Here is a 56,907-nt window from a genome sequence, read left to right on the forward strand (position 1 = left end):
AAACGTGTATTTGATCGGCAGGTCGTCAGGCTTTTCACCCATGCAAATCGCTGCCGGGTGATCAACATCGGGAAAAAGATAAAGCCCACCGAAATGTGCCGTCCAGAAATTTCGCTGCTCAAAATCCGTATGGCGCAGGCGCACCGGGTTGCGGGTGACGTCGCCGGTTTCCCTGGCCGTTTCGATCATCTTGGCGATCAGCACATCGTCGAACCAGGCGTCCTCTTCGGTTTTGAACCGTTCGACCATGCCCGCCAGTTGCTGCGCCTTGCGCAGGGTGCCGCCTGTGGTGTCGGCCTCGATCTCGATCTTGCGCAGGTTCAACAGGTCGCGCGGTGTGGTGAGTTTGAAGACTGAGTTCACCAACTCTCCGGCCACCGCATCAGTGGCGGTCAGGGCGAACAGCTGCGCCTCGTTCATCTCGATGAATTCCCGCAGGATATCGCGCGAGGTCGAGAATTTGACGTTCAACAGAGGCGCGCGTTTCTGCTCGGTTGTCAGCAGGATGAACTGCCGGTTGACCCCGTTGGGGTTTAGGTAGAGCTCATCCCCTAGCTCAATCCCCACCTCCGGCGAATAGCCCGAGATATCCACATGGAAATCCGTCAGCGCCGTGGTCTTGCCCGCCAGATGCTGCAACGCGCGATTATACCGCTCGACCAGAGCCGGGCTGGAGATGTGGACGAGATTGCCGAACATCAGGCCTTTTTCAATGAGGCGGATCATCTGCCTACCCCGTTTCTCAGAAAGACCGGTGTTTTTCGCCCTTCAATTTCACCCACAAGCTCGGGTTCTAACCATAGCAATTTTTGTCTCGCGTTTCTATCCGGCAAGCGATCCAAAACCAATTCGGTTGCGATCAACTCGTATGCTTTGTTAGCCCACCGTGTCGCACTCAGGTTCCAGTCCAACCAGTCTTTCAGTAGCTGGTTTTTTTCCTCTTTAGTCCTAAGGGATGCGCCGGCTCGGTTTAGACGCCCACTAAACATTACTTCTTCGCCAAATGGATACCATGAGTTCCCATCTTTGTTGTGCAAGTATAGCTTGCAGTTCGCTCGATCTGAAACGTGACCGATGTTCTTTTTGGCGGCCTTGAAGGAATAGTGATTGGTAGCTTCGTGCCTTATGGCGCGGGCAATTTCGTATCCACGAAGTTCTTCAAGTATTGAAAACGCATCGAAGGATTCCTTGGCGAGACGAATAACGTTATCGTCTTTTGTACCGCGGGAATTGGATATCTCGGAGATGCTTTCAAAAAACTCAAAGAGTTTTGCAGACCAGTATCTTAGCAAAACCATGATTTGAATTGAAATCGCCGAGTCCACGATTTCGTCCCCCGTCATCTTGTGAGTGGAAAACAAGTACAGCTTGCTAATCGTATTAGACTCAGAAGCGGCGTAGCTTGCCAACGCAAGAAGGGCTTTCTCGTCAAGTGAAAGCGATTTCAGGTCGTCCCAATAGATTGGGATTTCGACTATTTTCTCAATTGCTTTCATAAATGAATTCTACCCCTTCCCCTCCAGATACCGTCGCTTGGCCTCTTCCATCCGGCCCATCTCGCGGACGGCGTTCTCGATGGCGACCTCGTCGCTCTTGTCGGCATAGCGGAACTCGCTGTCGGCATAGCGGTTGATCTCCTGGATCACCATCTCGACTGTAATCGGCTGGCGCAGGTCCTCGATCATCGCCTTCTTGGTGTCGTAGTCGCGGAATAGGAACAGGTCCGGGTTCTCCATCCATTCGTCGGGCAGTTCGAAATCCATCGCGCGGACTTTGACCGCGTCGGTGATGTTCTTGATCGCGCGGCCGGTGAACCGCTCATCCGCCTGTTGAATCGCCTTGAGGTAGGTGCCCAGCTTGGCGATGGTGTCCATCTGGCCGATATCGCCGGAAACCCGGTCATAGACCTGCAACAGCGCGTCCTCATGCGGGCGGGAGTGGCTTTCGAAACTGGCGGCGACAGCCTTTTTGATTTCCTGCGCGGCATAGGCCTCGTGCTCACCCAGCGGGATGTCATGGTTGCGGCCCATCAGCAGGTGTAGGATGTCGATGTAATCCTCGCGCGTCTGTGGCCCGTCTACCAGAAACCGCGCACCCGCCCGTTGACGCAGGGCGTCGTCCACATTCTCGGGGTAGTTCGAGAACATGCCAAAGGTGCAGTTGCCGCGCACAACGGTATTGGCGCCCGCAAAACTCTCCATCAGCACAGCGGTGATTTCCAACTGCCCGGCCGAGGACTGCCGGTCGCCGCGTTTGCCCGCAAGCTGGTCGATATCGTCGATGGTGCCGAAGCCGATGACCGAGGGGTCGATGATCGTGTTGATGAAGGCCTTGGCGTTCTGGCCGGACTTGCCCTGATAGCTGTCGATATTGTCGGTGCTCAGGTTCTGATAGCGGAACGGGTAGCCCGCGTTCTGGCAGTAGTCGTTGATCAGCCCGGCCATCATCTGGATCAAAGTGGTCTTGCCGGTGCCCGGTTTGCCGTCGCCCATGAAGGTGAAAATGAACCCGCCCAGTTCCGCGAACGGGTTCAGGCGGCGGTCGAAGTCGTAGGCCATCACCATCTTGGCCAGTTTCATGGCCTGATATTTGGCGATATGGTTGCCGACCACCTCATTCGGTTTCTTGAACGTCATGGTGAGCGTGGTGGATTTGGCTTTTGAGGCCGGCTCAAACCCCCGGATGGTCAGGTCATCCGCCTCGATATGCCAGGCAGCATTCTGGAACGGGGCCAGATGGCCTGCGGACCCTGCACGCAGGGCGGCCTTTTCCATCAGTTGTTCGGCATAAGCGCTGGTAGCCGCGATCAGATGGGCGTCGTCGGGGGCGTGTTTGGCCAGCACCTGATCCAGCTCCCACAGCGCGCCATGCAGGGCAAGCTGGCCATTGTCGGTCAGAACCTCTTCGATCTCACCGAGATCAACGGTGGTTTCGCCCAGATGCGAAGACATCAGATAGGCCAGCGCGTTGCCGAACGTATGGAGCGTGATCAAAGCCTCGGCGGTCAGCAATTCCGAGAATTCAGTCTTGCGCGCGGCAGGTAGATCCCCGGCCAAATTGGCACGTTTCAGATCGGCCAACGGCGTCTGCTCCGTATAGGCCTCGGCCACGGCCAGAGCGATGGCAATCGCGCGCCGGATGGCCTGCTGCGCAGTCGCCTGCGGGGGTGAGACCAGCGTATCGCCATCATCCGACGCCTCGATTCGTTCAACCAGATGCACCCCATCCTCGCGCACCGTGCGCCGTGTCACCAAACCCGGTGTCGTCGACCGAAACCGCCGCCCCGTCGACACACCCGGAGACCGTTCGACGGCGGCCTCAACGGGTTTGGCAATCCGCGGTGCATGCTCGAACCCGTTCAACAGGGCGGTCGCTGCGGGATAATGCTTGCGAATGTCGTCTTCGCGCAATTCCATCTGATCTGACGTCAAACTCATCTCAATAACCGCCCTTGCTTCATCTTTTCAAAAATTCTCCCGTCGGAGGCGAAAAATTCAATATCTCAGCACCTGCCCGGTCTTGCTGACGACGAACTTGCGCACATCGGCAAAGCCTGGCGGGTTGCGCTCGGCCAGCACCTGAAACGGCCGCTGGGGCAGGATGATCGACCGCTGGGTGCGCGTAGCCCCAGTCTCGGCCCCCTGCCCGCCGAACGGGTCCAGTGCAAAGACCTCGCGTTCGACGGTAGAAAACCAACCGGCGCGTTCTTCGATCACCTCTTCGCTTTCCAGTTCCTCGGTGGTCCAGGCCAGCGCCCAATCCTGACCTTCGGGCGCCTGTGCGTCCTCCAACACCTGCCGCAGGGGGCCGGATTGCTCGGTATAGGCCGAGGAATACATCGGGCCCACATGGATGCGGCGCATGCGTTTGGGGTGCAGGTCGTCGAAATCCTGATCGAACCCCTTGGCGATCGTCACCAGTTTCAGCCCGCCCAAGCTTTGCGCCATCAGATGCGCCTGTACCTCGGGCCAGCGGCGTTGATCCTTGGGCAGGGCAGTTTTGCCGCTGTCCTCCAACTGCATCAGATAGATGACGGGCAGGTTGATCTGGCTGTCATAGACCGCCCAGTGGATCAGGAACTTGCGCCGCTCGCCCTCATTCCCGATCCAGTGGCATTCGGGATCGTTGCGGGCCCAGAACAGCTGACCTTTCAACAATTCCTCGTAATAGAGCCTTTGGGACAGCGCGAATTGCAGCTTGGTGGGAATCTCCCGGTCGCCAATAATTGTCCGCACCATGTCGGTTTTCAGATCCTCTTCCGAGGGCATGTTCGCCAGATGCACCTGCGCCTGCTGCGCGTCATTGGCCATGGTCAACAACTCGGCCGCCACCGGAAACCCGCTGTCGCGCTTGTCCATGGCGAGGCTGCCAAAGAACCGCCCCGTATCGCGCCCCACCAGCAGGTATTTCATGCTGAGCGCACGGAAGGTGTAGAGCAACCCCGAGAGGTAGCGCGACACGATCTGCACCTCTTGTTTGCTGATCGCCCCCTCGGCCTCCATCGTCGCCGCCACGCGCAGAAGGTGGACGGTGATGACCTCAAATTTGCGGAAATAGCGGCGTGAGGCGAAGGTGTCGGTCAGGCCGACATGGTCTAGGGTGGGGTCGTTCATAAACGGTTCCCAAATCTGTCGAAAAGCCAAGGTCGATGTTTCTTTTCGATTTTGAGCATTTCTTCTTTGAGTATCTTCAACGAATACAAAAGACAGTAAAAGCTACCGAGCACGACAGACAAACCCACCATCTGAAACAATAGATCGTGCGCGCTTAAAATCCTTCTGGTTGCTACGAATACGATTAGCATCGCCCCAACAATACACCCGTACATCGCTAGCATTTTGAGGAGCAGAATAAGTACGTCTTTTATCACGTTGGACCCGCTGGCCTGTTCACCCACGATATAAATTCTTGTCATGCTTCTCGACAATCGAGGCAAACCGGCGGGCAAAGCGCTCATCCGCCTTGGCCTTTTTCTCCAGCACGTCGCGGGCAAAGACCATGTGGTCCTCGTGCGCCTCGAGCATGTCGGCCATTTTCTGGTTGGTCGCGGTGCCGATGGCGGCCATTGCCGTCTGAGCCTCCTGGTCGGTCTGCACGCCGATCTCGTTGATGCGGTGGGCCACGTCCTGCTGCTGCGCAGTTTTCAGCGATTTGGTCAGGGCGTCATACAGCACCACGCGCTGTTGCGTGTCTGTTTGCAGCTTGTTGATCAGCACCATCTGCGTCGCCGCCTGGTTTTGCAGTGAATCGACCCAGGTTTTGCCCTTTTCGATGTAACGCTCCAGCGTTTGGGATTTGGCCAACTTGACCTGTTCTTCCTGAACCTTGGCGTTGTATTGTTTGTTCAACTCGGCCAGTTCGGTTTCCAGCTGGGTGCGCGCGGCGGCGTCCTGTTCGACGCTGATCTTGTTTTCCAGCGTGATGATCGTCGGATCCATACCCTGAATCTCGGCGCGCAGCGCCTCGAGTTCCGCCACGGTCGCCTCGCGGTCGTCCAGCGTGACGGTCAGGTTGTCCTCAACCTTGACGCGCTGTTCCTCCAGCACGGACAGTTGCCCTTGCAGCAGTTTGACGATCACGTCGGATTTGGCGATCAGGTCTTGCAGCTTGTCGTCGATATTGGCGGTGCGCATCCGCTCCTGCCGCATCGACTCGGATTTACCTTTCGAGAAGATGCCGACAAACGACTCCCACCCGGTTTTCGAGCGCATCTCGTCAAAATCCTTGGAAAACGCGCTGGTGACGTCGTCCAGCCCCATGATCAGTTCGGCGATATTGGCGTTCATCACCTCGGTATGGGCGTGCACATCCTCGAGCGTGGCGTTTTCGATGTCGATATCGGCCTCGGCAGTGCCGATCTTGGCGCGGGCCGCTTCAATGCGCGAGGTCAGCCCTTCGATCTGAGACTGGCTTTCGCGCACTTTGGCTTGAGTCTCTTCTATCAACGCTTCGAATTGCTGGTTCGACATCGCTTCTATCCCTTTTTTCTTCTATTACCCAATAAGATAGGGAATGTTACACTGATTTACATCCCCTGGGTCTCAAAATTCACCCAGACTTTGGCAAACTCCTTGGCAAAAAGAAAGGCGAGACCGGCCAATGAAACGCGCAGATTTCGGGTGACTCGATTAAATTAACTTGTTAAGTATTTTTTTGATCAAATCTGGATTGATTCCACATCCAGAGTGGCCATAGACAATTGAGACATCACCTGATTGGGTGCGCGCAACCCAATTCACGCCGGAGGCTTATCATGCTGGACGCAACGACCGATCTGAAGTCAATCCTGAAGAACCCCGAATTGCTTGTAACCAAAGCCTATATCGGCGGTCACTGGGTAGACGGTGACAATGGCACGTTCAAAGTCACCAACCCCGCTCGGGGCGATGTGGTCGCCGAGGTGGCAGACGTCAGCCGCGCTCAGGTCGCCGGAGCAATCGCACAGGCCGAAGCCGCGCAGAAAGAATGGGCCAAGCTGACCGGCAAGGAACGTGCAGCCATCCTGCGGCGCTGGTTCGATCTGATGATGGAAAACGCCGAGGATCTGGGCAAGATCCTGACCGCTGAACAGGGCAAACCCCTGGCCGAAGCCATCGGTGAGATCGGCTATGGCGCGTCTTTCATCGAGTTCTTCGGTGAAGAGGCCAAACGCGTCTATGGCGAGACCATTCCCGGCCATCAGCGCGACAAGCGGATCATGGTGATGAAGCAGCCGATCGGCGTTGCGGCCTCGATCACGCCCTGGAACTTCCCCAACGCGATGATCACCCGCAAGGCAGGCCCGGCTTTGGCCGCTGGCTGCGCCTTTGTGGCGCGCCCGGCCACCGAAACGCCCCTGTCGGCGCTGGTACTGGCGCTGCTGGCGGAACAGGCCGGCGTACCTGCGGGCGTGTTCAACGTGGTGCCCTCGTCACAAGCCAGCGAGATCGGCAAGGAGTTCTGTGAAAACCCCGGTGTGCGCAAGCTGACCTTTACCGGATCGACCGAAGTGGGCCGCATCCTGCTGCGCCAGGCAGCCGATCAGGTCATGAAATGTTCGATGGAGCTGGGCGGCAACGCACCGTTCATCGTGTTCGACGACGCCGATCTGGATGCCGCCGTCGAAGGCGCGATGCTGTGCAAGTTCCGCAACAATGGCCAGACCTGTGTCTGCGCGAACCGTATCTATGTGCAGGCCGGCGTCTATGACGCATTCGCGGCCAAACTGAAAACGGCAGTAGAGGCACTCAAGATCGGCGACGGCTTGACCGAAGGCACCACCACCGGCCCGCTGATCAACGCCGACGCGGTCGCCAAGGTCGAGGAACATATCAAGGACGTGACCGACAAGGGCGGCGAGGTTCTGACTGGTGGTCTGCCTCATGATCTGGGCGGCACGTTCTTCCAGCCAACCATCGTGACCGGCGTGACGCAGGACATGCTGGTGGCGCAGGACGAAACCTTTGGCCCGCTGGCCCCGCTGTTCAAGTTCGAAGACGAAGACGACGTGATCGCCATGGCCAATGATACGATTTTTGGTCTGGCCTCGTATTTCTATGCCAAGGACCTGAGCCGCGTCTACAAGGTGGCCGAGGCGCTGGAATACGGCATCGTCGGCGTGAACACCGGCATCATCTCGACCGAGCTGGGCCCGTTCGGCGGCGTCAAGCAATCCGGTCTGGGCCGCGAAGGCAGCCATCACGGCATGGAAGACTATCTGGAAATGAAATACGTCTGCATGTCGGTCTGATCCAACAACGGTCTCTGTCCCATTGCGGCGGGCAGAGACCTCGCATCAGGAAACGCAATCGCGTCGTTGTACAAACAAATGTATAGCGGCGGCCCAATCGACGGTGACACGGCTAGTCTGCGGATTTGTCGCGGATTTGTTCAATTGCACGGGTCGCGAACTTTCCCTGTAACGAACCGTCCACCATGGCTTCCAGCGCGGGCAATGCAGACGACGCCGCGCCACCTATTTTCCCCAATGCAATTGCTGCCTCTTTCCGGACAAACACCGACGGGCTTTCAAGAAGCGCGATCAATTCCGGCACCGCTGGCTGTGCATCTGGACCAAACAGGGCCAGTGATTGGGCTGCCGCCCTCTGATCTTTTGCATCCCCCCGTGACAGATCTGCCCTCAGACTTGCTATGGTTTTTTCCGGAGGCAGCGCCGCCAGACGAAGCCCATCGTTCAGCCGGGCGTTCAGATGCTGGTTTTCTCCGACCCAGCGGATGATGAAAAAGTAATTCTGAACAGCGTCCTGTATGACACCGGCATGCTTGCCCTTTTGCCATCGGTCGATGATGGCCCTGCCCGCACGTCGATCTCCATTCAGGGCCAGAACCGAGGCTGCAAATGGCATCAGTTCAGTTGCCTGCGGATTTCTGTTCAACTCTTTCTCGATCACATCTGCCGCACCCGTCAGGTCATTCAATGCGTAAAGAGCCGCCGCTTCAAACAGCGCGTAGTGGCTGGGATAATTGGGATCCAGCCGGGTCGCGGCCTGTACAAAGGCCAATCCTTCCTCGGGCTCACCGGCTGCAATCAGCGCCCATCCCATCGTCAGATGCGCCTCGGGGTCGCTGGGTTGCAGCGCGATGGCTTTCGCTGCTTCTCGTCTGGCTTCTTCCGTCCCCCGACCTACCCGTAGGTTACTGTCCCAATCCGGAAGGTTGAGACTGACAATAGCCCGGATAACGTGCGCCAGGGCGGTGTCCTGCTCCATCACATCCCGGTAATATCTGTAAAACAGGCCGATATGCATTTGCGCGCCTGACTCTGCAAACCCATTCCAATGATGAAAGATGTGCGGTCGCAAATGCGCCAGGGCAAGCGTCGCCCAGGCACGCCCATAATCCGGGTCCAATTCCACGGCCTTTTCAAAATGGGGAATTGCCGCAAGGTTGTCCTGTTCGTTGAACTGCGAATACAACTCCCACCCGCGCTGGAAGGCCTCGCGTGCTGCAATGGTCTGGGTTTCCACGCTTTCGATGGCTTGCCGGCTTTGAGGGTCGAGCGGAAGATCCAGCTCCTGAGCAATTGCGAGAACAATGGTTTTCTGCACTTCAAAGATGTCATCAATCGCGCCATCAAACCTGTCCGCCCAGATCAATCGCCCGTTCAATGTGTCGGTCAGGCGAATGTTGATCCGGAAATCTTCATCCGCACGTCGCACGCTGCCGTCAACGACGTAGCGAACCCCAAGTTCTTCGGCGAAACGAGCGATATCTATGTTCCTGTCGCGGTATGCGAAGGATGAATTGCCGGCGATGACGAACAATCCGGATATTCGGGACAGGTCCGTGATCAAATCCTCAGAGATACCGTTGATCAGCATTTCCTTGGATGCGTCATCGGTGTAATTCGCAATCGGCAACACTGCGATGGAAGGTAGATCCGGCAAAGGGTAAACCATCTGCGCCTCTGAGGCGCGCAATTGGCCAGTCTTCCACGGTTTCGTCAGAAAAAGCCCAACAGCCGCCAACATCACGAGCAGAGCCGCCAGCGGCAGCCAGCGGGATTTCCTCAGTGTGCGGCTTTTTCGCGGTGAAGGCAAAATTTCCGCTTCTACGCGAAAGGCCTGAACTGGGTCTGCGATGTTCTTGACGTTCTGTGGCCCGATCGGGGCAAAACCATAGGGCACTTTGTTGCGCGCATAATCGACGATGGATTGTGAAACAATGATACCACCGGGATCTGCCAGTGCCTCGAGCCGCGCGGCAACGTTCACCCCGTCGCCAAGGATGTCATCCCCGTTCGAAACCACATCGCCGACATTCAGGCCGATCCGAAACGTGATGACGCTATCTTGATCGGTACCCGCGTTTCTCTTTGCAAGGTCGGCCTGAATTTCCACGGCAGCGTGAACCGCATCGACGGCGCTGCGAAATTCGATCACAAAGCTGTCTCCCGCAGTGTTCGCGATGCGCCCTGAATGCCGGGCGATCGCCGGCTCTATGACTTCGCTGCGGATCAGGCGAAGCCTTGCGATGGTACCTTCTTCGTCCAGACCAACCAATCTTGAGTAGCCGGCGATGTCGGCTGCCAGGATAGCTGCTAGTCGACGTTTTGGTCGGCTTTCCATAATACCGAAGACTATCAGGCGGATAATTTGCTGGGAACCAGTTTTCGCACACGCCCAAAACACAACGCCCCGCGTCTGGAGGAACGCGGGGCGTGTGTTGCGGCAGTCCGGGAGGAGTGAACTGCCGCGGGATATTCAGAAGCCTCAGTTCACGGCTTTGGCGTCCACCACATCCTTCTCGATGGCTTTGGCCGAGGTGATCTCGATCCGGCGCGGTTTCAGGGCCTCTGGAACCTCGCGCTTCAGTTCGATGTTCAGCATGCCGTTTTCATGGCTCGCACCGGTGACGCGGACATGATCCGCCAGGGCAAACCGACGCTCGAACGCGCGGGTGGCGATGCCACGGTGCAAATAGGTGCGCTCTTTGTCTTCGGCGGCTTTTTTACCTGCCACGACAAGTGAATTTTCTTTCACTTCCACGGTCAGGTCGTTTTCCGAAAAACCGGCAACGGCCACCGAAATCCGGTAGGTGTCGACATCGGTTTTTTCGATGTTGTAGGGTGGATAGCTGGGCTGAGCCCCATCGTTGGTCAGAACGCGATCCATCATGTCGGCGATCTGGTCAAAGCCAATGGTGGCGCGGTGCAGCGGTGCAAAATCAAACGTACGCATGTGTCATATCCTCATTCTTGAGCGATTTGCAATAAGTGCCCTCCGACTGGACGGGCGATTTCAGGTACCGGACCCCGTTGTGGCGGTCCGATACACATCACATGGGTAGCGATTTCGCCGAGTTCAACCCCCGCCAGAACTGATGAATTTCGCACCAGATCCTGACTTACCGGACCCGACCTGCAATCGGCGGATCGACGCCTTGGGCTGGGGTGCATCGCGCCGCATGATGGCCTTTAGCTCGGCGACGATCCCGTCAAGCTCCATGCCAAACCCCACCTTTCTGCGGCCGTTCGTGCCTACCGCCGATACCACAGACAGGATCTGCCAGCGCGCACCGTTTTTCGCCAGAATTGCAGACCCGGAAGACCCGAAAGTAATGTCGCAATCAAAGGTGATCAGACCCTGCCTGCGGTCGATGATACGGCACGACCGTTCTCGGGTGATCGCCTCGGACCGTCCGCGCCCATACGAGGCAATGCTGATCTCGTTGCCCGGAACACGGCCGCTGTGCAGCGCAAAAGGGTCGGCGACCGAATACGGGATAGGCTCGTTCAGCCGCATCAGGGCCACGTCCAACTGGACACCTTCGTGCGACAGCGGGTTCTGCGCCCCATAGCTGGGATGAAGGGCGATTTGCGTGACCTGACGCTCGGCCAAAGCGTTGCCGTTGCTAAGGCCTGCACGAAACGTGATGTCTTCGGGCACATAAGTCTTCCCGGTACGACGATCCACCGCACAATGGGCTGCGGTCAGCACCATGTCCTGCGCGATCAACGTGCCGGTGCAATACGAGGCATCGCGGACATCCAGCCGACCGATAGCCTCCCAACCATAAAGGTCATCCCGGTCGGTCAGCTTGCGCTTGTTGGATTGTGCTTGCGGCGCTGTTGCCAAGACGCTCAGGCCCAATAACAAGCTCCAGAAGACTCTCATCATGGTCGAATGAACCTTGCGCCTATGTTCTTGTTCGTTCCCGATCCGGACGAGGAAAGCCCAAATCCCCGCCCTGCAGAAAGTTCGTCACGCAGCAATTGCAGCGAATGCTCAACCGCGGTTCCAATTGCAACACTCTGGCCGTCCATACTGGCCTTGGCCGCAACCACCGATACGATCTGAGGGCGCGCGCCCGTGAAAGAAAAAACGGGTGCCCCCGAAGACCCGAAATCAACGTCGCAGGACATGACCATAACCCCGGCCTGCCGGTTCATGACCGAGCAGACCTGTTGCAGCGACGGAGCTTCTGACCGGTCATGCGCATAAGACACAACGCCCACTTCAGCGCCACGTTTGGGCTGATCGCCCGACTCAAATGGAATGACGGCGGTATTACGGATCGGCTGCCACAGCTCGATCAAAGCCACGTCCGCGCTTACCCGGTCGGCCGTAGAATCGACGCCATATTGGTAGTCCGGATGGATCACAGCCTGGCGCGCGGTCCGATAGGCCAACGCACGTCCCAAACGCCACCCGGCCAGAAACTCGATATCCTCGGGGTTGATCCGTTGTCCTGATCTTTTGTCGAACAGGCAATGCGCCGCTGTCAGTACAAGCGTCGGCGACACCAGCGTTCCGGTGCAAAACCCTGCGCCGGCGATATCCAACCGCCCGACAGCCATCCACTCGCGCCCGGAATCAGACGTATCCAGGCTTTCCAGCCTAGTGTCCTGCGCCGTGGCCGCCAATGGCAAGACACAGAGCACGATCGCCTTGATCCAGTTACGCACGAGGTTCTCCGAGACTCACTTCGAAGCTTTTGTCCTACGTGCCGCGTTGGGCGAAAATAGGGCGATCATGCACCAAAAGTATTTCCCTGGGAAATGATGCGCGCTGGCATCAGCATGATTCACCGCAAGACGGGAACCGGGTTCCCTGTTCCCTGCAAGGCCGGTGGCTTTGGTCCGCCGGTCGCCCAGTCCAGCAACTCTACCGTGTGAACGATCGGCAGTTGCGTACCAGAACCGATCTGCATCATGCACCCGATATTGCCGGCAGCAATGATATCAGGCTTTTTCGCCTCAAGAGTTCTAACTTTTCGCTGTTTCAACTGGCCTGATATGTCCGGCTGCATCAGGTTGTACGTTCCCGCGCTGCCGCAGCACAAATGACTGTCGGCGGGTTCGACGACCTTGAAACCCGCGTGTTTAAGCAAGTCTTTGGGATAGGATTTGATCTTCTGCCCATGCTGCAATGAACAGGCCGCATGATAGGCGACGGTCAGGTTTTGGTTTTCCCCCGCCGGCAGGTCCAGCTGAATCAGAAGTTCACTGACATCCATGGCGATTGCAGACACACGCGCCGCATCTTCGGCTAGCGGGTTATTGCTAAACATGTGTCCATAATCTTTCACGGTGGTGCCACAGCCGGAGGTATTGATGACTATGGCGTCCAACCCATCACCGTCCATTTCCCGTTTCCAGGCTCTGATATTGGCTTTTGCCGCCATATGACTGTCTTGCACCTTGCCCATGTGATGGGTCAAAGCTCCGCAACACCCGGCACCTTCGGCGATCACGACCTCGCACCCCAATCGAGTCAGCAGGCGGATCGTGGCGTCATTGATATCGGTGTTCAGCGCCCTTTGCGCGCAGCCCGTCATAAGCGCCACCCGCATTTTTCGTTCGCCGCCGGGCGCAAAACTCTGCGGATCATCGTTGCGGCTGACAGGCGGGATATGCTTGGGCGCCATCTCCAACATCGCGCGCAGCCGGGCATCAGGCATCAGGAACCGGAAAGGACGGCCCAGCCTGGCCCCGATCAGGGCCCAACGGAACCGCATCGGATAAGGCAGGATCTGTGCCAGAACCCAGCGCAACGCACGATCCGTCAGCGGGCGCTTGTAGTTGGCCTCGATATATTCGCGCGCGTGATCGACCAGATGCATATAATGCACACCTGACGGGCAGGTGGTCATGCAGGCCAGACAGGACAGGCAGCGGTCGATGTGCTTGACCGTCTTTTCGTCGGGCACACGCTCGTTTTCCAGCATGTCCTTGATCAGGTAGATGCGCCCACGCGGACTGTCGAGCTCGTCTCCCAGCACCTGATATGTCGGACACGTGGCCGTGCAAAATCCGCAATGGACGCAGTTTCGCAGAATCTCGTTCGAGCGCTGGATTGCCGGGTCTTGCAATTGCTCATCCGTGAATGTTGTCTGCATCGCCCTATCCCATCAGCCCCGGGTTGAACAAACCCCGAGGATCAAATCTCGCACGCAAGCCCTTTGTCAGAGCCGATATTGATGTGGGTTCCGGATGAAATCGCCCCAGTTTTCTGATCGTTTCGTGGTCGGATCGTACCAAAGTGGCATGACCCGAAAACGCACCAAGCCGGCCACGCACATCCGTGCCAGCCGGGACCCGCAGCCAGACAAGACCACCGCCCCAATCAAACAGCGTTTGATCCGCTTCGGCGCGCGCCGAAATCTCCGCCGCGTCACCCGGTTTTACCGAAAGCCGCCAGACGTCCCCGTCCGTGCCCTGAAATGGGTGAACGTCGCGGATCCCGGTCCAAAGCGCTGTGGCGTCTCCCTCGTCTGTCACCTCACCAAAATCTGCCAGTAAGGCGGTCAACCGACCGATCCTGTACGTCACCGACTCTGCAAATCCCTCAACCCTAAGCAGGGCATTTCCACCCGCCGGGTCATAGGCGGCACCAGTCACTTCAAAGGGTGATTTCAACGCAGCGGAAAGAATTTTCACCGCGCTGCCGGCATCCCGAACGGCGACGGACAAAGTCGCCACTCTTTCCGGCTTGGGCAGCACCTTCAACGACACTTCGGTCAGAATTCCCAGTGTTCCCCAAGACCCACCCATCAATTTAACGAGATCATAACCGGTGACGTTTTTCATAACTCGCCCACCATTCTTGACCACCTGCCCGCGCCCGTCGACGAAACGCACACCCAGCAGGAAATCACGGCAGGCGCCGACCTGAATCCGCCGCGGGCCCGAGATATTGGCCGCGACGACACCGCCGATCGTTGGTTCACCTTGAGTATCAAGCAAACTGCGGTGATCCATCGGCTCAAACGCCAGTTGCTGACCTTCCGCTTCCAGCACGGCCTGGATCTCTGCCAATGGTGTCCCGGCCTTGGCCACAAGAGTAAGTGCTCCGGGTTCGTAAAGCGAAATGCCACGCAGAGCCCCGGTTTCGATATTCGCGTCGGGACCGGTGACCGCGCGCGTTCCGCCACCGACGATGCGAACAGGGTCTTTCAATCCGGTCACCATGTCGGCCAGTTCAGATTCTGATTCAGGTTTCATGGCAAAATCCGTTATTAGAGCCTGTTATCCGGCAGCAATCTGCGCGTGGCGGCGGGTTTCCGAAACGTTCAGTGGAAACACCTTGGCAGGGTTCAGCAGCCATTTGGGGTCAAAAACGTCCTTGACCGCCATCTGCGCTTCAAGATCGGCAGGCGCATATTGATGCGACATGAGATCCCTCTTCTCGATGCCAACGCCGTGCTCACCGGTCAGACAACCGCCTTCGTCCACGCATAGTTTCAGAATTTCGGCCCCGAATGCCTCGCATTTTTCCAGATCACCCGGTTTGTTGGCATCGAAAAGGATCAACGGATGCATGTTCCCATCCCCTGCGTGAAAAACGTTCCCGACAGGCAGACCGAATTCTTCACTCAACTCGCCGATACGGCGCAGCACCGTCGGCAGGGCCGACACCGGGATCGTACCGTCAAGGCACATGTAGTCGTTCAACTGCCCCATGGCGCCGAATGCGGATTTCCGACCAAGCCAGATTTTTGCGCTTTCTTCGGCTGACTGGCTTTCTCGCAACTCGACCGGGTTGTGGCGCTTGGCGATCTCGATGATTTTCGACAGTTGATGGGCGATTTCGGCTTCCGACCCTTCCACTTCGACAATCAACAGCGCATGGCAATCGGGGTATCCGGCGTGTGCAAAGTTTTCGCAGGCTTTTATGCACAGCGTGTCCATGAACTCGATCGCGACCGGCAGAATGCCCGATTTGATAATGTCAGAAACACACTGACCCGCGACTTCGTTGTCGTCGAACCCCATCAGAACCGGCCGCGCGCCTTCGGGTTTGCGCAGAATGCGCAGTGTTGCTTCGGTCACCACGCCCAACTGACCTTCCGAGCCGCAAATGACGCCCAAAAGGTCCAGACCGGGCGCATCCAGATGCGCGCCGCCGATCTCGACGACACTGCCATCCATCATCACCATGGTCACGCCCATAAGGTTGTTCGTTGTCACGCCATATTTCAGGCAATGCGCGCCACCTGAATTCATCGCGATATTGCCGGCAATGGCGCATGCCAGTTGCGAGGAAGGATCAGGCGCATAAAAGAAATCCTCCTCCTCGACCGCGCCGGTGACGCTCAGATTGGTGCGGCCCGTCTGCACCCTGATGAAACGATTGTCATAGTCAACCTCCAGCACCTCATTCATCCGCGCGACGCCCAGAATGACGCAATCAGCCGTTGGCAATGCCCCACCGGCCAGCGACGTACCCGCACCGCGCGGCACGACCGGCACGCCCTCTTCATGGCAAATGCGCAAAACGTCCGAGACTTCCTGCGTGCTCGACGGCAACACGGCCAGCATCGGAGGGCACTTGTAGGCCGTCAGGGCATCGCACTCATAGGCTCGGGTTTCAGCCGGATCATGGATAATTGCCGTATCTGGCAGAACCCGCGACAGCCGCGAAACGATCGCGCTTTTCCGGTTCAGTACGTCCGGGCTTGGCTTTGGCATTTCCATGGCATCCCTCCCTTTGGTAAAATAATATTACCAATTTACCACTCTGGCAAGTTCCGATGTCCGGTCGTACTGTCGCGCCATGACCTGGATCGAACGTGCCGCCCTATTTTCCCCTCTGGATTATGCTGCCATTGCAATATTGCTGGGTGCGTGGCTGTGGATCGGATGGAAGATCGAACACCCGTCACCACAGAAGCCGTCCGTCGCCCTTGTGATGGATGGCTACCGCCGCGACTGGATGCACGAGATGGTGACGCGCCAGCCACGGATGTTCGATGCGCAGGTCGTGGCTGCCATGCGGCAAGGCAGCACCTTTTTCGCCTCAACCACGATGATTGCCATCGGGGGCGGTCTGGCCCTGTTGGGCAATACCGAGCGATTGGCCGGGGTGGCGACGGATCTTGCCATCGGCAGTGCACCGGCGATGGTCTGGGAAATCAAGATACTTGTGGTTGTCCTGCTGCTGGCCAATGCTTTTCTGAAATACGTCTGGGCCCATCGTCTTTTTGGGTATTGCGCCGTTTTGATGGCCTCGGTCCCCAACGATCCTGAGGACCCAAACGCCTATCCTAGGGCCGGTCAGGCGGCCGAGATCTGCGTGACCGCCGCCCGAAGCTTCAACCGCGGTCTTCGCGCCACCTATTTCGCCCTTGCTTCGCTGGCGTGGTTTCTTGGACCGATGGCATTGGTGTTGGGCACGATGATCACATTCGGTGTCCTGTATCGCCGCGAGTTTGCATCGCATTCCCGCGCGATCCTCATGGCCCAAACGTCGAACACAGAGACGTGATCCCCAAGCGCGGCATTAAACCCTAGGTTCGAACCATGCGATATGTGATTCTCAGCGCCCTTCTGGCTGTACCTGCCCTTGCCGACCCGCCGACAATCGAACAGGTCCGCGCCAGTGCCACCGGTGACACATGGCGGTTCGACGTGACGATCCGGCATCCCGATACAGGCTGGGATCATTACGCCGACGGCTGGCGCGTTCTGGACATGGACGGGAATGAACTGGGACTGCGGGTGCTGCACCACCCGCATGAGACAGAACAACCTTTTACCCGCTCGCTTGGCGGCGTGGTGATTCCGGAAAACGTTTCACAGGTGCAGATTCAGGCCCGGTGCAATGTGGATGGCTGGAACGAAGACACGACGTTGGTCGAACTGAACTGACCTTCAGAAAATCCCCATGGCCAGGCCCGCACCCAACGCGGCGCCGATCTCGCGACACCGATCCAGCTGATCTTCCGGAATGGTTTTTCGGGCCAGAATGGCCTCGGGCGTTTGCGCGTGCGTGCAGACAATCAGCGGCGACTGGACCTCTTTCAACCGCCATCCAGTGGCGATCCGTGCGATCTGGCAGGCTGCATTCTCTCCGTCCGACCCGGCGCAAATCATCTGCGCATATGGGCGACCTTCGATCTGTCCCAGAACCGGGTAATAACAGCGGTCGAAGAATTCCTTCATCAAGCCCGAGATCGCCGCCAGATTCTCTGGCGCGCAGAAGATGTAGCCGTCGGCGGCCAGCACATCCTCCGGCCCCGCCTGATCCGCAGGCACAAGCTCAACCTCGGTCTCAGCCCGCGCCGATTCAGCCGCCGCTTCGGCCATCTGCCGGGCACCGCCTGTGCGCGAATGGTAAACGATCAGAAGCTGCGCCATGTCAGACCCGGTGATAGGGGCCACCTGACAGAATGGTCGCGGCCCGATACAGTTGCTCGGCCAGCATCACACGGACCAGCATATGAGGCCAGACCATCGACCCGAACGAGATGGAAAAGTCGGCTTCGGCCCGCAAAGCAGGGTCTATTCCGTCGGCCCCGCCGATGACCAGCGCCAGATCCTGCCGCCCCGCATCGCGCCAACTACCCAGTTTCCTGGCAAAATCGGGCGAGGACATCACGCGCCCGCGTTCGTCCAGCGTACAGATCACCGCGCCCTTGGGCAGCGCCTTGCGCAGCAACGCGGCTTCGGCCCCCATGCCTGCGTTTTTCTTGTCCTCGACCTCGATCACCCGCGCGGGACCAAGGCCCAGGCCACGGCCGGTCCGGTCAAAGCGGGTCAGGTAATCATCAAGCAGGGACTTCTCCGGTCCGGCGCGCAATCGCCCGACCGCAACTATGCTGATACGCATATCTCTCTCGCCTCCGGCCCCTCAATACGGGCCGGGATGGCGCCTCAATTCGCCGAGGCGCTGCCGCCCTGGGGCAGCCACATCTTTTCCAGCTGGTAGAATTCGCGCACTTCGGGGCGGAAGATATGGACGATCACGTCGCCCGTATCGATCAGCACCCAATCGCCGGCATCCTTGCCTTCGACCTTCGAGGTGAAACCGAATTCCTGCTTGATGCGATCCGTCAGCTTTTCCGCCATGGCCGAGACCTGACGGGTCGACCGACCCGAAGCAATGACCATGTGATCCGCGACAGACGACTTGCCTTGCAGGTTGATCTGCACGACGTCTTCGGCCTTGTCATCGGAAAGTGAGGAAAGGATACGCTCAAGCAGCTTGTCGCTGATTGACTGAGAGTGGGCCATTACACGGGACCCGTCTTCGGCAGGCAAACCCGCCTGTGTATGTAGTGACAGGACATAGTCCTCCTTTGCTGCGCGCCGTGAAACCCCGGCGCCGGGGTACTAATAAGGTAACAAGGGGAATGCAACATTTCAATGAAAGCGCGTCCGGCCCCGCGCAGGGTTGATCACTCTTCTGCGATTTGTTGCATGTTTGCGTTTTCCGACAAAAGCCGAACCTCGCGCTGCGGGAAGGGAATCGAGATGCCTTCATCCTGAAACGCATCCCACAGCGCAAGATAGACATTGCCCCTGATATTGGTCAGCCCTTTGGTCGGATCGCTGATCCAGAACCGCAGAACGTAATCCACGCTGCTGTCGCCAAAACCGGTGATATGGCAAACCGGTTCATGTTTTCCGCCACTCAATACGCGGGTCACTGCCTTTACAGCCCGGATCGCCGTTGCCCGCACTTTGTGGGGGTCATCCTCATAGCTGGTGCCGAAATCCAGATCCAACCGCACGAATTTGTCGGAATGCGACCAGTTCACCACCTGGTTGGTAATCAGGTCCTCGTTCGGGATCAGGTATTCCCGCCCGTCCCGCGTGACAACCGAGACATAGCGTGCGCCCAGCGCATTGATCCAACCGAACGTATCGCCCAGCGAGATCACATCGCCTGGCTTGATCGACCGATCCATCAGGATAATGATCCCCGATATGAGGTTCGACACCACTTTTTGCAGGCCGAACCCGATGCCCACGCCGATCGCGCCCGACAACAGCGCAATGCCGGTCAGATCGAAGCCCAGCGTGCGGATCGCAGCCAGAAAGACCGCGCCATACAGCAGCACCTGAATTCCCTTGGCCAACAACACCTGCATGGACGGGGTGATGTCGTCATTGCTCTGCAATCCACGCTCGGCCGCGCGGGTGCCGATGCGGGCCAACGTCAACAGGACCCCTATCAGCAGGATGGCCTTGAGAATGCCCAGCAAGGAAATATGCAGGTCACCGACGGAAATCGCGACCCCATCGAGGAATTCGGCCACGTCATCCGTCAGATTCAACGCAACCAGCGTTGCATAGACCCACATTGCCCACTTGAATATCCGTCGCAGCGTCCGGTTGCGGACAAGCCTCGCCACCAGTGCAATCGCCAGCCACGCAGTTGCCAGAGTTGCAATGATCCCAATGAGATAACTGCGCGACGGCCAGGTGACATGCTGCATTACCAGGTACAAGAGCCAGGACAGCAGCACGAAATAGACCAGTGTCAGCCGCTGCATCAGCTGTACCATGGTGCGAAGCCGCCATTTCGGCCATCCGGTGCGTGCGCGCGTCCAAGCATCCCATCGCGGCTGTGTCAGAACTTTCAGAAGGAAAGCCAGCGCCCAAAGGAAAAGGATGATGACCAACTGATACTGCCGCCAGCCCGGCGTAACCACCAACTCGACCAGTTCTTGAAGCTCGGAAGAGAACCCCGCGACCATGTTGTTGTAAAGGTCTGTCAGCGAGCTGGGGATCAGGTCTTGGTTCATACGCGCCTCCTGCTCGACAGCTTGGACAGCAATGCTGGGCGATGCAAGCCTGACACCGGTTTTGAACCTTGATTGCAGCAAAGGCGCGGTATATCTGAACCGCATGAGACTCAATGTGGCCCAAGAACAGAATCTGGAAGACCGCGCGCGTCTGCGCGAACGGTTCTTTGGGGCTGCCCGCACGGTCCTGGCGCGCCTACCCGTCGCCTGAGCCAACTCGCCAGCTATTTCTCATTACATACGGGAGAGGACACATGTCCCCCAAAACACTCTATGACAAGATCTGGGATGCCCATGTCGCGCACGAAGCCGATGATGGCACCTGCCTGCTGTATATCGACCGCCATCTGGTCCACGAGGTCACCAGCCCGCAGGCGTTCGAAGGCCTGCGCATGGCAGGCCGCAAAGTGCGCGCCCCAGAAAAAACCATTGCCGTGCCGGACCACAACGTTCCGACCACACCGGATCGGGTGAACGGTATTGAAAACCCGGAATCGCGCATTCAGGTCGAAGCGCTGGACAAAAACGCCCGGGATTTCGGCATTCACTACTACCCGGTGAATGACGTCCGTCAGGGCATCGTGCACATCGTCGGCCCCGAACAAGGCTGGACCCTGCCGGGCATGACCGTCGTCTGCGGCGACAGCCATACCGCCACGCATGGCGCATTCGGCGCATTGGCCCACGGCATCGGCACGTCCGAGGTCGAACACGTTCTGGCCACGCAGACCCTGATCCAGAAGAAATCCAAGAACATGAAGGTGGAAATCACCGGTAAATTGCAGCCGGGCGTGACCGCCAAGGATATCACCCTGGCCGTGATCGGCGAAACCGGCACCGCCGGCGGCACCGGCTATGTCATCGAGTATTGCGGTGAAGCCATCCGCAACCTGTCGATGGAAGGCCGCATGACCGTCTGCAACATGGCCATCGAAGGCGGCGCACGCGCAGGGCTGATTGCACCGGATGAGACCACGTTCGAATATGTCAAAGGCCGTCCGCATGCGCCGAAAGGTGCGCAGTGGGAAGCCGCGATGAATTGGTGGAAAACACTCTACACCGACGAAGGCGCGCATTTCGACAAGGTTGTCACGATTCGTGGCGAAGACATCGCGCCTGTCGTCACCTGGGGCACTAGCCCCGAGGATGTTCTGCCGATCACTGCAACCGTGCCGCACCCCGAGGATTTCGAAGGCGGCAAGGTCGAGGCGGCCCGCCGGTCAATCGAGTATATGGGTCTGAAAGCCGGTCAGAAGCTGAGCGATGTCGAGATTGACACCGTCTTTATCGGGTCCTGCACCAACGGACGTATTGAAGACCTGCGTGCCGCGGCCGAAATCCTGAAAGGCAAGAAGATCAAGGACGGGATGCGCGCCATGGTCGTGCCTGGTTCGGGGCTGGTCCGCGCCCAGGCCGAAGAAGAAGGCCTGGCCGACATCTTCAAAGAGGCCGGGTTCGAATGGCGTCTGGCAGGCTGTTCGATGTGCCTGGCGATGAACCCCGACCAGTTGCAACCGGGCGAACGCTGTGCCGCCACCTCGAACCGCAACTTCGAAGGCCGTCAGGGCCGGGGCGGGCGCACACATCTGCTGAGCCCGGCAATGGCTGCCGCAGCGGCAATCACGGGACGGCTGACAGACGTCCGTGAATTGATGTAAGGTGCCCTCATATCTAGATATTTGAGGGATTGAACAAATGAGTGACTGGGTCAAATGGCTCCTGCTGGGGCTTCTATCAATTGCGTTCGGCGTCTTTGCGCTGGGCAATGCGATTGCGGCTTCGCTTGCCGTAACGGTCGTAACCGGTGCGCTGCTGCTGATTGCAGGCGCGATGCAAGTGGTCGGCGGTTTCACCGTCGAAGGCACAGGCAACAAGATTCTGTCACTTATCATGGGTGCGGTCATGCTGTTCCTGGGCTGGTCCTTTCTGGATCATCCGCTTCAGGGAACACTGACGCTGGCGACCGTGATGCTGATCCTGTTCATGGCAGGTGGCATCGCGCGGGTCATTCTGTCGTTCCAGATGAAAGGAACACAGTTTTTCTGGCCCACGATGATCTCGGGCATCTTGTCTATCATCCTCGCAGGTATCATCTGGTCTTATGCAAGCAGCGAACCCGCAGCTTTGCTGAGCCTTCTGGGTATCCTGCTGGGCATCGAGATGCTGTTCAACGGGTTCGGATTGGTGTTCATGGCGTTCTTCGTCAAGAACGCACCCAAGGACGAAACAACAGAAGCGAAAGAAGCTTAATCGCGGGATACGGGCGCGGCCCTCTCCTGCAGGAGTGCAGACATGGAAAAGTTTGAAAAAGTCCACGGGGTGGCCGCCCCGATGCCACTGATCAATATCGACACCGATATGATCATTCCCAAAGTGCATCTGAAAACCATCAAACGGTCCGGCCTTGGCGTCGTGCTGTTTGATGAAATGCGCTATCATGATGACGGGCAGGAGAACGAAGAGTTCGTCCTGAACAAACCCGCCTATCGCGAGGCCGAAATTCTGGTCGCCGGCGACAATTTCGGCTGCGGCTCGTCGCGCGAACACGCACCCTGGGCGATCAAGGATTTCGGCATCAAGGTCGTGATCTCGACCAGCTTTGCCGACATCTTTTTCAACAACTGCTTCAAGAACGGCATCCTGCCGATCGTGGTCGAAGAAGAACACCACGCGATCCTGATGGAAGACGCACATAAGGGTGAGAATGCCCGCATGACCGTGCACCTGGAAGATCAGCAGATCACCACTTCGGATGGGGTCGTGATCGAATTCGACATCGATCCGCACCGCAAGCACTGTCTGCTGAACGGTCTGGACGATATCGGTCTGACCATGGAGAAAGACCACCACATCGACAAATTCGAGGATCACGCAAGTCAGGCCCGCCCCTGGGTGTAAGGCCCGAGCCGATTCTTTGGATACTCAACCTAACGGGGTCGCCAAGGCGGCCCCGTTCTCATTCTTGGGGTTGAATTTACCAGAACCACAACATCTTGGTCTCACATTGAGATACACGTCGGATTTGCGTCGAAAATGATGCAATCCCGCACCAGTTGCGCCATCATTTTGCCCGAAATCACGTGTTTTCTGCACCCTGTCTTGAGCGAAATGCCGCTTATCGTCCATGTTGGCGCTAAAGAGGCATCCGTCAAAAACTCGAGACGATGGGCACAAGTTGGAATGTAAGTCGGCGAAGATCGACTTATCCGGTTTGAAAAAGGGTTCGGATAGTGATTGCGCGCACAACAGGGGCGGCGATACGCGGAATACTTGTGGCACTGATGGTGCTGACACCCGCGTTGTACCTGCCTGTATCATCGACGAACGGGACCGAGATTCTGGTCTTCCTCGCGATTCTCGCGTTCATCCTGACATTCGCCGAGTACAATTCTGCCTTTCCCAGCTTTATTGAATTTCGCGATGCGCCGCCGGTGAACCGTCTGCGGTTTGTCGGGCTGATGTCGATGGTCACCTTTCTGACCCTGGTTTGCAAAAACGCCTATGGGCCGACTGAGCTGACCGCGTTCGCCTACACCGCGGGTCTGGCCGTCGCGAATGTCGCGGACTTTCCCTATTCCCCGGTTCGGTTGATCGTGCTGATGCTGCCCTTGGATGCGGGCCAGCCGTTGATCGAATTGGTTCGGATCGCAGCCAGTGTGGCCTACGTGGCCGCCTTGGTCACCGTCGCCAGCTTTGCCTATGCGGTCAAAGTGCGTGGCTGGCCCACGGGCAATGGCGCCTTCAACGTGTGGACCAATCTACCGTTGTTTGATCCCACCAAGGGCGGCGATGTCGTTACCCGTCTGCAACGCGATGGTCGCCTGAATATCTGCATTGGCGTTCTGCTTCCCTTCCTCATTCCGGCTGTCATCAAGCTCATGAGCAGCGTCGTCGCCCCGATCTCGCTGAGCAATCCGCAAACGTTGATCTGGACCATGTGCGCCTGGGCCTTCCTGCCCGCCAGCATGATCATGCGCGGCATGGCGACGCTTCGCATCGCGGGTCTGATCGTGGAAAAGCGCCGTGCCTATTCGACAAGCGAGACAACGCAAGCCGCATGATCCGTGCCCTTGTTCTGCTGCTGCTGCCTTTATCGGTGCAGGCAGAGGTTTATCGCATCTCCACCTACAACACTGAACTCAGCAGAAACGGCCCCGGCCTGCTGCTGCGCGACATCCAGCGGGATGATGCGCAGGTTGAAGCCGTTGTCGAGGTCATTGCCGCTGCGCGACCTGATGTCATTGCCCTGCAAGGCATCGACTGGGATCTCGAAGGCGCAGCCCTGAGCGCCCTGTCCGAGAAACTGCGCAATGCGGGCCTGGATTTCCCCTATCACTTCTCCGCCCAACCAAATGCTGGGCTGGAAACGCCGCTGGATCTGGACGGTGATGGCAAAACGCAAGGCCCCGGAGACGCGCAGGGCTGGGGGAAGTTCACCGGCCACGGAGGGGTGGCGGTGTTGTCCCGTTTCGAAATCATGACCGATGACGTTCAGGATTACACCGATCTGCGGTGGAAAGATCTGCCTGGGGCTGCTTTGCCACGCAGTGATGGGCTTCCCTTCCCGTCTGAAGCTGCGCACGACATTCAGCGCCTGTCCTCGACCGTGCATTGGGTGCTTCCGATCGAAACCCCGCAGGGGCGATTCAGCCTGATGACCTTTCACGCTGCCCCACCGGTTTTTGACGGACCCGAGGATCGCAACGGTCTGCGCAACGGGGATGAGATTCGCCTGTGGTCGGTTTTGTTGAATGGCGGTCTGGGGCCAGTTCCTCAAAGCCCCTTCGTGATGGCTGCGGACGCCAATCTCGACCCGACCCGCGGAGAAGGCCGCAAACAGGCCATTCGCGCGCTTTTGACCGATCCCAAGGTGCAGGACCCGATGCCAATGGACCCATCGGGGTCATCAGCAACGGTCGAATGGAAAGCCACCGGGGAAATGCGCGTTGACTACGTGTTGCCGTCCAGTGATCTGCAAATCTTGGAAACCGGCATTGTCTGGCCCGTGGAAGGTGACATGCTGTACGACAGTGCCCGACGTGCCAGCAGGCATCGACTGGTCTGGGTTGACATAATCCTACCCTAGAACCTCGCCCCCGTTCCCGGTTGTTGGCGATGAAGCGGCACGTTGGGGCGAAATGGCGGAGCGCAAGGCATCCTCCAGCTTCGTTTCAGAAAACGAGGCCAGCAATTCTTTCACATAGCCGCCATCCAATTGATGCGGCACGTGCCAGAGGTACCGCATCTCGATCAAATGAGGGGCCATGCGCCAGAAGGGACGGGCCAATTGCAGAGGCCACCATTTCATGCGCCGCACTGCAACCGGCCGGCCGGTGACTTGCGAAAGCGATTGAGCAATCTGCGTCCCGGTCAAAGTGTACCCTTCAAATGGAACATCGCAGAAACGGGGAAGGTCTTGCCGCATCTCAGCCAGCGCGACGGCGGCGCGGGCCAGATCAGGCAGAAAGGCCCAAGCGTGCGGCGCGTGCGGATCACCGGGGTAAACGAACTGACCGCGCGAAAGACGCTTGATCATGACCTGATCGAACCAGTTTCCGGATGCATTGGTGTCGATGAAATCCCCGGCGCGCAAAAGGATGGTGCGCACGGTTGACACGCGATAGGCCTCTTCCATCTCGATCCGAACCCGGCCCAAAGGGTTGGTGGCCCGATGCGGCGTCCCGCCCGACCATGGACCCGGCGTATTCCCACCAAATACGTAGACATTGCCCGGCAAGATCACGGTCGCCCCCGTATCTGAGGCCGCATCTATCACTCGTTTGGTCAGTACCGGCACATCGCGCGCCCAATCGGGATAGGGCGGGTTCCATCCGTTCACGATGACGTTCACGCCGCGCGCCGCCTGTGACAGCGAATCAGACCTGCGGTCAAATTCTGTCACGTCCCAGCCCGCGCGCCTGAACGCCAGGGCTGCGTTGCGTCCAAAACGACCTGTTGCGCCCAGTACCAGTGCAGATTGTGCCATGTTTACCTCCTGACTGAGATCAATCTAGCCATTCACTTCGCGCAAGTAATTGCCGCAATTTGCAGAACGTGTATTCATTTCTGAATGGACAAAGCTCTGACACATGCAGATTGGTCTCTGATCCAATGCTTTCTGGCCGTGGCCGAGACGGGATCGCTGTCCGCCGCCGCACGACATCTCTATCGTAGTCAGCCCACTTTGGGGCGACAGGTCCAAAACCTCGAGGATGAGCTGGGTGTCTCTCTTTTCGATCGCCACGCGCGTGGTCTGAAGCTCAGCGAAGCGGGTTCACAGCTTTTGCCGATGGCCCAGCAGATGCACAGCGCCATGACCGCGTTCAGTCTTGCTGCCGCGGGGCAATCGCAACAGCTTGAAGGTTCGGTGCGCATCACAGCATCCGTCTTTGCCTCGCATCACCTGCTGCCACCGATACTGGCGTCCATCCGCAAGCAGGAGCCCACTATCCAGCTTGAACTGGTAGCCACTGACACCACCGAGAATCTGCTCTATCGAGAGGCGGATATCGCCGTGCGGATGTATCGCCCAGCGCAGGTGGATCTCATTTCGCGCTATCTCGGGGATGTGCCGCTGTGTTTTTGTGCGGCAAAGTCCTATCTGGACCGGAAGGGGCGCCCCAACACACCCGAAGAACTGTTTACGCATGATCTGGTGGGGTTTGACGCGAACCAGGAGATCATCAAAGCCATGCGTGAAAAGGGGTGGCCAGCCAGCCGCGACAGTTTTGCCACCCGCTGTGACCTGCAAAGCGCCTATTGGGAACTGATCCGGGCAGGCTGTGGCATAGGCTTCAGCCAGGTACAGGTTGCCCAAGCCGACCCCGACGTGGAAATCCTGCCGCTGGATGTAGACATCCCGATTCTACCCGTGTGGCTGGCCGCACCTCAGGCCATGCGCCAGACCCCGCGCATCCGCAGAGTCTGGGATTTGTTGGCAGAAGGGCTCAAAGCCGCTCTTTGAGGGTCAAAGCGGACCGGTATAAGTTCCACGCGCGGGATAGTTGTTGCCCAATGTGAATTTCAAACCACCCGCAATATCCGACATGGACGGGCGACCGAAAGGCGTGGTCTGTTGCCATGCATAGTACAGCGTGCGGTCGGGTGCGATGTAGAAGTGCCCCGGCTCTGCGAACAGGTCCGGTTCGGCGCTGCCTTCGCGCTTGGTCGAGATGTTAAGGCCCCAATCATCCCGCGCGGCGGACAGGGGAAGGCTGTGACCCACACGCAGGCGCGACGCTCCGGCTTTTTCGGCGGTTTCCGCCGCGCGCTCGGCTGTATCGGTGGTGATCATGATGACCTCGACGCCCAGCGCCGCAAAATCATCCAGCGCCGCTTCGACCTCGGCCATCTGCTTGATGCAGATCGGGCAATGCAGCCCGCGATATTGAATCACCAGCGTCCCGTTTTCGCCCTTGTCCGCGTCCAGATCGAAGCTGCCATGGGCAACAGTTTCGATTTTCAGCGCAGGAACCGGATTTCCAGGTGTCAGCATGTGTTTTCCTCGTGTTTTGACGGGTTCGTCTCATTGACCCGATGCAACGCAGACGCTAGGCCCTGTGCAACAAAACGCAAGGAGACCCTTCATGTCCAACCCTTCGCTCCTTATCCTGCCCGGAGACGGAATTGGCCCGGAAGTCATGGCCGAAGTGCGCAGAATCATCGATTGGTTCGGCGCCAATCGCGGTCTTCAATTTGACGTGAGCGAGGATCTGGTCGGCGGTGCCGCCTATGACGCCCACGGCAAGCCTTTGTCCGATGAGACGATGGCCAAGGCGCAAGAGGTCGACGCGGTTCTGCTGGGCGCTGTCGGTGGTCCGAAATACGACGATCTGGATTTCAGCCTCAAGCCCGAGCGCGGCCTGCTGCGCCTGCGCAAGGAAATGGACCTGTATTCGAACCTGCGCCCGGCCCAGTGCTTTGACGCGCTGGCTGACTTCTCGTCGCTGAAGAAAGACATCGTTGCCGGTCTGGATATCATGATCGTGCGCGAACTGACCTCGGGCGTCTACTTCGGTGAACCGCGCGGCATCTTCGAGGAAGGCAATGAACGCGTCGGCATCAACACCCAGCGTTACACCGAATCCGAGATTGAACGCGCCGCACGCTCGGCCTTTGAACTGGCGATGCGCCGGAACAAAAAGCTGTGCTCGATGGAAAAAGCCAACGTGATGGAATCGGGTATCCTGTGGCGCGAAGTGGTCAACCGTGTTGCCGCTGACTACCCCGAAGTTGAGCTGAGCCATATGTATGCCGACAACGGTGCCATGCAGCTGGTGCGCGCGCCGAAACAGTTCGACGTGATCCTGACCGACAACCTGTTCGGTGACATCCTGTCCGACTGCGCCGCGATGCTGACCGGGTCTCTGGGTATGCTGCCGTCGGCGTCGCTGGGCGCGCCGATGGCCAATGGGCGCCCCAAGGCGATGTACGAGCCCGTACACGGATCCGCCCCCGATATCGCGGGTCAGGGCAAAGCCAACCCGATCGCCTGCATTCTCAGCTTTGCGATGGCTCTGCGCTACAGCTTTGATCAGGGCGAGGAAGCGGATCGGCTGGAAGCTGCGATCGAGAAGGTTCTGGCCGACGGCGTTCGCACCGGCGACCTGCTTGCGGATGAGGGCGTTCAGCCCGTCTCGACCAGCGAAATGGGCGACGCGATCCTATCTGCATTGGACGCAAGCGTCTGAGTAACGAAAGTAAGAAAAAACAAAAGGCGGTGCACCGGGCACCGCCTTTTTTTGTTTTGGCGTTTCGAGATTGCTTTAGTTGCCGCCGAAAATGTTCTTCAGCAGATTGTTGATGTCATTGGCAAAACCTCCGCGCTTTCGGCGGGGCTGCGGCTGGGCAACCTGAACCGGTGGTTCCGGCGCCATCATCGGCAAGGGCGTGGGTGTCATCCCCTCGGTCACGCGCAGCATGGTTTCTTTCCAGATCTCGGCCGGCAAGCCACCACCGGTCACGCCGGACAAGGGCGTGTTGTCATCATACCCCATCCAGACCCCGGTCACATAATCCGCCGTGAACCCGATGAACCACGCGTCGCGCGCGGCCTGGGTCGTTCCGGTCTTGCCGGCCACCTGCCAGCCGGGCAATTTGGCCCGCCCGCCGGTTCCTTCAGAGACCACGCGCTCCATCATCCAGGTCAGCTGTTTGGCGGCCTTTTCATTGATCACCCTCTCGCCAATACCGGTCGTCGTGACCATGACGGGTGTTTCGTCGCCCAGCAGCTTCAGTTCGGTCAGCCCATAAGGTTCAACCTGTGACCCACCATTCAGGATGCCTGCATAAGCCCCGGTCATCTCGATCAACGTGCTTTCAGATGCACCAAGCGCCAGCGCAGGCCCCTGTGCCAGGTCGCTGGCAATCCCAAAGCCGCTGGCGACCGTCCGAACATTGTCCAGGCCGGAAATCTCGGCCACTTTCACCGCCGGTATGTTAAGCGAGTTTTTCAGCGCATCCGCCAAAGTCACCCGCCCATAATACTTGTTGGTGTAGTTCTTGGGGCACCACTGGCCTGACCCCGGAATATCGACGCAATAGGGTTCATCCATCACCGTATCCAGCGGCGAATATCCAAGTTCCAGCGCGGTGGCGTAAACGAATGGCTTGAACGATGACCCTGTCTGTCGCAACGCCTGCGTCGCCCGGTTGAACGCGCCAGACACGCGTGTCTTGCGCCCACCAACCATCGCACGCACCGCACCGTCGGCCGACATCACCACAATGGCCGCCTGCGCCTTTGATCCTTCGCGCACTTTTTCCTGAAAGATGAACTTCAGCGCCTCTTCCGCAGAGGTCTGAATGCGCTGATCCAAGGTTGTCCGGATCACCACATCTTCGGTCGTGTTGCGGGTAAAGAACTCGGGCCCGCTGGCCATGACCCAATCTGCAAAATATCCCCCGGCCCGCGCAGCCGCCGCCTCGGACAGTTGGGCCGGGCGCGCCCGCGCTTCGCTGGCCTGCGCGGCGGTCAGATAGCCCTGATCCTCCATCAGACCGATTACAAGGCGGGCCCGGTCCTGCGACCGTTGCAGATTGTTCGTCGGCGCATAGCGTGTGGGCGCAACCAACAGCCCGGCCAACATCGCTGCCTCGGCCGGCGAGACTTCGGCGGCGGACTTGCCAAAGTACCGCTGGCTCGCGGCCTCGAACCCGCGCGCGCCTGCACCAAGGAAAGCCCGGTTCAGGTAGATCGTCAGAACCTCATCCTTGGAGTATTTCACCTCCATCGCCATTGCATAAATGGCCTCTTTGGCCTTGCGCCACAGCGATCCCTGACGGCAATCGGCTTCATAGGCGGCCTCTGATTCCCATTCTGTCGGATCATAAGGCACGCCCAGACACAGCAATTTGGCCGTTTGCTGCGTTATGGTTGACCCGCCATGCCCGGACAACGGGCCGCGCCCTTCGCTCAGGTTGATACGCACGGCGCTTGCCACACCGCGCGGGCTGACCCCGAAATGGCGATAGAACCGTTTGTCCTCGGTCGCGATGACGGCGTTTTTCAGATGCGGCGACACCGTATCAGCAGTGATCACCCCGCCAAACTGGTCGCCCCGCCAGGCAAACACTTTGCCGTCGCGGTCCAGCAGCGTGACAGACCCGCGCGCACGGCCGTCCAACAAGGCATCCAAGTCAGGCAACGAGGAATAGACGACACCCACCGCCAAGGCGATCAGGATGGCCACGACCGCTCCGACCCGCCAGGTCAGACCCCAGACCATGCGCCAGACCCAACGGAAGAAACGACGCAAGATGCCGCCGCCTTTGCCCCCCGATCTCTTGCGCGTCTTTTTGCGCGCAGTTTTGCGTGAGGTGGTTTTGCGAGCCGTCGCCTTCTTGCCCGCCGGGCGCTTGGATGCCGACGGTTTACGACCCTTTGACGGGTACCTTTTATCCGCAACCAGTTTCGGCTTGCGTCGCTTGGACTCAGTCATGCTCAAACTCTGCCCGGGTTTTCTTTTGCGCCACCATACCCCGGTGATCTGAGTATGTAGAGGTCCGAATTTCCGAAATTTCCCCTCACAATACTGCCTATTATTTAATCAGCGTGCCTATTTTGTGCAAATAATGTGCAATTTTTCGCCGTTTGGCGATCCTTTGGCCCTCAAGAGCCGTTTCTTACCACGATCAGTCGCGCATTTTTCTGCAGGTGCAAACAAACCGGTTCCACCGGAGAACCAGAGGGGAAAGACGTGAAACTGATCATTGCGACAATCAAGCCGTTCAAGCTGGAGGAGGTGCGCGAGGCACTGACCGAGGCCGGCGTGCGCGGCATGATGGTAACCGAGATCAAGGGCTTCGGCTCGCAATCCGGCCACACCGAAATCTATCGGGGGGCCGAATACGCGGTGAATTTCGTGCCCAAGATCAAGTTGGAAATCGTGGTGCCTGCCGCGATGACCGACCAGATCGTCGAGACCATCACCAAAACCGCCAAGACCGGAAAGATCGGCGACGGCAAGATTTTCGTCCTCGATGTCGAGCAGGCGCTGCGCGTGCGGACCGGGGAAACCAACGAAGAGGCGCTGTAGGCGCCGCGACCGACAATCATTCGAGGACTGAACATGAACCTGATGAAATCTCTCATTCCTGCCGCGGCGATCGTCGCGCTGCCGCAGATGGGCCTGGCGCAAGAGGCCACCGGCGAGACTGCGCAGCATACCCAATACATCCTGACTTCGCTGTTGTTTCTGGTCGGCGGTTTTCTGGTATTCTGGATGGCTGCGGGCTTTGCCATGCTCGAAGCCGGCCTGGTGCGTTCCAAGAACGTTGCCATGCAGCTGATCAAGAACATGGGCCTGTTTTCCTTTGCAGCCATCATGTATTGGCTGGTGGGCTTCAACCTGATGTATCCGGGCGACGGCTGGACCATCACCGGCATTCTGGGCGCGTTCTCGCCAACGTCACTGGAACCGGTTGGTCTGGAAGGTGTCGAAACCGACCTGTCTTATGCATCCGTCGGATCGGACTTCTTCTTCCAGCTGATGTTCTGCGCCACCACCGCGTCCATTGTATCGGGCACCATGGCCGAGCGCGTCAAACTGTGGCCCTTCTTCTTTTTCGTGATCGTCCTGACAGGCATCATCTACCCGATCGAAGCGTCCTGGCAGTGGGGTGGCGGCTGGTTGTCCGAGATGGGCTTCAGCGACTTCGCCGGCTCGACCCTGGTTCACGCCGCGGGTGGCTTCGCGGCTCTGGCCGGTGCCATCGTACTGGGCCCGCGTATCGGTAAATACAACAAGGACGGCAAAGTTGTGCCTATCCCCGGCTCTAACCTGGCGCTGGCAACCCTAGGTACGTTCATCCTGTGGCTGGGTTGGTTCGGCTTCAACGGCGGCTCGCAGCTGGCCATGGGCACGATCGGAGACATGGCCGATATCAGCCGTATCTTCGCCAACACCAACATGGCCGCCGCCGCCGGTGCCGTCGCCGCCCTGATCCTGACGCAGGTGATGTATGGCAAGGTCGACCTGACCATGGTTCTGAACGGCGCGCTGGCCGGGCTGGTCTCGATCACCGCCGAACCGCTGGCGCCGTCGCTGTTCCAGGCACTGATCATCGGGGCCATCGGTGGCGTGATCGTAGTCTACACCGTGCCGCTGCTGGACAAGATGAAGATTGATGACGTGGTCGGCGCCATCCCGGTTCACCTGATCGCGGGCTTCTGGGGCACCTTCATCGTGGCCTGGACCAACGGTGATGCGTCCTTCGTGACCCAGATCATCGGCTTCGCGGCCATCGGGATCTTCGTCTTCGTGGTCAGCTTCATCCTGTTCTCGATCCTCAAGGCCACCGTCGGCCTGCGGGTTGGCGAGGAAGAAGAGATCAACGGCCTCGACATGGGCGAACTGGGCATGGAAGCCTATCCCGAATTTTCGAAAGGCTGAGCCCACTTCCACCCAAACAAAAAAACCCGGGCATTCGTGCCCGGGTTTCTTGTTTGGCAATGCCTGAAAATCAGACGCCGACGTCGACAATCGCCTGCGCAAGGATCGGAACGGTGTTGGCGTTCAGACCGGCGATGTTGAGGCGGCTGTCGCCAACCATGTAGATGCCGTGTTCAACGCGCAGTTTCTCGACCAGTTCCGGGGCCGCACCCAAGCGCGAGAACATGCCGCGGTGCTGGGCGATGAAACCAAAGCGGTCCGAGCCGCTCAGACGCTGGAGTTCGTCGGCCAGTTGGCGACGCAAGCCCAGCATCGACAGGCGCACCTCTTCCAGTTCGGCCATCCAGTCGGCGCGCAGGGCTTCGTCCATCAGGATCGTGGTCACAACACGCGCGCCGTGGTCGGGCGGGAAGGAATAATTCTGGCGGTTCAGGAATGCCAATGTACCCTGGTTCAAAGCGGTCTGCCCGGCATCGGCGCTGATGGCCATCAGCAAACCGGTGCGTTCGCGATACACGCCGAAATTCTTCGAGCATGACGCCGCTATCAGGCATTCCTTGACCGAAGACGCGACCAGACGTGTTGCTTGCGCATCCTCTTCCAGGCCGTCGCCGAAGCCTTGATAGGCGATGTCGATCATCGCAACGAGGCCAAGCGCGTTGATCAGGTTCACGACCTCCTGCCATTGAACCATGTTGAGGTTGGCACCGGTCGGGTTATGGCAGCAACCGTGCAGCAGAACCACATCACCCGCTTTGGCGGTCTTCAGGTCTTCGATCATGCCGTCGAAATCGACGCCACGTGTGTCGCCATCGAAATAGCGGTATGGAACCGTCTCGATCCCCAGGTAGTTCAGGATCGACAAGTGGTTCGGCCATGTCGGGTTCGACACGAAGACGCGGGCCGACGGGTTGGCCATACGGATCATCTCGAAGGCCTGACGGCAGGCGCCGGTGCCGCCCGGTGTCGCCACGGCGGCGATGTTGCCGCGCTCAACCGACGTGCCGAGGATCAGCCCGATCATCGCATCCGCATAGGCCGGGTCGCCCGCCAGCCCGGTATAGGATTTGGTTTCCTGCTCTTCCCAGACGCGCTGCTCGGCCGCTTTGACGGCGCGCATGACCGGGGTGATGCCTTCCGCGTTTTTGTAGACGCCGACGCCCAGGTCGATCTTCTGATCACGCGGGTCTTCGCGGTACATCTGCATCAGCGCCAGGATCTTGTCGGCAGGCTGCGGTTTCAGGTTCTCGAACATCAGGTCTCTCCGGTTGCGACGGGCAGGGTCGGGAAGGCGCCCCATTCAGCCCATGAGCCGTCATAAAGCGAGTGGTCTTTCTTGCCCATGCGCTCAAGCGCAAGGCTGAGGATCGCGGCGGTCACGCCAGACCCGCACGAGGTGATCGCCGGTTTCGACAGATCGACGCCCGCGGCCTCGAAAATGGCGCGGCACTCTTCCGGCGACTTCATGGTACCATTGGCGTTCAGCAACTGGCCAAAGGGGACATTGCGTGAACCCGGAATATGCCCCGAGCGCAGCCCCTCGCGCGATTCGGCTTCGGCCCCGGAAAACCGGCTGGCAGAACGGGCGTCGATGATCTCATGATCACCCAGCTTGGCGGCGGCGGAAACTTGCGTGACATCCCGAACAAGCTGATTTTGCACCCGGACGGTCATATGACGATCACGGATGACTGGCGGCAGGTCTTCGACCTCGCGCCCTTCCGCCTGCCATTTGGGGAATCCACCATCCAGAACTGCGATGTTTTCCTGCCCCATCAGACGGAACAGCCACCAGACGCGCGCAGCCGACATCAGCCCAGCACCATCGTAAACCACGACTTGATGACCGTCGCCCACACCCATCGCCCGCAGGCGCGACATGAATTTCTCGACCGGAGGCGCCATATGCGGCAAGTCGGAACGGTGATCTGATATCTCGTCTATGTCAAAGAACCGCGCCCCGGGGATGTGGCCTGCGTCATATTCCGCCCGTGCATCACGATTTTGCGCGGGCAAGTACCACGACCCGTCCAGAATCCGCAGATCCGGATCCTTCATATGCGCGGCCAGCCATTCGGTGGATACGAGGGTTTTTGGATCGTCCTGCATCAAAGCCTCCCCTAAGCGCGCTTGATTTTTCCCTATACCCGGCGGCATAGGGGTTCAAGGCTGGATAGCGCTCACTTGACGCTGCGCAGGCGGAAATGTTGGATAATCCCAATGAGGCTGATCAGAATCCAGAACCCCTCGATCAACATTGACGCGAGATTGAAATTCTGGAGCAGGGAATACACGATCAGCACCGAGCCCAGCAGGTTGATCACCGGAAAGGCCAGATCATCCGAGTTCATCATCCGCATCTGTGTTGCGAAATAAGCAGCGACCACGATCAAGGCCCCGAAAGAGCCGATGGCGTCGACGATGGTCAGGCTGTCGAAAAATGCGGTCATGAATGGGCCTTGCCGTTCTCTACAAATTCGGTGTGTTGGGCGTAATGATGCATGTTCAGAAAGGCCGCCCCCGTTGGACCGGCGCGATACCCGTGCGGAAGATCGGCCGCGAAACGCAACCCCTGCCCGGCCTGTAGGGAAACCCACTCGTCTCCGCGCAGGATCTCAAGCGTGCCGTTCAGAACAAAGACCTCCTCGGTCACGCCTGTCGCGTGGGTGGGCGACTCGTGGCTTTGGTTCGGCTTGAGGTTGACGTGGAACGTCTCGGCCCCCAGAGCGGGATCGAATGGAAAGACGATCTTGACCTCGATCGTGCCGGGGAAAGTTACGGTCTGAAATACCGAAGGGTCCCCGTTCATCGTATCGATCAGCGCGCTGAGCGGCAGTTGAAACCCCTTGGCAATTTTCCACAGCGTTGCGATGGTCGGGCTGGATTCGCCGCGCTCAATCTGCCCCAGCATGGCTTTGCTCACGCCCGTCATCTTGGCCACTTTCGACAGGCTCAGGCCCGATGCCGCACGCACGTCTCGCAGTTTCAGCGTTATATCGTCAGAGTCCATCTCATCGTCCCGCGAATCCTCTTGTGCGTTATAGCGCACATGTGGTACGTGCGCTATAACGTACGAACCCCAAGACATGCAACCCGAGGCAACAGGGAAACAGCATCATGCCATTGTACCGATCCAGAACCTCAACCCATGGCCGCAACATGGCTGGCGCACGCGGCCTTTGGCGCGCCACCGGCATGGGAGACGATGATTTCGGCAAACCGATCATTGCCATCGTCAACTCGTTCACCCAGTTCGTGCCCGGTCACGTCCACCTGAAGGACCTGGGTCAGATGGTTGCGCGCGAGGTCGAGGCCGCCGGTGGCGTTGCAAAAGAATTCAACACGATCGCGGTGGATGACGGCATCGCAATGGGCCATGACGGGATGCTGTATTCGCTGCCCTCGCGCGAAGTCATTGCGGATTCGGTCGAATACATGGTCAACGCGCATTGTGCCGACGCCATGGTCTGCATTTCGAATTGCGACAAGATCACCCCCGGCATGCTGATGGCCGCGATGCGCCTGAACATCCCTGCTATATTTGTTTCGGGCGGGCCGATGGAGGCCGGCAAGATCGATATCGCAGATCTGGATGCCAAGAAAATCGACCTCGTCGACGCCATGGTCGCCGCGGCGGACGACAGATTCACCGACGAACAGGTTCAACACATCGAAGAGAATGCCTGCCCAACCTGCGGGTCCTGTTCTGGCATGTTCACTGCGAACTCGATGAACTGTCTGGCCGAAGCATTGGGCCTGGCTCTGCCGGGCAACGGCTCGACACTGGCGACACATGCCGACCGCAAAGAGCTGTTCCTTGAGGCAGGCCGCCGCATCGTCGAGATCACCAAGCGCCATTATGATCTGGATGAAAAAGGTTTTCTCCCACGCGAGATTGCCACCTTCGAAGCATTCGAAAACGCCATGAGCCTCGACATCGCCATGGGCGGGTCCACCAATACGGTGCTTCATCTGTTGGCCATCGCGCATGAGGGCGGCGTTGATTTCACCATGTCCGACATGGACCGCCTGAGCCGCCGCGTTCCCTGCCTGTGCAAAGTCGCGCCCAACACCGAAAATGTGCACATGGAAGACGTCCACCGCGCCGGAGGTATCTTCTCGATCCTCGGAGAGCTCAGCCGCGCAGGCCTGCTGCACGAGGAATGCAACACGGTACATTCGGCCACAATGGGCGAGGCGATCGCCAACTGGGACATCAAGGTCGCCAACAATCCAAAGGCGCAGGAGCTGTTCAAGGCCGCCCCCGGCGGCGTGCGCACCACACAGGCGTTCAGCCAGTCCAACCGGTACAAGGAACTGGACACCGACCGCGAAGGCGGCGTGATTCGTTCGAAAGAACACGCGTTCAGCCAGGATGGTGGTCTGGCCGTTCTGTTCGGCAATATCGCCCGCGACGGCTGTATTGTGAAAACTGCTGGCGTGGACGCCAATATCCTGAAATTCACCGGCTCGGCCTACGTGTGCGAAAGTCAGGATCAGGCGGTCAACGACATTCTTACGGGCAAGGTGAAAGAAGGCGATTTGGTCGTCATCCGCTATGAAGGCCCGCGCGGAGGCCCGGGGATGCAGGAAATGCTATATCCGACGTCATATCTGAAGTCCAAGGGCCTGGGCAAAGCCTGCGCGTTGCTGACCGATGGCCGTTTCTCGGGCGGCACATCAGGCCTGTCGATCGGACATGTATCACCCGAAGCGGCCGAAGGCGGTGAGATCGGTCTGGTTCAGAATGGCGACACGATCGAGATCGACATCCCCAACCGCACCATTCATCTGGCGGTTTCGGATGAAGAGCTGGCCGCCCGCCGCACGGAACAGGACGCAAAGGGGTGGGAGCCCGCCGCGCCGCGCAAACGTAAAGTGTCCACTGCGCTCAAGGCCTATGCCAAGCTGACGACAAGCGCTGCGAAAGGTGCTGTGCGTCAAGTCTGACGAATTGGTTTTCAAATCATCAAAACCGCAATAGCTTCAAAGGCCTCGCTATTCAAAATCAGCGGGGCCTTCTTCCGTCCAATCAGCTGTTCCGGTGCTGAGACATGACTATCTGGACTATCTGGCGTCCACAAAATAGTATTCGTGTAAAAGCCATTGGCTTGCTTTGGCGGGGACCCCGGCTGCTTGTGGCAGATGTTCGTGACGACGACAACGTGTTGAAAGGTGTGCACCCGCTTGGCGGAAGCATCGAGTTTGGCGAGACCTGGCAAGTTGCGCTGAAACGCGAGTTTCGTGAAGAACTCCAAGTTGATGTCGAAGTATCAGATGCGCCGCTGGTGCTCGAAAACATCTACACCCACGAAGGATCGTTTGGGCATGAGATCATTTTCGCTGCGGACGTGCGCCTTGCAAATCCAGCAGAATTGCCGGATGCACCCATCACGTTCCGCGAAGACTACGGGGTAATCTGCACCGCCCGTTGGCGCGACATCCGCAAACTGGGCACACGTGACGGACCGCAGCTTTTTCCCAACGGTCTCAAACAGCACCTGAGCTCAGACTGAAACGCAAAAAGACCCTCCCGCGCCCAAATCGCACCATCAGCTACGCTGATGCCACGTTTGGCCTTGGGCCCGGCGCCGCGCAACGCGCGGCGCCGGGCCCAACCGGAGGAGATGTTTCGCAAGAAATATCGACGACGGGCGGGAGCACCCCACCGTCAGTCGCCCAATTTGGCGTGGATTTCATCCAGATCGATTTCACCGATCGGCATCTTGTTCGCCGGGTTTTCGAAGTCGTATTTGAACAGCTCGAAATCCTGCTTGTAGATCTCGTAGACCAGATGCATTGACAGATCGTCAAAGTAGTCCTCGACCGGATGCGCACGTTTTGGCCCGTGCCCTTCGGATTCATTGAACCGTGGAATCTCGGACAAATTGACCGGGTGCTTCAGCTCGACATTGTCCAGAACATCCTGCATCCCGTCATTGAACGCTTCTGTCCAGAATATCCGGTCATAGTGACCGCCGTTCACGATGAAGGTAGACACGTGGCCTGACATCGCAGACCAGTGAATGTCCGGGTCCATCGGGCGCCGCCACCGGATCGTATCACGCGCAAACAGCAGAAACCGGCGGAAGCTGGCGATCTGGTCAAACTCTCCCTTGCCGTCGTCGCCGCCCACTTCGATCCCGTAGTTATAGATCAGCGTCGGCACCAGATTGCCGCGGTATCTCTTGCCGTTGCGCTGAATGCCACAGATCTTGTCAAAGAATGAGCTGAGGATGCGAGTGTAGGGATTGCGCACGCAAGTGAACGAATAGGACGCGTGATTGCGCACATTGTTCGAGATCAGCTCCTGGCTCTGATCAAATGCCCATTTGTGCATGCCGTCCTTGGCATCATGGATATCACCGTCGAAGAACTGACCATGATCCGAGAAATACATGATCTGACCAATGGTCGAGCAGGCACATTTGGGCACCACGCGGTACACCATGCTTTCGCTCTCGGTCATCCAGGTACCGGGAAACCCCATCTGCTGTGCCTCCTCCGCTGGCCAGGTCTCGATCCGATACGCCAGCTTTTGGTTACAAAGAACCAAAATTATTCTGTTTATTCAATCGTTCATCCTCAGTATCACGGTTCAAATCAGGCAGAAACGGATATTGCGTAATCTCAATGGCAAAAATCGCCTATATATTGCTGTGTCACAAGGACCCTGAAGCCATCATTGCACAGGCCGAACAACTGACCGCTGTCGGCGATTGCATGGCCATCCATTTTGACGCCAGCGCCAGCGCCGAAGCCTATGAGCGCATTCGTTCCGCACTGGATCAGAACCCCAATGTGACCTTTGCAAAAAAACGCGTCAGATGCGGCTGGGGAGAATGGTCGCTGGTCCGGGCCACGCTGAACGCCCTGGAAGCCGCCGTGGAAAATTTCCCCCGCGCCACACATTTCTACATGCTGTCGGGTGACTGCATGGCGATAAAAACCGCTGAATACACGCACTGTTACCTCGACGATAACGACAAGGATTTCATCGAAAGTCACGATTTCTTTGAAAGCAACTGGATCAAGACCGGCATGAAGGAAGACCGGCTGATCTATCGCCACTACTTCAACGAGCGCACGCAGTCCAAGCTGTTTTATGCCGCCTATGAATTGCAGAAGCGCCTCGGTCTGACGCGGGACATCCCCCGGGACATTCAGATGATGATCGGCAGCCAATGGTGGTGCCTGCGTCGCAGAACCGTCGAAATGATTCTGGATTTCCTGCGTCAGCGCCGGGATGTGATCCGTTTTTTTTCGACCACGTGGATCCCCGATGAAACCTTCTTTCAGACGCTGGTGCGTCACCTGATCCCAAAAAACGAGATTGAAAACCGAACGCCGACCTTCCTGATGTTCTCGGACTATGGAATGCCGGTCACGTTCTACAATGACCATTATGACATGTTGCTGGGCCAGGATTATCTGTTCGCCCGCAAGATCAGCGCCGAGGCGCATGAGTTGAAGGCCCGGCTCGGCTCGCTCTATGCAAGTGAGGGTGTCGATTTCCCGATCTCGAACGAGGGGCGCAATCTGTATGCGTTTCTCACCGGCCGCGGGCGTATCGGCCGCCGGTTCGGACAACGCTTCTGGGAAGCCGGAAGCGTACTCGGCCCGGAACGGGAACTGTTCGTGATCGTCTGCAAGAAATGGCATGTCGCCAAACGTCTTGTCGATCAGATCGCATCTGAAACGGGTATTCCTTGCGTAGAATACCTGTTCAACGAAGAAAATACGTTGCTGCCGGACCTGGGCGGGATCGAATCCACACTGACCAAGCGCTCTCGTCACCGGCGCGCCGTTCTGCGCCTGTTGTTCGACAGTTTCGGGTCGGATCGGCTGGTGCTGTGCCTTGACCCGGCCAATCTTGACGCGCTCGAGGATTTCTGCGGCGACCAGGCCAAAACTCACGTGCTTGAGATCGAATGCGAATACTCGGACGACTATCTGATCGGCCACGCGCGTCGCGTCGGGCTGGCCGGAGACAACAGTCCAACGGAAACCGTTGCTTCCTTGCTGCCGACCCTTCGCAACGATCTGGGCTATGAATCCGAACGGATCCGCGCCGCTCGGTTGGACAATTACCTGCGCCTGCAGGAAACGGCCCCGCGCGCCGAGAACGAAGCGGTTATTGCCAGGTTTCTTGGGGTTGGTGAAGACAAAGCCCAAGCCATCATGCAGTTGGATTATCTTTTCCTCGACTGATCCCCAAAGCCCTTCACAGATTGTGTGCTTGAAACTGGGCACCTGTGCCCTGCGCAATCCAAATCGCGGATGGCAAGTGTTCCGCCACGCAAGGCAGCAGCAGCCGCTGCAACTGCACTCGTGATTTTTATTCAAATATCGGATATTGTGCAGCCAATTGGGCCATTTTGTTCATACTTTTTCTATCAGCAACACGGCCCTTGCCAGGAACACGCACGGAAAACAGGCAGGTCTTTTATTCTGAATGACCGGTGTCTGAGCTTCGAAGAACCAGAAGCACTGGCTGACCGAAGATTGAAATATTGCAACGCAACTCCGGGGGGACACAGTTGTGACCATAGATCAAATTTCCAAATCCAGACCTTACACCCCAAGCGACGCAGACTGGAAGATGATATATGATGTCCTTCCGGGCAAGGCGCAGATCGCCGACCCAGCCGTCATCAACCCACAATTCGAATGTATCGAAGTGACCGGAAACGCGGTTCTGCCGGCGAACGGCATGTATATCGTGCTGCGCGGCGTGGTTCAGCTGCGCCAGAACGGGAATCCATTGGCCAGCGCGGATGTCGGTGATTACTTCTATGAAGAGCACCTGCAAATCTCGGATATCCCTGTCAGCCTTGAAGCGCTTGCGCTGGATGGAACCCGGTTGGCGTATCTATCCAGCCAGAACTGGCTTCAGATACCAGAGAGCGTCCGGCAACCCTGTTTTGCAACGATGTTTGGTGATCTGGTCAGCGTTCAGTTGCAGAATTTTCAGCAGCCGATCAATTGTTGCAGTGTCACGGCGGCCGCTCTCAGCATGTCGGCGCTGGGGTTCAGCTGCGAAGTGAATGACATCTTCCGCGAATGCGCATTGCCCTCGTCCTTTGTCGTGAACGACGGAATCTCGCTGGGCGAGCTTTTTGACGTCGCCTGCACCTACATTCACACGCAGGGGCTGCGCGAGAGGGTTCAGGTTCAGGCCTATTTCATGGACGCAGACACAACCAATGTGCCGCTGTTGCTTGAGGCGATCGACGAATCCAACCGGCTGGGCGGTGACAACGACATTCTGGTGGCGAATTTCCAGGTCGGTCTTGCCCATGGCAACGAGACTATGCCCGGCGGCCATTTTGCCGTCATCGCCAAGTGCAATCCAAGCACGGGGCTGGTGCATATGATGGATGTGCACCCTGAGAAATACGGCAAGCTTTGGGTGACAACCGTCGAACGGTTGTGGCAAGCCATGTCGGATCGTGACGGAACCTCGATGCGGTCCCGCGGCCTTTTGCGGTTTTCGGCACGGGCCGCGGTCAAGACGCACCTGAAGACCTTCAAGCAGCGGTGCAATTACGTCGACAGCACACGTTATCTGGCGAAAGATCCCAAGAAACGCCGCAACCTGTTCCGCCGGGCAACGCCCAACATGAACTCGATCGGCGTTTTGGTGGAAAGCCTCGCCATTCACGGCGACTACAGGGTGGACGAGGACGAGTTGCTGCGGGCGGCCCAGGTGTCGTTCACGGATACTGTCCGCCGGGTCGCCACCGCCAAAGACATGCACGACATGGTCGAAAAGTATATCAGACAATCCGAGAACCTGCATCTGAGCAGTTCGTTCCAGAGCTTTGAGACCCGCGACGACAAATCAATCCAAACCCCCGAAGACTGGTTCAAGGCGCAGTTGAAAAGCCTGACCCCCGACAGCAATCGCCACCTGATGATCAACATCGACTTCAATCGCGTCACCGGGATCGAGGCGATCCGCCCGCCGGACAACGTGTTCCGGGAAACTGCGTTGCTCGAAGAGTTCTGGTGCCTGTGCATAGACTATGACGAGGATGAAGACGTTGTGACCATAGTCGATATGAGTCCGGCAACCTCGCAGGTCTGGCAAGCGCCGCGGGGCAACATTTTCCGTGGTCTGCGGGATCTCGAAGACCCTGCATTGTTGGTGATCGAAGAGGTCGAGCCGCCCGAAAACCCAAGCGATGTTGCCAGCATCATCAAGCACAATACGATGGTTCTGTTCTACGAGGACGAAGACCCGTGGTCCTATATGCTGCGCAGCATTCTTTCGAATATCGGGGCAACAACCGTCAAGCAGATCGACGTGGGCGGGCGCGATCCCAATATGATCAGGATGCGGCGGCAACTGGTGACGCTGGGCGAAAGACCGGACGTGCCGTATTTGTTTTTCAAAGGGAAATGCATCAGCAAAAGTGAAAAGCTGGAAGACATCGTAGACATGATCCAGGCCGGTGAATTGCAGGCCAGGATGCGCAAGGAAGGGCTGCCGGTATCCGAACTGAATGAAACCCCAAGCCTTGAGAAGAACCCATTCGGCTACCCCAAGGGGGTGATGAATCAAGTGAACGCCGGAAAGCGAAACGTATTGCTCTGCGCCTGCGGGTCGTCGGCGGCGGACAAGATCCCCGAGCTTGTCGAACGTATTGTCGACGCGGGGCATAACGTGAAACTGATCCCGTCTGTTTCGGCCGAGAAGTTCTTTCGGGATTTCGGTGCCGAACGGATCGACGCCAAAATCACCCACAATGACTATTACCGCGACGATGACGAGTGGAATTTCCGCTATTTGAATTTCGACATGCCGGTGCGCGCCTCGCATCTGGCACTGTGTGACTGGGCAGATTGCGTCATAGTGGCCCCCATAACCTGCAACACGATGGGAAAAGTTGCCAATGGCATCGCCGACAATCTTTTGACCTCGGTCTTCGTGGCCTGGCAATACCAGAAGAAACCCGTGATCCTCTGCCCCGCGTGCAATACGAATATGTGGAACAATATCACCACGCAGAACAACGTCGACAAGCTTAAGACGCTTGGGGTCGATTTCGTCGGACCGCGCGAAGGCCGCCTGTCGAACGGCCGGATGGGCATCGGCATGATGGCAACGCCGGACCAGATCATGGAAGCTTTGGCGGATGCGTTCGAGGAATTGGACGACCAGAAGTATCGCGTCTGCAAATGGGCGCGCGAGGCCGCTGCCGCCGATGACATCAACGAATGGAAACGCGTGTTCCGTGCTATCGACGAAGGGGTCGTCGGGGTCAACATCGTGGACGAGGCCCATGGAGATTCACTGTTGCACTATGCGGCGGGCGGTGAAGGCGAACTGGGCGAAAGCGGCCATGATCTGGGCAGGCCGGATTATGAGGCTGCCCAAGACCTGATCGACAGGGATATCGACGTCAACATTGTCAACGATCACGGGTTCACCGCATTGCATGTGGCGGTGATGAACAAGGCACCGAAGATGGTGGAAATCCTGCTGCGGGCTGAAGACATGGATGCGACCCCGTGCATCGAATTCGTTCAGGGCATGCAGATCGAACCGGAAATCCGTTCCATGCTGGACGCCTGGGCGCAAGATCACAACCTGAAGATGGCAGACCCCGAACAGGGGCGTGACGAAAGCTTCGTGGCGGTGAACGAACCCTCTTACCTGTATTTCACCTATGGATCACTGAAGCAGGGGTTCCCCAATCATGACGCACACAGCGCGGTCCTGAATGAATTCGTGGGAACGGCGCGCACCCGGCAACCAATGCCCCTGATCATCCCGAAGGAACCATTCTGCGACAATCCCAACTGCGGGTATCTGCATCGCATGGCAACCCTTGTGGATCAGCAGGGGATGGGCAAGCAAGTGGGTGGAGAGGTCTACCGTGTCACCGAATCCGGTCTCCGCGAACTGGACAGGCTGGAAGGGTATCACGGCCCCGGCTCACCCGAGAATGTCTATGTGCGCAAGAAAATCAACGTCGTCATCGACGGGGCGATGAAACCCGCATATGCCTATGTGATCGCGGATCCGGAAAAATACCTGAAAAGCTGGCGCGAGGGTACGTCCGAAGTGGTGGGCGACTACACGCTGGATATGGCGCAAGGCGAACCCAAACCCGGGTTTGAACCCGTGGCCTAACACTCCCGCGTGCTGATCGGTGGCGGTTCCGCGCTATCCTTGATGCTGAGGTTATAGGCCGTGATCGCCACCATGCACAGCAGCACGAAGGGCCAGAAACTGGCCTTTGGAATCAGGTTGTCCCGATAATGGATGATCCGCAGCGACGTTACCGCCTCTGACGCGAAAAGGTACGTGTTGATCGAAACTGCCAACAACATGAAATACATAAGGAAAAAGAACGACTCCATGTAGATCACGGGCGATCCGGCGAATCCTTCGCGCAGTTGTACATGGGCAAGCAGGATCACGAAGAACAGAACCGAACAGGTGCCGATCACGCTGGACGTGCTGAAGTCATGCCGCTCTACCAGACCCTCGCGGCGCGTGACTGTCATGACCGCACCGAACAGCAGCATCACCACGACCAGCAACGGGATCATGTGAACGATGAACGCGTTTGCGAAATTGCGTTTGATGACGAAGTTGTAATGCAACTCGGGCGTGTTGGTCTGGTAAGCGTTCTGCCGGATGCCCAGCGTCGTGTCCAGTTTCGACAGCTTGTAGTCGAAATAGGTGTTTTCTCGCTCCCACGTGCCCATCACGATCCGGTTGTCGATCCCGAAAATGTCATCCGGTCCGGTCGCCGGATAAGCCTCGAAGTCAGGAACCAGTGCGATATTGACCTCGAAAGAAGCGGGCGAGAACCGCACCCAAACCGTTTTGTGATCGAAGGGATAGCTGGTGTAGTCGAAGCTCTGGCGCAGAGTTTGTTCAAAATACCAACCAATCAAGACGCCCTCGGGTTGTGACAAGCGGTATGCCTCTTCAACTAGGCCACTTGCCGTATCGACCGCTTCGGGCAGAAGAAATCCAACCTCACCTTCGGCGGGAAGGATCGCATCATGTTCCTTTTCCTTGTAGTGCTGCCAGATATAGCCGGTAAGCCGCACGTCACTAGCGCCCAGAAAGCTGAACGACTTTATGAAAATCCCCGTTCTCAAACGATAGTCCGGCGCCACGTCCATTCTGCACAGATACGCATCTACCGAAGCCTGATCGGGCAGCTGCGTCAGGTCTTCCTCGAAATGGTTCAGTTCGATCCAAAGCTTGAGCAACAAGGCGGCCAACCCAAAGGTCAGCAGGCCAGAGATAAGCCAAACCTTTTTTTCGACGCTCATTCAGCCACCTGCCTTGCCGCCTATTCCGCCAGAAAATCCGCTCGGCCCAGCAACGATTGCGTGATGCCCATCGCCGCAAACTGCTCATTCAGATCGGCAAATCCGCTATGCTGTGACGGTGGGATATTCTGCTTCCCGCTCTCGGCCAATAGTCGTGCTTGACGAATGGACAGGTCAACCATTGGCAAAGGCTCATTCTTGGTGAACGCGGCAAGCCCATCCGCATATTCAATTGCGGCATCCCAATCACCGCGCGCCAGCATGACAACGCTGGCATCGGGGTAAAAGTGTAAATGGCTGTGGCCGACACATCCCTCGGCGATGATCTCAGAACCCAGTTTCAAAAGGCGCGTTTGCTCATCCGGGTCCGTTTCGGCCATCGCCAGGGCTGAAAGGGCCTTGGGTCCAACAAAGTTGCGGCCATGTTCAAGCGCGATTTCGACTGCTCGCAGACCGGTTTCACGTGCGCGCCCGATCTGGCCGGCATAAACCTGCGTTCTGGCCAGATGTTCCAACGCCTGCGCTTCAAGGCGTTTTGCGCCCACGCGCTCTGCGATTTCGGCGGAAACGCCAAAGGCTTCCAGCGCACGGTCGAGGCTGCCCAGAAAGGTCTCGGCCACACCAAGGCATGTTTGCGCGACACATTCCGGAACGAAGGCGAAATAGGTCTGCGAGATTTCAATCGCCTCATTGGCATCTGCTCGGCCCTGCCCGACATCCCCAGTATAGCTGCGCGCCACGCTGAGATTGTGCAGATTGGCCGCAAGGTCCCGAACCAGCCCTTTTTCGCGCGCCCTTTCAGCGGCTTGGGTATAGAACCCCGCCGCCGTCTTCATCGAGGCTTTCATGAAATTGGCGTCGCCAAATCCACTCAGCGCCCCAACCTCAAGGCGCGGGGATTCCAGCTTGCGGGCAAGCGAGAGCGCCCGCTCGTTGGCCTTCAGCGCTTCTTTGTTCCGGCCCAGCGGGAAATAGACGTTGCCGCGCACATAGCTTATCTGGGCCTCATCTTCCTCGGACCCGCAGCGCTGTGCTGCTGCCTCGGCCGTGTCGAGCGCTTCCAGCGCGTCCTGATACAGGCTTGCTTGCCGCGCCGCCTGCGCAAGCCCGATATGGGCCCGGGCGATTTGCTCGTCTGTTTCAGCCAAACGGGCGGCGTCTTTGAACTCGTCCAAAGCTTCGTTTGACAACCCCTGCAACCGATGGGTTTCGCCCCGCGCGCACAGCAGGTCAAATCGGACACCCGCCGGGGACGGCAATTCCAAAGCACGCTCGATCAGCGGGCTGGCATCGTCGAACCGGAAGGCCTGAATCAATTTGTCGGCTGCTTCCAGATAGGCTTGTGCCGCGTTATTGGCCCCGGCCCGGTCCAGATGCTGGGCGCGCAAGGTTGCATCCTTGTCTTCGAACCACTGAGCCGCCTGTCGGTGCAGACGGGCACGTTCGGATTTGACCAATGTTGCATAGGACCCGTCCCGGATCAGCGCGTGGGTAAACATGAAATCGGGCCCTGCCTCTCGGATCAACGCCGAGCGGATCAGGTTGCTTGTATCCAGATGCCCTTCACCCAGAATGAAATTCAGAACTTCGGGCGAGAACCGTTGACCCAGAACCGATGCGGCCTGAATGGCGGTTCGGCTGGCGCGATCCAGCGCATCCAATCGCGACTGAACGATACCCTGAATACTGCCCGGCACAGTTTCCTGTTTGAGCACATCCGTATTTCGCAACAGCTGTTCCAGAAACAACGGATTTCCACCGGCGCGCTGGACGCATGTTTCCAGCAAGTCGCGATCGATGGCCCGGAACTCTTCGACCAGTTGCCTGACGTGCTCTTCTCCCATCGGTGCCAGTTCCAGTTTTGACACCAGCGCACCATCCGTGGCCATCTGCCACTCTCTGTCGATCGGATCGCCCTCGGCCCGGCTGGTCATCATCAACACACAGGGCGTGTTCCGCGTCACAGCGGCGATATGAGAACACGCCGCCAGGATGTCGGGCGTCGCCCAGTGGATGTCTTCAATCTGAATAAGCAAGGGCGATTCCCGACTGCTGGCGGAGAGCAGCTCCTCCAGCACCTGACGCCGCCCGCGCAGACGGGTTTTGTTGTCCATCACCGCATAGACCTCGGCCAGGCCCGGATCCTGCTCGAGTTCAAGCAAAGCATTGAGATGCGCAGCGTTGGAAGGGCTGACCCAGCCTTTGGCAATGGCCTCTTTAGCAACGGCCGCCCCGGTTTCCGCCCCGTCTGACGCTTCAAGCCCCAGAATGCTGCGTGCAACGGTCTGAATGGCTGAATGACCTTCGCGCGCGCCGAAATCCATCACAACGCCGTTGTGGATCGTGTAGGACAGGCTTGTCGCCAGTTCCGCCACTTGCTCGGACAGATGGGTTTTTCCAATTCCGGGTTCGCCCAGAACGATATGCACTTCACCTTTTCCATGGCGTTGGCATCGGTCGAACGTGGCCGAGAAAATCGACATCTCGCGCTCGCGCCCGATGAATTTGTGCCGTCTGGTCCGAATGTTCCTGGCCAGCCGGTCCAGACGCCAGACCTCAACCGGCTCGTTCAACCCCTTGATCGCCTTGACCCCGATGGATTCGCCAACGAACAACGGGCCCAGCGCGCGTTGAATGTCATGTGAGACCAGAGTCTCGCCGCCCCCTGAGATATCTGTCAGCCGAGACGCCAGATTCACCCCATCCCCTGTCACTGTATATTCCGTGTGCGACTGGCTGCCTGTCGTACTGGCGATGACCTGACCCGAAGAGATACCGATATGGCAGGACAGCGGCGGTGATAACGTCGGAAGAACCGCATGAATTTCAGCTGCGGCCCGTGCTGCCCTTTCCGTGTCATTGGTATGTGAGATCGGCGCTCCGAAAACGGCCATGACCGCATCACCGATATGCTTGTCGATGCGTCCGCCGTATTTTTCGACCACATTGTCCACTTTGCTGAAGAACTGGTTGAGCAGCGCGTGCAGATCCTCGGCATCCAGCTTGCTGGACATTTTCGTGAACCCGGTCAGGTCCGCAAACATCACCGTGACCTGCCGCCGCGCAGGTTCGTGCGGCGCTGCGGGTTCAGGCTCCGTGGCGATCTGCGAGGAATCAAGTTGCTCGATGGCACGCAAAAGCCGCCGACGATCGCCGACAGCGGTCACACCGATTTCGATCAGATCCTCGGCCGTCAAATCAGGCAGAATGGAAAAGTCGATCTTGTTATCAATGAAGGCCTGCGCGTACTCGTTTAATCCATTTGCGCTCAACCAGCCCCTCAGGTCTTGAGACATATCGCCCCTCTGAAGTCCCCCACTTCAAACGAGAACCTAGCATGGCAGCGGGCGTGAGTCTGCAAAAACCAAATTAATTTGTGATTTTGAGCAGGGTTAATCCCCTTTTGATGCATTCACAGGCTTGAATTTCCAAATCCACTCGAAAGGACAAATGAACGGCAGGCCTCCGAGATTTCTCGGAATCGCGACCTTTCCCGAACGTATAGAAACACCTCGCGCCTGTCCGGCAAATCTGAAATCGGACGAAAGGCGACTGCGTCCGGGATGAATTGCGCGACGGTCTGCGGCAGGACCGTGATCCACTGGCCTGCCCTGACAGTCGTGATCAGGGAATGCGTGTTGTGGATGGTAACCTCGGCCCTGTCCAGAACTTCACGGAAAGGCGCGGACTCGATAAAGTCACACAGGGCGTTTCGCACGAAAGGCTGAGCCACCAGATCGGAAATGGCTGGCGGTTCGGCCCGTGTCATCAGCGGATGATCGGACGCTGCAACCAAGCCGAAGCGGTCCTGAAACAGCGGCTCTGCACTGACCCCATTCAGCGGAAAGTGGCCTGACGCTATCCCGATATCAGACGTGTCGCCGGCAACCGCATCCAGAACCTGCTGCGAATCTCCGTCGCGCAGCTCGATCTTCAGGCCGGGAAAGCGAGACGTCATATGATCCAGCAGGGCAGGAAAGACCAACGCCCCCACGGACGGCACGGATACGATACGGATCAACCCGTGCTCGGCCTGTGCCGCCAGTTCAATATTCTGAACGGCCTGATCGAAATCCCGCACCTGTTTGAGCGCAAGCTCGAGAACTTGCTGACCCAGCGGTGAAAGGTGGTTTTTCCGTTCGCCTTCAAACAGTTTCTTGCCAAGATGCTCTTCGAATTGTTTCAACATCATTGAGACCGCGGATTGCGTGCGGCCCAAACGGCTGGCTGCCTCGGCAAGGTTTCCGGTTTGGGCCACAGTGCAAAAGCACCGCAGCATTTCTATTTTCACGGCCATGCTTCAATCTTTCTGAAGTTTTCTAAAGTTATTTGAGTTTGACTGATGTCGCCGGCAAGTTCCATTCTTTCGCAAACTGAAATTTGCGAATTTGGGGCCTGACGTGACCAAACTGAATCTGATTGCCGGCGAATGGCTGGCCGGCGAAAGCGAAATCGAAAACCGCAACCCATCGGATCTGAGCGATCTGGTCGGCATATTCGCGCAGGCCAGTGCTGATCAGCTTGAGACAACGCTGGATCAGGCACGGGCAGCCCAGGTGGAATGGGCGGCTTATGGGTTGGAGCGCAAGCAGGCCGTGCTGAACGCCATCGGCAACGAACTGATGGCCCGCGCCGAGGAACTCGGCACATTGCTGAGCCGTGAAGAAGGAAAACCGCTGGCCGAGGGCAAGGGCGAGGTCTACCGCGCCGGTCAGTTCTTCACCTACTATGCGGCCGAATGTCTGCGACAGATCGGAGAGAACGCCGATTCCGTGCGCCCGGACATCGAGGTTGACGTGCGCCGCGAGGCTGTTGGCGTGGTTGCCATCATCAGCCCGTGGAACTTCCCCACCGCAACGGCTTCGTGGAAAATCGCCCCGGCGCTTTGCTATGGCAACGCGGTTGTTTGGAAACCCGCCAACATCACCCCTGCCTCGGCCGTGGCCCTGACCGAAATCATCGCGCGGCAAGACATCCCCAAGGGTCTGTTCAGCCTGGTGATGGGCTCGGGCCGTTCCATCGGTCAGCGTCTGGTGGAAAGCCCCAAGGTCAATGCGATTTCATTCACCGGATCGGTTCCCGTGGGTAAGGGCATTGCTACTGCGGCCATCCAGAACCTGACCAAGGTGCAGATGGAAATGGGGTCCAAGAACGCGCTGGCCGTTATGGATGATGCCGATCTGGATCTGGCGGTGACGCTGGCGCTGGGCGGGGCCTTTGGCGGCACCGGTCAGAAGTGCACGGCTTCATCGCGTCTGGTCGTCCACGCCGGCATCCATGATGCCTTTGTCGAAAAGCTTGTGGCCGGCGCACAGGCCATCAAGGTCGGCCACGCGCTGGAGGACGGGGTTCAGATGGGTCCGGTCGTCAGCCAGCAGCAGTTGAACGAAAACCTTGCCTATGTCGAACTGGGCAAAACCGAAGGCGCCGAGCTGGCCTGTGGCGGTCAGCGGCTGGAGATGCCCCATGACGGTTTCTACATGTCGCCGGGCGTGTTCCTGAACACCACCAACGACATGCGCATCAACCGCGAAGAAATGTTCGCACCGCTGACCAGCGTCATCAAGGTCGGCAGCTATGACGAGGCGCTGAGCGTGGTCAACGACACCAATTTCGGCCTGACCTCGGGCATCGTGACCAAATCGCTGGCCCGCGCCACGCATTTCCGCCGCAACGCGCGCACCGGTGTTGTGACGGTGAACCTGCCCACCGCGGGTACCGATTACCACGTGCCTTTCGGTGGCCGCGGCGACAGCTCGTACGGACCCCGCGAACAGGGAAAGGCGGCGGCTGAATTCTATACGACCGTCAAAACCGCCTATATCAGCGCAGGCCCCGTCTGATGCGGATCGATGGCCTGCAATATGCCAACTGGTCGGAAAAGATCTTCCGCCAGTTGCGCGAAGGGGGCGTGGACGCGATCCACGTCACCATCGCATATCATGAGAATTTCCGCGAAACGGTTCTGAATTTCGAGAAATGGAACCGCTGGTTCGAGCAATACCCGGATCTGATCATGAAAGGCCGCTGGGTCAGCGATATCGACACGGCCCGTAAAACGGACCGAACCGCCGTGTTTTTCGGGTTTCAGAACCCGTCGCCCATTGAAGACGATATCGGGCTGGTCGAAATCCTGCACGATCTGGGCGCGCGGTTCATGCAACTGACCTACAACAACCAATCCCTGCTGGCGACCGGTTGCTACGAGGCCGAAGACACCGGCATCACCCGCATGGGCAAGCAGGTCATCAAAGAGATGAACCGCGTGGGCCTTGTGGTCGACATGAGCCATTCGGCGGACCGTTCCACGATCGAGGCGGCTGAAATCTCGGACCGGCCCATCGCGATTACACACGCCAATCCGCACGAATGGTCCCCGGCCCTGCGCAACAAGCGAGATGACGTCATCCGCGCTGTAACGGAAAAAGGTGGGATGCTGGGCTTTTCGGTCTACCCTCACCACCTGAAAGACAAGTCCGATTGCACGCTGGAGAGCTTCTGCGAAATGATCGCCCGCACTGCTGACAAATACGGGGCCGAACATCTGGGGATCGGCACCGACCTGTGTCAGGATCAGCCCGACAGCGTCGTGGAATGGATGCGTGTGGGGCGTTGGTCAAAAGAGATCGACTATGGCGAAGGCTCGGCCTCGGCGCCGGGATTCCCACCGATGCCGGGTTGGTTTCAGGACAACCGGGACTTTGGCAACATCGAAAAAGGGTTAAGCGCGACCGGCCTGAACGATGACGAAGTGGCCGGGATCATGGGCGGGAACTGGTATCGGTTCTTTGCCGAGAACTTCGTCCCACAAAGGTAACCAAATGGAACCACACGCGCAGACAGAGATCGCCAGACGTGACCCATCCACGGTCATGCGGCTGTCACGTTTGGGATCGTTGCACCAATGTCGGCTCAGCTTTATGCGGCAGCTGACGCGTCGCATGGCCGAAGAAAACTGGAGCTTTTCGCGCCCCGCGTTCGAAATTGACAACAAGGGTGTGGGCCATGCGGTCTATACCGCGCAAGGCCTCGATCGGGCCTATTCGCTGGTCGCCTTTGCCCATGACCTGCCACCCGATCAACGATCGGACCGGGTGATCGCCGAGGCCTGGGATGCCACCTTTACCTTGTTTGACGGCATTCCAACGGCAGAGGATATCGATCGTCTGTCGCAGAATGTTCCGTTGCAAGAAGCCGGACGCGTCAGCGAAGCCGAACTGTCCCTGTCGCGGGCGAACCGTTCCGTGCGGCTTTGGGCCCATGTGGTGGATCAGCTTGCTGCGGGGCAGCAACCCGACCTCGAACAGATATACAAGGTCGGCTATCTGATGCGGACCACGGCCGTTTATGGTTCGGGCAAATTCGGCGCGGCGGACCGCGAAAAGACAGCCGGCCGGGCCGAAGTCAGCGGTCCGTTCCAGATCGAGATGCTGTCGGTCTATCTGACCCGCGCCTTTGTGCGCGATCTGGTACAGCACATGGCTCGGGTCAAAGGCCAAGACCAGACCGCAGAGCTTGATCCGGACATCGCGCGCTGGCTGGGCATCGGGAATTCGACCGGCCTGGGTATGGCGCCGTTCATCGTCAATCACCCGGTACTGTTCAACAACTGGATCATGGTGCGCGAGGAGGCGATCTCGCGCGTTCGGTCCATTGATGTGGCTTCGGCGGATGAGGCACGTGTCTTTTGCGATGTCTTTGCACGCTGCAAACAGTCAATCGCCTGGTGGCGATCTGAACACCCGGTGCAGATGGAAAAGCTGGCGGCGTTGAATTCGGATCTGCAAGAAATCGAAAAATACCTGGCCAAGGATGATCTGACACAGGATCACCCCTGGAACCGTCTGATCCTTTGGTCCGAAACCGCGCTGACAGAAGAAGGTCAGGAGCTGCTGGCCTCTTTGATCCTTGAACCTTACGGCGCGCTTGTTGACGGGCTTGCGAGCTGCATGGCAGACACCGACGCCTCTGCACAGGTGATTGATGGGACCATGCCGGTATCAGCGGTGCGTGCGTTGATCCGGAACAGCTTTGACTGGGCTTTGAACCTTGATTGGGCCGCCGCCGAAAACTGCGCGCGGGCCTGGTACGTGTCCGAAGAAAAGCTGGAACCCCGGCTGGGGGAGCGGTTCGAGGAGCCGATCTCGGATTATGAACAACCTCTTGCACCGGCGCGGGATGCAACCCTGGCTTTCGAAGCGTTGCAGAACTGGCCTGATGACGCTCCGATAGCAGAGTTTCTGTTGCGCCATCCGGAACACCGCCACAGCGTGCGCCGCGCGCAAATCAGCCGTATCGCTCCCTACGGTGAAATTCGAGACAACACGATCAGCGCGCAGGTGATGCCCATTGATATGCTGCGGGCCAAACTGTCTTTCTTTGGGGCAACGCATTTCGACCCGCGTTCGGATCGGTGGGTGCGTATCTGCATGTATGCGGGCGCGCCCTACCCGGAAGAGCTGAACACCGCGAACGCCGATCTTTGGGTTTATCCGGAGGTTGCGCAATGACCTTCTCGTTGAACGAAGTGGAAGCCACCGCCAAACGCGCAACCCGTGGGGCTGGATATGCCTGGGGTGTGGCGGAGGAAGCCGCGAAAGCAACCCGATGGCTGTGCGTCCAGGGGTTTGACGGGCCTGCGATCCTGGCCCAGTTGCTTGAGCAGGAATTTGCGCCGCACCTGGAACATCACATCCCAGAGGCCCGGGACGGCATGTGGACCGGCGCCCGGGATCTGTGCCCCCTTATGACCGGATCGGCATTATCAGATTTCCCGGACGCCCTGTCGCAAGGCAAAGTTCTGATTTCCAATGTTGCCGCTCCTCTTCTGTTGCTGCCCTTTGTCGCCACCATGGCGAAAAAGCGGAAATCGACTTTGGAAATCACATTGGACGGGGTTTCAGCGACCACTGATGGTGTTCATCTCAGCTGTGGCGATTTCGGAATGGAGAGGGCAAATCGCGTCGGGATAACCGAAACCGGCCGCATCAGACCCACCCGTTCCATGCACAGCCGCGCTGACCCGGATCCGGGGGCGTGGCAATTCCTCAACACTGTGGCGCATCGCACCTATGCCCCCGCAACTGAAGAATCCCGACTGCTTGGCGCTGGTTCAGGCTTGTCAGACAACGATTGAAGGACCACCCGATGACCGAAACCAGAACCCTCTCGCTTGCCGAAATCGAAGAGCTGTCATTCAATGCGCTGGTTGCCGCCGGCACAAGCGAAGAAAACGCGCGCCCTTTGGCTGTTGCCACAGCCGCGACCGAAGCGGACGGCGTGGCCAGCCATGGGCTGGCGTATATCCCGATCTATTGCGAGCATGTTCAATGCGGCAAGGTCGACGGTCAGGCAAAACCTGCCCTTGAAACCCCGCGTCCGGGCCTCATCCGCGTCGATGCCAAAACCGGGTTTGCACATTCGGCCATTGATCTGGGTTTCGAGGCGCTGATCCCTGCGGCACAGGAACAGGGCATCGCCGCATTGGCGATTACAAACAGCTACAATTGCGGTGTGCTGGGCTATCACACGTATCGGCTGGCCCAGGCAGGGCTGGTCGGATTGGGGTTCACCAATGCGCCAGCATCCATCGCACCTTCGGGCGGATCGAAACCTGTCGTTGGGACCAATCCGTTCTCGATCGCTGCACCGGGAACAGATGGTCAACCCGCACTGCTGATAGATCAGAGCGCCAGCACCATCGCCAAAAGCGAAGTGATGAAGCATGCAAGGGAAGGCAAGGCCATTCCCGTCGGATGGGCGCTGGACGCTGACGGCAACCCTACAACGGATCCTGACGTTGGACTGAAAGGCAGCATGGCCCCCTCGGGCGGCTACAAGGGCGTGGGTGTTGCTTTGCTGACCGAAGTCATGGCCGCAGCCCTTACTGGATCGACACTTGGGTTGAACGCATCGCCTTTTTCCGGAACGGCCGGTGGCCCCCCGAAAACGGGGCAGTTCTTTATTGCGATTGATCCCGTGGCGTCGTCCGCAGGTTTGTTTTCAAACGCCATGGCAACTCTGGTTGAGTCGATCAGATCTCAGGACGGCGCGCATCTGCCAGGTGATGGCCGCCGCAAGAGCCGGCTTTCGTCAAGCAAAGCGGGAGTTGCAGTGAACTCCGCAACCCTGTCAAAGATTGAAGCAATTTTGGGCTCAGGCTAGGTCAGGACCCATAACCAGTAGATGAGGTTTGCTACGAGTGCGATGGCTGATAGGAAGACCTTGGAACAACGGTCAT

49 protein-coding genes (1 of these 49 only partly in view) are annotated in these 56,907 nt (G+C 58.3%); 22 read left to right on the forward strand and 27 right to left on the reverse strand.

Features of this window, described 5'->3' with window-relative positions:
* The 5 genes from GOW56_RS15120 to GOW56_RS15140 all read right to left on the reverse strand — a co-directional run.
* Window positions 1-726, reverse strand: partial view of a DUF6638 family protein gene (locus tag GOW56_RS15120; RefSeq protein WP_171206393.1) — the 5' portion only. The gene continues 612 nt to the left of window position 1, outside the view; only the first 726 of its 1,338 coding nucleotides appear in the window; the start codon lies at window positions 724-726; its stop codon lies beyond the left edge, outside the window.
* The gene (locus GOW56_RS15125; RefSeq protein WP_171206394.1) at window positions 723-1,496 is read right to left on the reverse strand and encodes a hypothetical protein; all 774 of its coding nucleotides are present in this window, start codon (window positions 1,494-1,496) and stop codon (window positions 723-725) included. The genes GOW56_RS15120 and GOW56_RS15125 overlap by 4 nt, the downstream gene beginning before the upstream one ends.
* A 9-nt stretch (window positions 1,497-1,505) precedes the next feature.
* Entirely contained in the window at window positions 1,506-3,437 is a 1,932-nt protein-coding gene (locus GOW56_RS15130) for an ATP-binding protein (protein WP_171206395.1), read from the reverse strand.
* A 57-nt stretch (window positions 3,438-3,494) separates the two neighbouring features.
* Window positions 3,495-4,613, reverse strand: a complete 1,119-nt coding sequence (locus GOW56_RS15135) for a hypothetical protein (RefSeq protein ID WP_171206396.1) — start codon at window positions 4,611-4,613, stop codon at window positions 3,495-3,497.
* Window positions 4,614-4,889: 276 nt separating this feature from the next.
* Window positions 4,890-5,969 (reverse strand): hypothetical protein, encoded by a 1,080-nt coding sequence (locus GOW56_RS15140; protein ID WP_171171832.1) that lies wholly within the window; start codon window positions 5,967-5,969, stop codon window positions 4,890-4,892.
* Window positions 5,970-6,253: 284 nt separating this feature from the next.
* On the opposite strand from GOW56_RS15140, the gene GOW56_RS15145 reads away from it, so the two are divergent.
* Window positions 6,254-7,729 carry an NAD-dependent succinate-semialdehyde dehydrogenase gene (locus GOW56_RS15145; RefSeq protein ID WP_171206397.1) on the forward strand — a complete coding sequence of 492 codons (1,476 nt, stop codon included), beginning with the start codon at window positions 6,254-6,256 and terminating at the stop codon, window positions 7,727-7,729.
* Window positions 7,730-7,841: 112 nt separating this feature from the next.
* Here the strand turns inward: GOW56_RS15145 and GOW56_RS15150 are convergent, their stop codons facing one another.
* The 7 genes from GOW56_RS15150 to GOW56_RS15180 form a co-directional block, all read right to left on the reverse strand.
* A complete protein-coding gene (locus GOW56_RS15150) occupies window positions 7,842-10,067 on the reverse strand; it encodes a tetratricopeptide repeat protein (RefSeq protein ID WP_171206398.1) in 2,226 nt (741 codons plus the stop codon).
* A gap of 144 nt (window positions 10,068-10,211) precedes the next feature.
* Entirely contained in the window at window positions 10,212-10,679 is a 468-nt protein-coding gene (locus tag GOW56_RS15155; RefSeq protein WP_152459732.1) for an Hsp20 family protein, read from the reverse strand.
* Window positions 10,680-10,802: 123 nt separating this feature from the next.
* Entirely contained in the window at window positions 10,803-11,618 is an 816-nt protein-coding gene (locus tag GOW56_RS15160) for a serine protease (protein WP_171206399.1), read from the reverse strand.
* Window positions 11,615-12,406 (reverse strand): trypsin-like peptidase domain-containing protein, encoded by a 792-nt coding sequence (locus GOW56_RS15165; RefSeq protein WP_171206400.1) that lies wholly within the window; start codon window positions 12,404-12,406, stop codon window positions 11,615-11,617. Before GOW56_RS15165 ends, GOW56_RS15160 begins: the two co-directional genes overlap by 4 nt.
* A 119-nt stretch (window positions 12,407-12,525) precedes the next feature.
* Complete coding sequence (glcF, locus tag GOW56_RS15170; protein WP_171206401.1) at window positions 12,526-13,839, reverse strand: glycolate oxidase subunit GlcF; 1,314 nt, start codon at window positions 13,837-13,839, stop codon at window positions 12,526-12,528.
* 4 nt (window positions 13,840-13,843) lie between these two features.
* On the reverse strand, window positions 13,844-14,944 hold the full coding sequence (locus GOW56_RS15175; protein ID WP_171206402.1) for an FAD-binding protein: 1,101 nt from the start codon (window positions 14,942-14,944) through the stop codon (window positions 13,844-13,846).
* 24 nt (window positions 14,945-14,968) lie between these two features.
* On the reverse strand, window positions 14,969-16,417 hold the full coding sequence (locus GOW56_RS15180; RefSeq protein ID WP_171206403.1) for an FAD-linked oxidase C-terminal domain-containing protein: 1,449 nt from the start codon (window positions 16,415-16,417) through the stop codon (window positions 14,969-14,971).
* Between the two features lie 79 nt (window positions 16,418-16,496).
* Between GOW56_RS15180 and GOW56_RS15185 the strand changes: the two genes are divergently transcribed.
* Window positions 16,497-17,207, forward strand: a complete 711-nt coding sequence (locus GOW56_RS15185; RefSeq protein WP_152459727.1) for a DUF599 domain-containing protein — start codon at window positions 16,497-16,499, stop codon at window positions 17,205-17,207.
* 35 nt (window positions 17,208-17,242) lie between these two features.
* Complete coding sequence (locus GOW56_RS15190) at window positions 17,243-17,590, forward strand: hypothetical protein (RefSeq protein ID WP_171206404.1); 348 nt, start codon at window positions 17,243-17,245, stop codon at window positions 17,588-17,590.
* A gap of 3 nt (window positions 17,591-17,593) precedes the next feature.
* Here GOW56_RS15190 and GOW56_RS15195 read toward each other — a convergent pair whose 3' ends face one another.
* From GOW56_RS15195 to GOW56_RS15210, 4 genes are all read right to left on the reverse strand, one after another.
* Window positions 17,594-18,079 (reverse strand): flavodoxin family protein, encoded by a 486-nt coding sequence (locus GOW56_RS15195; protein ID WP_171206405.1) that lies wholly within the window; start codon window positions 18,077-18,079, stop codon window positions 17,594-17,596.
* Between the two features lies 1 nt (window position 18,080).
* Entirely contained in the window at window positions 18,081-18,551 is a 471-nt protein-coding gene (rlmH, locus tag GOW56_RS15200; protein WP_171206406.1) for a 23S rRNA (pseudouridine(1915)-N(3))-methyltransferase RlmH, read from the reverse strand.
* A 44-nt stretch (window positions 18,552-18,595) separates the two neighbouring features.
* Window positions 18,596-18,955 carry a ribosome silencing factor gene (rsfS, locus tag GOW56_RS15205; RefSeq protein ID WP_058276550.1) on the reverse strand — a complete coding sequence of 120 codons (360 nt, stop codon included), beginning with the start codon at window positions 18,953-18,955 and terminating at the stop codon, window positions 18,596-18,598.
* A 164-nt stretch (window positions 18,956-19,119) separates the two neighbouring features.
* The gene (locus GOW56_RS15210; protein ID WP_171206407.1) at window positions 19,120-20,472 is read right to left on the reverse strand and encodes a mechanosensitive ion channel family protein; all 1,353 of its coding nucleotides are present in this window, start codon (window positions 20,470-20,472) and stop codon (window positions 19,120-19,122) included.
* Window positions 20,473-20,587: 115 nt separating this feature from the next.
* Between GOW56_RS15210 and GOW56_RS15215 the strand changes: the two genes are divergently transcribed.
* The 6 genes from GOW56_RS15215 to GOW56_RS15240 all read left to right on the forward strand — a co-directional run bounded on the left by GOW56_RS15215 (window position 20,588) and on the right by GOW56_RS15240 (window position 25,558).
* Window positions 20,588-20,683 carry an isopropylmalate isomerase gene (locus GOW56_RS15215; protein WP_224857982.1) on the forward strand — a complete coding sequence of 32 codons (96 nt, stop codon included), beginning with the start codon at window positions 20,588-20,590 and terminating at the stop codon, window positions 20,681-20,683.
* A 43-nt stretch (window positions 20,684-20,726) separates the two neighbouring features.
* The gene (gene leuC, locus GOW56_RS15220; protein WP_152459723.1) at window positions 20,727-22,130 is read left to right on the forward strand and encodes a 3-isopropylmalate dehydratase large subunit; all 1,404 of its coding nucleotides are present in this window, start codon (window positions 20,727-20,729) and stop codon (window positions 22,128-22,130) included.
* Between the two features lie 37 nt (window positions 22,131-22,167).
* The gene (locus GOW56_RS15225; protein WP_152459722.1) at window positions 22,168-22,722 is read left to right on the forward strand and encodes an HdeD family acid-resistance protein; all 555 of its coding nucleotides are present in this window, start codon (window positions 22,168-22,170) and stop codon (window positions 22,720-22,722) included.
* A 42-nt stretch (window positions 22,723-22,764) separates the two neighbouring features.
* The gene (leuD, locus tag GOW56_RS15230; protein ID WP_171206408.1) at window positions 22,765-23,370 is read left to right on the forward strand and encodes a 3-isopropylmalate dehydratase small subunit; all 606 of its coding nucleotides are present in this window, start codon (window positions 22,765-22,767) and stop codon (window positions 23,368-23,370) included.
* A 332-nt stretch (window positions 23,371-23,702) separates the two neighbouring features.
* Window positions 23,703-24,533, forward strand: a complete 831-nt coding sequence (locus GOW56_RS15235) for a hypothetical protein (protein WP_171206409.1) — start codon at window positions 23,703-23,705, stop codon at window positions 24,531-24,533.
* Window positions 24,530-25,558 (forward strand): endonuclease/exonuclease/phosphatase family protein, encoded by a 1,029-nt coding sequence (locus tag GOW56_RS15240; RefSeq protein ID WP_171206410.1) that lies wholly within the window; start codon window positions 24,530-24,532, stop codon window positions 25,556-25,558. The genes GOW56_RS15235 and GOW56_RS15240 overlap by 4 nt, the downstream gene beginning before the upstream one ends.
* Here the strand turns inward: GOW56_RS15240 and GOW56_RS15245 are convergent.
* Window positions 25,550-26,458, reverse strand: coding sequence for a sugar nucleotide-binding protein (locus tag GOW56_RS15245; protein WP_171206411.1), 909 nt, complete (start codon window positions 26,456-26,458; stop codon window positions 25,550-25,552). The genes GOW56_RS15240 and GOW56_RS15245 overlap by 9 nt on opposite strands.
* An 84-nt stretch (window positions 26,459-26,542) precedes the next feature.
* Here GOW56_RS15245 and GOW56_RS15250 point away from each other — a divergent pair, with 84 nt between their 5' ends.
* A complete protein-coding gene (locus tag GOW56_RS15250) occupies window positions 26,543-27,436 on the forward strand; it encodes a LysR family transcriptional regulator (RefSeq protein ID WP_171206412.1) in 894 nt (297 codons plus the stop codon).
* Between the two features lie 3 nt (window positions 27,437-27,439).
* Here GOW56_RS15250 and GOW56_RS15255 read toward each other — a convergent pair whose 3' ends face one another.
* Window positions 27,440-27,967: a redoxin domain-containing protein gene (locus tag GOW56_RS15255; RefSeq protein WP_171120094.1), complete on the reverse strand. Its 528-nt coding sequence runs from the start codon at window positions 27,965-27,967 to the stop codon at window positions 27,440-27,442.
* Window positions 27,968-28,058: 91 nt separating this feature from the next.
* Between GOW56_RS15255 and leuB the strand changes: the two genes are divergently transcribed.
* The gene (leuB, locus tag GOW56_RS15260) at window positions 28,059-29,162 is read left to right on the forward strand and encodes a 3-isopropylmalate dehydrogenase (protein ID WP_152459715.1); all 1,104 of its coding nucleotides are present in this window, start codon (window positions 28,059-28,061) and stop codon (window positions 29,160-29,162) included.
* 75 nt (window positions 29,163-29,237) lie between these two features.
* Here the strand turns inward: leuB and GOW56_RS15265 are convergent, their stop codons facing one another.
* On the reverse strand, window positions 29,238-31,412 hold the full coding sequence (locus tag GOW56_RS15265; protein ID WP_152459714.1) for a transglycosylase domain-containing protein: 2,175 nt from the start codon (window positions 31,410-31,412) through the stop codon (window positions 29,238-29,240).
* 258 nt (window positions 31,413-31,670) lie between these two features.
* Here GOW56_RS15265 and GOW56_RS15270 point away from each other — a divergent pair, with 258 nt between their 5' ends.
* Both GOW56_RS15270 and GOW56_RS15275 read left to right on the forward strand, forming a co-directional pair.
* On the forward strand, window positions 31,671-32,009 hold the full coding sequence (locus tag GOW56_RS15270; protein WP_152459713.1) for a P-II family nitrogen regulator: 339 nt from the start codon (window positions 31,671-31,673) through the stop codon (window positions 32,007-32,009).
* A gap of 33 nt (window positions 32,010-32,042) precedes the next feature.
* A complete protein-coding gene (locus tag GOW56_RS15275; RefSeq protein WP_171206413.1) occupies window positions 32,043-33,365 on the forward strand; it encodes an ammonium transporter in 1,323 nt (440 codons plus the stop codon).
* A 70-nt stretch (window positions 33,366-33,435) separates the two neighbouring features.
* On the opposite strand, the gene GOW56_RS15280 is transcribed toward GOW56_RS15275, so the two are convergent.
* The 4 genes from GOW56_RS15280 to GOW56_RS15295 form a co-directional block, all read right to left on the reverse strand.
* Window positions 33,436-34,620: an amino acid aminotransferase gene (locus GOW56_RS15280; RefSeq protein WP_171206414.1), complete on the reverse strand. Its 1,185-nt coding sequence runs from the start codon at window positions 34,618-34,620 to the stop codon at window positions 33,436-33,438.
* Complete coding sequence (gene sseA / locus GOW56_RS15285) at window positions 34,620-35,474, reverse strand: 3-mercaptopyruvate sulfurtransferase (protein WP_171206415.1); 855 nt, start codon at window positions 35,472-35,474, stop codon at window positions 34,620-34,622. The genes GOW56_RS15280 and sseA overlap by 1 nt, the downstream gene beginning before the upstream one ends.
* A 71-nt stretch (window positions 35,475-35,545) precedes the next feature.
* The gene (locus GOW56_RS15290) at window positions 35,546-35,815 is read right to left on the reverse strand and encodes a hypothetical protein (RefSeq protein WP_171206416.1); all 270 of its coding nucleotides are present in this window, start codon (window positions 35,813-35,815) and stop codon (window positions 35,546-35,548) included.
* Entirely contained in the window at window positions 35,812-36,375 is a 564-nt protein-coding gene (locus tag GOW56_RS15295; protein WP_171206417.1) for a helix-turn-helix domain-containing protein, read from the reverse strand. The genes GOW56_RS15290 and GOW56_RS15295 overlap by 4 nt, the downstream gene beginning before the upstream one ends.
* 107 nt (window positions 36,376-36,482) lie before the next feature.
* On the opposite strand from GOW56_RS15295, the gene ilvD reads away from it, so the two are divergent.
* Window positions 36,483-38,315 carry a dihydroxy-acid dehydratase gene (ilvD, locus tag GOW56_RS15300; protein ID WP_171206418.1) on the forward strand — a complete coding sequence of 611 codons (1,833 nt, stop codon included), beginning with the start codon at window positions 36,483-36,485 and terminating at the stop codon, window positions 38,313-38,315.
* Window positions 38,316-38,419: 104 nt separating this feature from the next.
* Complete coding sequence (locus GOW56_RS15305; protein ID WP_171206419.1) at window positions 38,420-38,881, forward strand: NUDIX hydrolase; 462 nt, start codon at window positions 38,420-38,422, stop codon at window positions 38,879-38,881.
* A 155-nt stretch (window positions 38,882-39,036) separates the two neighbouring features.
* Here the strand turns inward: GOW56_RS15305 and GOW56_RS15310 are convergent, their stop codons facing one another.
* Window positions 39,037-39,855 (reverse strand): sulfotransferase family protein, encoded by an 819-nt coding sequence (locus tag GOW56_RS15310; RefSeq protein ID WP_152459706.1) that lies wholly within the window; start codon window positions 39,853-39,855, stop codon window positions 39,037-39,039.
* Window positions 39,856-39,998: 143 nt separating this feature from the next.
* Between GOW56_RS15310 and GOW56_RS15315 the strand changes: the two genes are divergently transcribed.
* Together GOW56_RS15315 and GOW56_RS15320 are read left to right on the forward strand one after the other, a co-directional pair.
* Window positions 39,999-41,576 carry a DUF5928 domain-containing protein gene (locus GOW56_RS15315; protein ID WP_171206420.1) on the forward strand — a complete coding sequence of 526 codons (1,578 nt, stop codon included), beginning with the start codon at window positions 39,999-40,001 and terminating at the stop codon, window positions 41,574-41,576.
* 331 nt (window positions 41,577-41,907) lie between these two features.
* A complete protein-coding gene (locus tag GOW56_RS15320; protein ID WP_171206421.1) occupies window positions 41,908-45,507 on the forward strand; it encodes a flavoprotein in 3,600 nt (1,199 codons plus the stop codon).
* Here the strand turns inward: GOW56_RS15320 and GOW56_RS15325 are convergent.
* The 3 genes from GOW56_RS15325 to GOW56_RS15335 form a co-directional block, all read right to left on the reverse strand.
* Entirely contained in the window at window positions 45,504-46,667 is a 1,164-nt protein-coding gene (locus GOW56_RS15325; protein WP_171206422.1) for a hypothetical protein, read from the reverse strand. The two genes, GOW56_RS15320 and GOW56_RS15325, sit on opposite strands and share 4 nt — an antisense overlap.
* 20 nt (window positions 46,668-46,687) lie before the next feature.
* Window positions 46,688-49,963: an adenylate/guanylate cyclase domain-containing protein gene (locus GOW56_RS15330; protein WP_171206423.1), complete on the reverse strand. Its 3,276-nt coding sequence runs from the start codon at window positions 49,961-49,963 to the stop codon at window positions 46,688-46,690.
* A gap of 116 nt (window positions 49,964-50,079) precedes the next feature.
* On the reverse strand, window positions 50,080-50,964 hold the full coding sequence (locus GOW56_RS15335) for a LysR family transcriptional regulator (protein ID WP_171171890.1): 885 nt from the start codon (window positions 50,962-50,964) through the stop codon (window positions 50,080-50,082).
* A gap of 103 nt (window positions 50,965-51,067) precedes the next feature.
* Here GOW56_RS15335 and GOW56_RS15340 point away from each other — a divergent pair, with 103 nt between their 5' ends.
* The 5 genes from GOW56_RS15340 to GOW56_RS15360 are packed head-to-tail and all read left to right on the forward strand — an operon-like array spanning window position 51,068 to window position 56,831.
* Complete coding sequence (locus tag GOW56_RS15340; RefSeq protein WP_171206424.1) at window positions 51,068-52,510, forward strand: aldehyde dehydrogenase family protein; 1,443 nt, start codon at window positions 51,068-51,070, stop codon at window positions 52,508-52,510.
* The gene (locus GOW56_RS15345) at window positions 52,510-53,484 is read left to right on the forward strand and encodes a membrane dipeptidase (protein WP_171206425.1); all 975 of its coding nucleotides are present in this window, start codon (window positions 52,510-52,512) and stop codon (window positions 53,482-53,484) included. Before GOW56_RS15340 ends, GOW56_RS15345 begins: the two co-directional genes overlap by 1 nt.
* A 4-nt stretch (window positions 53,485-53,488) precedes the next feature.
* Window positions 53,489-55,177 (forward strand): hypothetical protein, encoded by a 1,689-nt coding sequence (locus GOW56_RS15350; RefSeq protein WP_171206426.1) that lies wholly within the window; start codon window positions 53,489-53,491, stop codon window positions 55,175-55,177.
* Window positions 55,174-55,803, forward strand: a complete 630-nt coding sequence (locus tag GOW56_RS15355; RefSeq protein WP_171206427.1) for a DUF3726 domain-containing protein — start codon at window positions 55,174-55,176, stop codon at window positions 55,801-55,803. The genes GOW56_RS15350 and GOW56_RS15355 overlap by 4 nt, the downstream gene beginning before the upstream one ends.
* 11 nt (window positions 55,804-55,814) lie before the next feature.
* Window positions 55,815-56,831, forward strand: coding sequence for an Ldh family oxidoreductase (locus tag GOW56_RS15360; protein ID WP_152459696.1), 1,017 nt, complete (start codon window positions 55,815-55,817; stop codon window positions 56,829-56,831).
* Window positions 56,832-56,907 lie beyond the last annotated feature (76 nt).

Source organism: Ruegeria sp. HKCCA0235A, assembly GCF_013033235.1.
In the GTDB taxonomy this organism is placed as follows: domain Bacteria; phylum Pseudomonadota; class Alphaproteobacteria; order Rhodobacterales; family Rhodobacteraceae; genus Ruegeria.

Coding starts and splice junctions, on each gene's coding strand:
- GOW56_RS15175 (WP_171206402.1), bottom strand. CDS start 14,944: ATGAAACCTGAATCAGAATCTGAACTGGCCGACATGGTGACCGGATTG.
- GOW56_RS15155 (WP_152459732.1), bottom strand. CDS start 10,679: ATGCGTACGTTTGATTTTGCACCGCTGCACCGCGCCACCATTGGCTTT.
- GOW56_RS15210 (WP_171206407.1), bottom strand. CDS start 20,472: ATGAACCAAGACCTGATCCCCAGCTCGCTGACAGACCTTTACAACAAC.
- rsfS (WP_058276550.1), bottom strand. CDS start 18,955: ATGGCCCACTCTCAGTCAATCAGCGACAAGCTGCTTGAGCGTATCCTT.
- GOW56_RS15130 (WP_171206395.1), bottom strand. CDS start 3,437: ATGAGTTTGACGTCAGATCAGATGGAATTGCGCGAAGACGACATTCGC.
- GOW56_RS15335 (WP_171171890.1), bottom strand. CDS start 50,964: ATGGCCGTGAAAATAGAAATGCTGCGGTGCTTTTGCACTGTGGCCCAA.
- GOW56_RS15245 (WP_171206411.1), bottom strand. CDS start 26,458: ATGGCACAATCTGCACTGGTACTGGGCGCAACAGGTCGTTTTGGACGC.
- glcF (WP_171206401.1), bottom strand. CDS start 13,839: ATGCAGACAACATTCACGGATGAGCAATTGCAAGACCCGGCAATCCAG.
- GOW56_RS15275 (WP_171206413.1), top strand. CDS start 32,043: ATGAACCTGATGAAATCTCTCATTCCTGCCGCGGCGATCGTCGCGCTG.
- GOW56_RS15140 (WP_171171832.1), bottom strand. CDS start 5,969: ATGTCGAACCAGCAATTCGAAGCGTTGATAGAAGAGACTCAAGCCAAA.
- GOW56_RS15225 (WP_152459722.1), top strand. CDS start 22,168: ATGAGTGACTGGGTCAAATGGCTCCTGCTGGGGCTTCTATCAATTGCG.
- GOW56_RS15360 (WP_152459696.1), top strand. CDS start 55,815: ATGACCGAAACCAGAACCCTCTCGCTTGCCGAAATCGAAGAGCTGTCA.
- GOW56_RS15290 (WP_171206416.1), bottom strand. CDS start 35,815: ATGACCGCATTTTTCGACAGCCTGACCATCGTCGACGCCATCGGCTCT.
- leuD (WP_171206408.1), top strand. CDS start 22,765: ATGGAAAAGTTTGAAAAAGTCCACGGGGTGGCCGCCCCGATGCCACTG.
- GOW56_RS15330 (WP_171206423.1), bottom strand. CDS start 49,963: ATGTCTCAAGACCTGAGGGGCTGGTTGAGCGCAAATGGATTAAACGAG.
- leuB (WP_152459715.1), top strand. CDS start 28,059: ATGTCCAACCCTTCGCTCCTTATCCTGCCCGGAGACGGAATTGGCCCG.
- GOW56_RS15195 (WP_171206405.1), bottom strand. CDS start 18,079: ATGGCGCAGCTTCTGATCGTTTACCATTCGCGCACAGGCGGTGCCCGG.
- GOW56_RS15265 (WP_152459714.1), bottom strand. CDS start 31,412: ATGACTGAGTCCAAGCGACGCAAGCCGAAACTGGTTGCGGATAAAAGG.
- GOW56_RS15160 (WP_171206399.1), bottom strand. CDS start 11,618: ATGATGAGAGTCTTCTGGAGCTTGTTATTGGGCCTGAGCGTCTTGGCA.
- GOW56_RS15150 (WP_171206398.1), bottom strand. CDS start 10,067: ATGGAAAGCCGACCAAAACGTCGACTAGCAGCTATCCTGGCAGCCGAC.
- GOW56_RS15310 (WP_152459706.1), bottom strand. CDS start 39,855: ATGGGGTTTCCCGGTACCTGGATGACCGAGAGCGAAAGCATGGTGTAC.
- GOW56_RS15355 (WP_171206427.1), top strand. CDS start 55,174: ATGACCTTCTCGTTGAACGAAGTGGAAGCCACCGCCAAACGCGCAACC.
- rlmH (WP_171206406.1), bottom strand. CDS start 18,551: ATGCGTATCAGCATAGTTGCGGTCGGGCGATTGCGCGCCGGACCGGAG.
- GOW56_RS15240 (WP_171206410.1), top strand. CDS start 24,530: ATGATCCGTGCCCTTGTTCTGCTGCTGCTGCCTTTATCGGTGCAGGCA.
- GOW56_RS15350 (WP_171206426.1), top strand. CDS start 53,489: ATGGAACCACACGCGCAGACAGAGATCGCCAGACGTGACCCATCCACG.
- sseA (WP_171206415.1), bottom strand. CDS start 35,474: ATGCAGGACGATCCAAAAACCCTCGTATCCACCGAATGGCTGGCCGCG.
- GOW56_RS15295 (WP_171206417.1), bottom strand. CDS start 36,375: ATGGACTCTGACGATATAACGCTGAAACTGCGAGACGTGCGTGCGGCA.
- GOW56_RS15185 (WP_152459727.1), top strand. CDS start 16,497: ATGACCTGGATCGAACGTGCCGCCCTATTTTCCCCTCTGGATTATGCT.
- GOW56_RS15305 (WP_171206419.1), top strand. CDS start 38,420: ATGACTATCTGGACTATCTGGCGTCCACAAAATAGTATTCGTGTAAAA.
- GOW56_RS15280 (WP_171206414.1), bottom strand. CDS start 34,620: ATGTTCGAGAACCTGAAACCGCAGCCTGCCGACAAGATCCTGGCGCTG.
- GOW56_RS15345 (WP_171206425.1), top strand. CDS start 52,510: ATGCGGATCGATGGCCTGCAATATGCCAACTGGTCGGAAAAGATCTTC.
- GOW56_RS15180 (WP_171206403.1), bottom strand. CDS start 16,417: ATGGAAATGCCAAAGCCAAGCCCGGACGTACTGAACCGGAAAAGCGCG.
- GOW56_RS15255 (WP_171120094.1), bottom strand. CDS start 27,967: ATGCTGACACCTGGAAATCCGGTTCCTGCGCTGAAAATCGAAACTGTT.
- ilvD (WP_171206418.1), top strand. CDS start 36,483: ATGCCATTGTACCGATCCAGAACCTCAACCCATGGCCGCAACATGGCT.
- GOW56_RS15125 (WP_171206394.1), bottom strand. CDS start 1,496: ATGAAAGCAATTGAGAAAATAGTCGAAATCCCAATCTATTGGGACGAC.
- GOW56_RS15190 (WP_171206404.1), top strand. CDS start 17,243: ATGCGATATGTGATTCTCAGCGCCCTTCTGGCTGTACCTGCCCTTGCC.
- leuC (WP_152459723.1), top strand. CDS start 20,727: ATGTCCCCCAAAACACTCTATGACAAGATCTGGGATGCCCATGTCGCG.
- GOW56_RS15325 (WP_171206422.1), bottom strand. CDS start 46,667: ATGAGCGTCGAAAAAAAGGTTTGGCTTATCTCTGGCCTGCTGACCTTT.
- GOW56_RS15315 (WP_171206420.1), top strand. CDS start 39,999: ATGGCAAAAATCGCCTATATATTGCTGTGTCACAAGGACCCTGAAGCC.
- GOW56_RS15145 (WP_171206397.1), top strand. CDS start 6,254: ATGCTGGACGCAACGACCGATCTGAAGTCAATCCTGAAGAACCCCGAA.
- GOW56_RS15135 (WP_171206396.1), bottom strand. CDS start 4,613: ATGAACGACCCCACCCTAGACCATGTCGGCCTGACCGACACCTTCGCC.
- GOW56_RS15250 (WP_171206412.1), top strand. CDS start 26,543: ATGGACAAAGCTCTGACACATGCAGATTGGTCTCTGATCCAATGCTTT.